This is a genomic window from Xanthobacter aminoxidans (genome assembly GCF_043193615.1).
In the GTDB taxonomy this organism is placed as follows: domain Bacteria; phylum Pseudomonadota; class Alphaproteobacteria; order Rhizobiales; family Xanthobacteraceae; genus Xanthobacter; species Xanthobacter aminoxidans.
Genome location: NZ_JBAFUS010000002.1, coordinates 1 through 57,671 on the forward strand (window position 1 = coordinate 1; position 57,671 = coordinate 57,671).

Annotated in this window: 51 protein-coding genes, 1 pseudogene and 1 riboswitch (1 of these 53 running past the window's edge); of the genes and pseudogenes, 31 read left to right on the forward strand and 21 right to left on the reverse strand. The window is 67.3% G+C overall.

From position 1 onward, the window contains the following. The 5 genes from V5F74_RS08970 to V5F74_RS08990 form a co-directional block, all read right to left on the reverse strand. Positions 1-384 (reverse strand): citrate/2-methylcitrate synthase (locus tag V5F74_RS08970; RefSeq protein WP_394007508.1); only part of this gene is annotated, 384 nt, incomplete at its 3' end. Positions 385-394: 10 nt separating this feature from the next. Next, positions 395-1,942 (reverse strand): MmgE/PrpD family protein, encoded by a 1,548-nt coding sequence (locus V5F74_RS08975; RefSeq protein WP_394007510.1) that lies wholly within the window; start codon positions 1,940-1,942, stop codon positions 395-397. Continuing rightward, entirely contained in the window at positions 1,939-2,391 is a 453-nt protein-coding gene (locus V5F74_RS08980; protein ID WP_394007512.1) for an acyl-CoA thioesterase, read from the reverse strand. The genes V5F74_RS08975 and V5F74_RS08980 overlap by 4 nt, the downstream gene beginning before the upstream one ends. A 1-nt stretch (position 2,392) precedes the next feature. After that, a complete protein-coding gene (locus V5F74_RS08985; RefSeq protein ID WP_374251463.1) occupies positions 2,393-2,638 on the reverse strand; it encodes a hypothetical protein in 246 nt (81 codons plus the stop codon). 189 nt (positions 2,639-2,827) lie between these two features. Then, positions 2,828-4,450 (reverse strand): isocitrate lyase, encoded by a 1,623-nt coding sequence (locus V5F74_RS08990; protein ID WP_394007514.1) that lies wholly within the window; start codon positions 4,448-4,450, stop codon positions 2,828-2,830. Positions 4,451-4,622: 172 nt separating this feature from the next. Between V5F74_RS08990 and V5F74_RS08995 the strand changes: the two genes are divergently transcribed. From V5F74_RS08995 to V5F74_RS09015, 5 genes are all read left to right on the forward strand, one after another. Beyond that, positions 4,623-6,035, forward strand: coding sequence for a short-chain fatty acyl-CoA regulator family protein (locus V5F74_RS08995; protein WP_394008880.1), 1,413 nt, complete (start codon positions 4,623-4,625; stop codon positions 6,033-6,035). 557 nt (positions 6,036-6,592) lie between these two features. After that, positions 6,593-6,790: riboswitch (cobalamin riboswitch) on the forward strand. A 154-nt stretch (positions 6,791-6,944) separates the two neighbouring features. Further along, on the forward strand, positions 6,945-9,806 hold the full coding sequence (locus V5F74_RS09000; RefSeq protein WP_394007516.1) for a ribonucleoside-diphosphate reductase subunit alpha: 2,862 nt from the start codon (positions 6,945-6,947) through the stop codon (positions 9,804-9,806). A 23-nt stretch (positions 9,807-9,829) separates the two neighbouring features. Continuing rightward, the gene (locus V5F74_RS09005) at positions 9,830-10,948 is read left to right on the forward strand and encodes a ribonucleotide-diphosphate reductase subunit beta (RefSeq protein WP_394007517.1); all 1,119 of its coding nucleotides are present in this window, start codon (positions 9,830-9,832) and stop codon (positions 10,946-10,948) included. 226 nt (positions 10,949-11,174) lie between these two features. Continuing rightward, positions 11,175-12,293, forward strand: coding sequence for an efflux RND transporter periplasmic adaptor subunit (locus V5F74_RS09010; RefSeq protein WP_394007519.1), 1,119 nt, complete (start codon positions 11,175-11,177; stop codon positions 12,291-12,293). Continuing rightward, positions 12,293-15,436 carry a multidrug efflux RND transporter permease subunit gene (locus V5F74_RS09015; protein ID WP_394007521.1) on the forward strand — a complete coding sequence of 1,048 codons (3,144 nt, stop codon included), beginning with the start codon at positions 12,293-12,295 and terminating at the stop codon, positions 15,434-15,436. Before V5F74_RS09010 ends, V5F74_RS09015 begins: the two co-directional genes overlap by 1 nt. A 4-nt stretch (positions 15,437-15,440) precedes the next feature. Here the strand turns inward: V5F74_RS09015 and V5F74_RS09020 are convergent, their stop codons facing one another. Both V5F74_RS09020 and V5F74_RS09025 read right to left on the reverse strand, forming a co-directional pair. After that, on the reverse strand, positions 15,441-16,022 hold the full coding sequence (locus tag V5F74_RS09020) for a cytochrome b (RefSeq protein WP_394007523.1): 582 nt from the start codon (positions 16,020-16,022) through the stop codon (positions 15,441-15,443). Positions 16,023-16,071: 49 nt separating this feature from the next. Next, positions 16,072-16,713 carry a GNAT family N-acetyltransferase gene (locus tag V5F74_RS09025; protein WP_394007525.1) on the reverse strand — a complete coding sequence of 214 codons (642 nt, stop codon included), beginning with the start codon at positions 16,711-16,713 and terminating at the stop codon, positions 16,072-16,074. 251 nt (positions 16,714-16,964) lie between these two features. On the opposite strand from V5F74_RS09025, the gene V5F74_RS09030 reads away from it, so the two are divergent. From V5F74_RS09030 to V5F74_RS09100, 15 genes are all read left to right on the forward strand, one after another. Then, positions 16,965-17,633 carry a response regulator transcription factor gene (locus tag V5F74_RS09030; protein ID WP_374251471.1) on the forward strand — a complete coding sequence of 223 codons (669 nt, stop codon included), beginning with the start codon at positions 16,965-16,967 and terminating at the stop codon, positions 17,631-17,633. After that, the gene (locus V5F74_RS09035) at positions 17,630-18,958 is read left to right on the forward strand and encodes a sensor histidine kinase (RefSeq protein ID WP_394007527.1); all 1,329 of its coding nucleotides are present in this window, start codon (positions 17,630-17,632) and stop codon (positions 18,956-18,958) included. The genes V5F74_RS09030 and V5F74_RS09035 overlap by 4 nt, the downstream gene beginning before the upstream one ends. A gap of 55 nt (positions 18,959-19,013) precedes the next feature. Further along, complete coding sequence (locus tag V5F74_RS09040) at positions 19,014-19,346, forward strand: hypothetical protein (RefSeq protein WP_394007529.1); 333 nt, start codon at positions 19,014-19,016, stop codon at positions 19,344-19,346. 60 nt (positions 19,347-19,406) lie between these two features. Beyond that, positions 19,407-21,098, forward strand: a complete 1,692-nt coding sequence (locus tag V5F74_RS09045; protein ID WP_394007531.1) for a cyclic peptide export ABC transporter — start codon at positions 19,407-19,409, stop codon at positions 21,096-21,098. A gap of 169 nt (positions 21,099-21,267) precedes the next feature. After that, positions 21,268-22,671 (forward strand): efflux transporter outer membrane subunit, encoded by a 1,404-nt coding sequence (locus tag V5F74_RS09050; RefSeq protein WP_394007533.1) that lies wholly within the window; start codon positions 21,268-21,270, stop codon positions 22,669-22,671. After that, positions 22,671-23,804 (forward strand): ABC transporter permease, encoded by a 1,134-nt coding sequence (locus V5F74_RS09055; RefSeq protein WP_394007535.1) that lies wholly within the window; start codon positions 22,671-22,673, stop codon positions 23,802-23,804. Before V5F74_RS09050 ends, V5F74_RS09055 begins: the two co-directional genes overlap by 1 nt. Further along, entirely contained in the window at positions 23,801-24,526 is a 726-nt protein-coding gene (locus V5F74_RS09060) for an ABC transporter ATP-binding protein (RefSeq protein WP_394007537.1), read from the forward strand. Before V5F74_RS09055 ends, V5F74_RS09060 begins: the two co-directional genes overlap by 4 nt. Next, the gene (locus V5F74_RS09065; RefSeq protein WP_394007539.1) at positions 24,523-25,440 is read left to right on the forward strand and encodes an HlyD family secretion protein; all 918 of its coding nucleotides are present in this window, start codon (positions 24,523-24,525) and stop codon (positions 25,438-25,440) included. The genes V5F74_RS09060 and V5F74_RS09065 overlap by 4 nt, the downstream gene beginning before the upstream one ends. A gap of 87 nt (positions 25,441-25,527) precedes the next feature. After that, positions 25,528-25,845: an acyl carrier protein gene (locus V5F74_RS09070; protein WP_374254039.1), complete on the forward strand. Its 318-nt coding sequence runs from the start codon at positions 25,528-25,530 to the stop codon at positions 25,843-25,845. Next, positions 25,842-27,059 (forward strand): beta-ketoacyl-[acyl-carrier-protein] synthase family protein, encoded by a 1,218-nt coding sequence (locus V5F74_RS09075; RefSeq protein WP_394007541.1) that lies wholly within the window; start codon positions 25,842-25,844, stop codon positions 27,057-27,059. Before V5F74_RS09070 ends, V5F74_RS09075 begins: the two co-directional genes overlap by 4 nt. A gap of 17 nt (positions 27,060-27,076) precedes the next feature. Next, complete coding sequence (locus V5F74_RS09080) at positions 27,077-27,787, forward strand: MtnX-like HAD-IB family phosphatase (protein ID WP_394008882.1); 711 nt, start codon at positions 27,077-27,079, stop codon at positions 27,785-27,787. After that, positions 27,780-29,222 (forward strand): aspartate aminotransferase family protein, encoded by a 1,443-nt coding sequence (locus V5F74_RS09085; RefSeq protein ID WP_394007543.1) that lies wholly within the window; start codon positions 27,780-27,782, stop codon positions 29,220-29,222. Before V5F74_RS09080 ends, V5F74_RS09085 begins: the two co-directional genes overlap by 8 nt. Before the next feature lie 13 nt (positions 29,223-29,235). Next, the gene (locus V5F74_RS09090; RefSeq protein ID WP_394007545.1) at positions 29,236-30,156 is read left to right on the forward strand and encodes an arginase family protein; all 921 of its coding nucleotides are present in this window, start codon (positions 29,236-29,238) and stop codon (positions 30,154-30,156) included. A 53-nt stretch (positions 30,157-30,209) separates the two neighbouring features. Beyond that, on the forward strand, positions 30,210-31,061 hold the full coding sequence (locus V5F74_RS09095; protein WP_394007547.1) for an alpha/beta hydrolase: 852 nt from the start codon (positions 30,210-30,212) through the stop codon (positions 31,059-31,061). Further along, positions 31,058-32,245 carry a GNAT family N-acetyltransferase gene (locus V5F74_RS09100; protein ID WP_394007549.1) on the forward strand — a complete coding sequence of 396 codons (1,188 nt, stop codon included), beginning with the start codon at positions 31,058-31,060 and terminating at the stop codon, positions 32,243-32,245. The genes V5F74_RS09095 and V5F74_RS09100 overlap by 4 nt, the downstream gene beginning before the upstream one ends. Positions 32,246-32,402: 157 nt before the next feature. Here V5F74_RS09100 and V5F74_RS09105 read toward each other — a convergent pair whose 3' ends face one another. After that, positions 32,403-33,446, reverse strand: coding sequence for an AraC family transcriptional regulator (locus tag V5F74_RS09105; protein ID WP_394007551.1), 1,044 nt, complete (start codon positions 33,444-33,446; stop codon positions 32,403-32,405). 189 nt (positions 33,447-33,635) lie between these two features. On the opposite strand from V5F74_RS09105, the gene V5F74_RS09110 reads away from it, so the two are divergent. From V5F74_RS09110 to V5F74_RS09140, 7 genes are all read left to right on the forward strand, one after another. Further along, a complete protein-coding gene (locus V5F74_RS09110; protein WP_394007553.1) occupies positions 33,636-34,820 on the forward strand; it encodes a LuxR family transcriptional regulator in 1,185 nt (394 codons plus the stop codon). Positions 34,821-35,046: 226 nt separating this feature from the next. Further along, a complete protein-coding gene (locus V5F74_RS09115) occupies positions 35,047-40,725 on the forward strand; it encodes an autotransporter domain-containing protein (RefSeq protein ID WP_394007555.1) in 5,679 nt (1,892 codons plus the stop codon). A 9-nt stretch (positions 40,726-40,734) separates the two neighbouring features. After that, on the forward strand, positions 40,735-41,169 hold the full coding sequence (locus tag V5F74_RS09120; protein ID WP_394007557.1) for a globin family protein: 435 nt from the start codon (positions 40,735-40,737) through the stop codon (positions 41,167-41,169). Continuing rightward, positions 41,166-41,420 (forward strand): hypothetical protein, encoded by a 255-nt coding sequence (locus tag V5F74_RS09125; protein WP_394007559.1) that lies wholly within the window; start codon positions 41,166-41,168, stop codon positions 41,418-41,420. The genes V5F74_RS09120 and V5F74_RS09125 overlap by 4 nt, the downstream gene beginning before the upstream one ends. Positions 41,421-41,427: 7 nt before the next feature. Then, positions 41,428-42,153, forward strand: coding sequence for a SapC family protein (locus tag V5F74_RS09130; protein ID WP_394007561.1), 726 nt, complete (start codon positions 41,428-41,430; stop codon positions 42,151-42,153). Between the two features lie 238 nt (positions 42,154-42,391). After that, the gene (locus V5F74_RS09135) at positions 42,392-43,318 is read left to right on the forward strand and encodes a tyrosine-type recombinase/integrase (protein ID WP_394007563.1); all 927 of its coding nucleotides are present in this window, start codon (positions 42,392-42,394) and stop codon (positions 43,316-43,318) included. A gap of 191 nt (positions 43,319-43,509) precedes the next feature. Further along, positions 43,510-44,892, forward strand: a complete 1,383-nt coding sequence (locus V5F74_RS09140) for a Fic family protein (RefSeq protein ID WP_394007565.1) — start codon at positions 43,510-43,512, stop codon at positions 44,890-44,892. Between the two features lie 114 nt (positions 44,893-45,006). Here V5F74_RS09140 and V5F74_RS09145 read toward each other — a convergent pair whose 3' ends face one another. After that, positions 45,007-45,867: a LysR family transcriptional regulator gene (locus V5F74_RS09145; protein WP_394007567.1), complete on the reverse strand. Its 861-nt coding sequence runs from the start codon at positions 45,865-45,867 to the stop codon at positions 45,007-45,009. Between the two features lie 174 nt (positions 45,868-46,041). On the opposite strand from V5F74_RS09145, the gene V5F74_RS09150 reads away from it, so the two are divergent. Together V5F74_RS09150 and V5F74_RS09155 are read left to right on the forward strand one after the other, a co-directional pair. Then, positions 46,042-46,614: a DUF4865 family protein gene (locus tag V5F74_RS09150; protein ID WP_394007569.1), complete on the forward strand. Its 573-nt coding sequence runs from the start codon at positions 46,042-46,044 to the stop codon at positions 46,612-46,614. 41 nt (positions 46,615-46,655) lie between these two features. Then, positions 46,656-47,435: an acetoacetate decarboxylase family protein gene (locus tag V5F74_RS09155; RefSeq protein ID WP_394007571.1), complete on the forward strand. Its 780-nt coding sequence runs from the start codon at positions 46,656-46,658 to the stop codon at positions 47,433-47,435. 18 nt (positions 47,436-47,453) lie between these two features. Here V5F74_RS09155 and V5F74_RS09160 read toward each other — a convergent pair whose 3' ends face one another. From V5F74_RS09160 to V5F74_RS09210, 11 genes and pseudogenes are all read right to left on the reverse strand, one after another. Further along, positions 47,454-47,957: a RidA family protein gene (locus V5F74_RS09160; protein ID WP_394007573.1), complete on the reverse strand. Its 504-nt coding sequence runs from the start codon at positions 47,955-47,957 to the stop codon at positions 47,454-47,456. A 16-nt stretch (positions 47,958-47,973) separates the two neighbouring features. Then, complete coding sequence (locus V5F74_RS09165) at positions 47,974-48,969, reverse strand: threonine ammonia-lyase (RefSeq protein ID WP_394007575.1); 996 nt, start codon at positions 48,967-48,969, stop codon at positions 47,974-47,976. After that, positions 48,959-49,792: a 3-hydroxyacyl-CoA dehydrogenase NAD-binding domain-containing protein gene (locus V5F74_RS09170; RefSeq protein ID WP_394007577.1), complete on the reverse strand. Its 834-nt coding sequence runs from the start codon at positions 49,790-49,792 to the stop codon at positions 48,959-48,961. Before V5F74_RS09170 ends, V5F74_RS09165 begins: the two co-directional genes overlap by 11 nt. A gap of 18 nt (positions 49,793-49,810) precedes the next feature. Then, a complete protein-coding gene (locus V5F74_RS09175; RefSeq protein ID WP_394007579.1) occupies positions 49,811-49,912 on the reverse strand; it encodes a 3-hydroxyacyl-CoA dehydrogenase NAD-binding domain-containing protein in 102 nt (33 codons plus the stop codon). 47 nt (positions 49,913-49,959) lie between these two features. Further along, a complete protein-coding gene (locus V5F74_RS09180; RefSeq protein ID WP_394007581.1) occupies positions 49,960-50,124 on the reverse strand; it encodes a hypothetical protein in 165 nt (54 codons plus the stop codon). Between the two features lie 9 nt (positions 50,125-50,133). Further along, positions 50,134-51,003 (reverse strand): ABC transporter substrate-binding protein, encoded by an 870-nt coding sequence (locus tag V5F74_RS09185; RefSeq protein WP_394007583.1) that lies wholly within the window; start codon positions 51,001-51,003, stop codon positions 50,134-50,136. Positions 51,004-51,025: 22 nt separating this feature from the next. Next, positions 51,026-51,790: an ABC transporter permease gene (locus V5F74_RS09190; RefSeq protein WP_394007585.1), complete on the reverse strand. Its 765-nt coding sequence runs from the start codon at positions 51,788-51,790 to the stop codon at positions 51,026-51,028. Continuing rightward, the gene (locus tag V5F74_RS09195; RefSeq protein ID WP_394007587.1) at positions 51,787-52,620 is read right to left on the reverse strand and encodes an ABC transporter ATP-binding protein; all 834 of its coding nucleotides are present in this window, start codon (positions 52,618-52,620) and stop codon (positions 51,787-51,789) included. Before V5F74_RS09195 ends, V5F74_RS09190 begins: the two co-directional genes overlap by 4 nt. A 121-nt stretch (positions 52,621-52,741) precedes the next feature. Then, positions 52,742-53,551, reverse strand: a complete 810-nt coding sequence (locus tag V5F74_RS09200) for an alpha/beta fold hydrolase (protein ID WP_394007589.1) — start codon at positions 53,549-53,551, stop codon at positions 52,742-52,744. Positions 53,552-53,604: 53 nt separating this feature from the next. Next, a complete protein-coding gene (locus V5F74_RS09205; protein ID WP_394007591.1) occupies positions 53,605-54,969 on the reverse strand; it encodes an amidase family protein in 1,365 nt (454 codons plus the stop codon). Between the two features lie 420 nt (positions 54,970-55,389). After that, a pseudogene (locus V5F74_RS09210) lies at positions 55,390-56,269 on the reverse strand (oxidoreductase). Positions 56,270-56,341: 72 nt separating this feature from the next. On the opposite strand from V5F74_RS09210, the gene V5F74_RS09215 reads away from it, so the two are divergent. Further along, positions 56,342-56,539: a hypothetical protein gene (locus V5F74_RS09215; RefSeq protein WP_394007593.1), complete on the forward strand. Its 198-nt coding sequence runs from the start codon at positions 56,342-56,344 to the stop codon at positions 56,537-56,539. Positions 56,540-56,636: 97 nt separating this feature from the next. After that, positions 56,637-56,894 carry a hypothetical protein gene (locus V5F74_RS09220; RefSeq protein WP_394007595.1) on the forward strand — a complete coding sequence of 86 codons (258 nt, stop codon included), beginning with the start codon at positions 56,637-56,639 and terminating at the stop codon, positions 56,892-56,894. Positions 56,895-57,252: 358 nt separating this feature from the next. Here V5F74_RS09220 and V5F74_RS09225 read toward each other — a convergent pair whose 3' ends face one another. Then, positions 57,253-57,671 carry the 3' portion of a cupin domain-containing protein gene (locus tag V5F74_RS09225; protein ID WP_394007597.1) on the reverse strand. It continues 358 nt past the right edge of the window, so 419 of the gene's 777 nt are visible here — the last part of the coding sequence; the start codon falls outside the window, past its right edge; the stop codon is at positions 57,253-57,255.

Genomic DNA, 57,671 nt, shown 5'->3' on the forward strand with positions numbered 1-57,671 from the left:
CCCTGCCGGATTGTGGTCCGCCGCCTCCGGCAACACGCAGCCGAGCGCCGAGACGCCGGAGCGCATCACGTCCATGGGGTGGGCTGCGGCGGGCAATTGCTCCAGCGTCCGGCGCACGGCCTCGGGCAGGCCGCGCAGTCGCTTGAGCTTGGCCTGGTACGCGGAAAGCTCGGTTGCCGTGGGCAGGGCGCCATGGACGAGGAGATGGGCGATCTCCTCGAAGGTGCAGGTCTCCGCCACGTCGAGGATGTCGTAGCCACGATAATGCAGGTCGTTGCCCGTGCGGCCGACCGTGCATAGGGCGGTGTTGCCGGCGACCACGCCGGAGAGCGCCACGGACTTCTTGGGTGCGGGCTTCCCCGCGTTTGTCTGTTGCTCGGACATGGGTGCCTCCTCAGCCGGAAATCACTGTGAGCTCGGGCGCCGACCTGACGCGCCAGTCGAAGATGCCGGTGGCGCGCACCGCGCCCAGCAGCGCCGGGTCCACCTGGAAAGTGAGGCCGCTGAGGTCATCCGCCTTGAGCCGGGTCAGGCGCTCCACCGTGCCGAGGAAGCGATCCTGCTCGGACGGGGAGACCACGCCCTCCGCGAGCGCGCGGAACTTGGCGATGTACTGACGCCGGCCGAACGGGCGCGCGCCGAGGGGGTGCGCATCGGCAATCGCCAGTTCGTCCGCGATCACGCGGCCATCCTTGAGCGTCACCACCACGCGGCCGCCAAAGGCCTTCTCCTTGGGATCGCGGCTGTGGTAGCGGCGCGTCCATTCCGGGGCCTCGACGGTGGAGATCTTGTGCCAGAGGTCCACCGTGGACGGGCGCGAAGCCCGTTCCGGCGCATAGGAACGCGCGTGGTGCCAGGCGCCGTCCTCCAGCGCCACGGCGAAGATGTACATGATCGAATGGTCGAGGGTTTCCCGGCTGGCCTTCGGATCCATCTTCTGCGGGTCGCCCGCGCCGGTGCCGATCACATAATGGGTGTGATGGGAGGTGTGGATGACGATGGAGGCCACCTGCGAGAGGTCTCCGATTTTCGGCCCCATCCGGCGGGCAAGGTCGATCAGGGCCTGGCTCTGATATTCCGCCGAGTGCTCCTTGGTGTAGGTGTCGAGGATGGCGCGCTTCGGCTCGCCCTTCTCGGGAAGCGGCACCACGTATTCGGCTGTGGGGCCGCCGAGCAGATAAGCGATGAAGCCATCCTCTCCCTCCCAGGCCGGGGAGGGGGCACCTTCCCCACGCATCACCCGGTCCACCGCCTCCACCGCCATCTTGCCGGCGAAGGCAGGCGCATAGGCCTTCCAGCTGGAAATCTCGCCTTTGCGGGACTGGCGGGTGGTGGTGGTGACATGCAGCGCCTGCTGCACCGCCTGGTAGACAGTCTCCGTCGGCAGGCCCAGCGCGGCGCCGATGCCGGCGGCGGCGGAGGGGCCGAGATGGGCGATGTGGTCGATCTTGTGCTCGTGCAGGCAGATGCCTTTCACGAGGTCGACCTGGATCTCGTAGCCGGTGGCGATGCCGCGCACCAGCGCCGCGCCATCGAGCCCGCAATGCTGCGCCACCGCCAGAATGGGCGGGATGTTGTCGCCGGGATGGGAATAGTCGGCGGCGAGAAACGTATCGTGAAAATCAAGCTCACGGACGGCGACCCCGTTGGCCCAAGCCGCCCATTCCGGCGACACACGCCGATGCGCGGAGAGGCCGAACACGGTGGCGCCCGGCTGGAAGGGATGGGCCAGCGCCTGGGCCCGGGCGCTCGCCACCGGGCGGCGCGTGAGAGAGGCCGCCGCCACGGCCGCATTGTCGATGATGCGGTTGCCGATCATCTCCGCGACGTCATCGCCCACCGGCACGGGATCGGTGGCGACTTCGGCGATCTTCCAGGCGAGCTGGTCGGCGCGGGAGAGCGGTTCGGCGGACTTGTAGGTGCGTACGGTGTGCGACTTCACGATGCGTGATCCTCGGACGAAGCTGAAGGGGATGGCACGGGCACGGGCCGGCCGTCGGCATTGACCGCGACCATCTCGAAGGCGCCCCGCACGGCGAGGCGGCGGGCGCCGGACAGGAGGGCTTCGGCGGTCATGTCCACCTCGACGGTCATGGAGGTGCGACCGACACGCGTGACGCGGGCGGACAGCACGATGATCTCACCGACGCGGACCGGAACGTGGAACTCGGTCTTCTCCGCGCTCGCCATCACGACGGGTGTGCGGGCGCGGCGGGTGGCGGCGACAAAGGCCGCCTTCCCCATGAGTGACAGTGCATTGCCTCCGAACAGGGTGCCGTAGTGGTTGGCCTGATCGGGGAAGACCATCTCGATGAAGGAGGTCTCGTCGGGGCCGGGGGCTACCCCCGCGAACTCCTCGGGCGGGGGCGCGGCAATGGCGGGGGCGGCCATCTCAGGCGCCTTCGCGCGGAGCGGCTTCGGGCCGCGTGACTTCGCGCACCAGCGGGATCATCTGATCGCCCCAGCTGCCGGCGCCGTCATGGTGACGAGAGACCCGCACCAGCTCCACCGAGACGCCGGCGGAGACAGCCCGCTGGATCGCGTCGTTCACCCGGTGGACGGCATCCGCGACGCGGTTGATGGCTCGGTCCCTGTCCGACAGGTCAGGCGGAGCGACGGGCTTGAATTCGGCATTCATTGGGACGGCTCCTGTGGAGGACGGGCGGTTGTCTCCTGCCGGGACAACACGGGTCGCTAGGGAACGACGGGGCGGGGATCGAGCCGCCGGAGCGATTGAAATGGCTCGGAGGTCACGCCGGCGGCTCACCCCTTTCCCCACTCTTCCGCACCTGAGGTGGGAGGCGTGGAGACAGGACGTTGCAGGCGCTTATTCGGCTGCCGCGAACTGGTTCATGGTGTTGGCGTGTCCCCCGGCCTTCAGGGCCCGCTCGCCGGCGACCATTTCCTTGAAGGTGTCCCCGAGATCGGACCCGACCTCGTGCTGGTGCTTCACCGCCGAGATGCCGCGCCGGATTTCCTCGCGCTGGACGCGGTTCACATACGCCTTCATGCGGTCCGGACCGAAATAGCCGTGGCTGAGTTCGTCGGTTGCAAGGGCGGTGAGGTGGAAGGTCGGCAGGGTAATGAGATTGTGGAACACGCCGGCCCGTGCCGCGATATCCGCCTGGAAGCGGGCGAGCCGGGCATCGGCCTCCCGTCCAAGCTCGTCGTCATCGAGCTTGGCGGACATCAGGAGCGCTCCGTCGGGATAGGCGTCGGCGGCAATACGGCCTTCCGCGATCCACTCGGTGCGGACCTGGCGGCGGATATTCAGCGTCCAGTTGAAGGACGGTGAATTGTTGTAGGTCAGCTTGGCGTTCGGGACGACTTGGCGGATCTCCGCCACCATGCCGGCAATCTCGTCCACGTTCGGGGTGTCAGTCTCGATCCAGAGCAGGTCGACGCCGCCTTCGGTGAGGGCAGCGATGCAGTCTTCTATGACGCGGGCGCGTCCCGAGCCGTCCTTGAAGGCGAACAGCCCGTTGGGCAGGCGCACGGGACGCACCAGCTCGCCGTTGAGCACGAGGCCCAGTTCGCCCTCGTGCAGCGGCTTCTCCAACGTGACAGGCTCCACCTTCAGCCACTTGGTGTATTCGCTTGCGAGGTCGCCGGGTCTCTGGCTCACAGGGATCTTCTGGGTGAGGCCAGCGCCGAGGCTGTCGGTGCGGGCGACGATGACACCGTCATCGACCCCGAGTTCCTCGAAGGCGAGCCGCACGGCGCGCAGCTTCTCGATGAAATCTTCACGCGGCACCGTCACCTTTCCGTCCTGGTGGCCGCACTGCTTGGCATCGGAGACCTGGTTCTCGATCTGGATGCAGCAGGCGCCAGCCTTGATGAGTTCCTTGGCCAGCAGGTAGGTGGCGTGCTCGTTGCCGAAGCCGGCGTCGATGTCCGCGATGATCGGGACCACATGGGTCTCGAAGCAGTCGATGGCGGCGATCGCCTCCCGTTCGGCAGCCCGATCGCCTTTCGCACGCGCGGCCTTCATCGCCTTGAACAGGTCGTTGATCGCCACCTCGTCGGCCTGGCGCAGGGAGACGTAGATCTCCTCGATCAGATCCGCCACGGCGGTCTTCTCGTGCATGGACTGGTCGGGCAGATGGCCGAAGCGGTTGCGCAGGCCCGCCACCATCCAGCCCGACAGGTAGACATAGGCGCCGCGCGCGGTGCCATTGAGCCGCTTGACCGACTTGACCATCTGCTGCGCATGGAAGCCCGACCAGCAGCCGAGCGACTGGGTGAAACGGGACGGATCGGCGTCGTAGGCCGCCATGTCCGCCCGCATCACCTTGGCCATGGCGCGGGCGATATCGAGATGAGTATCGAACGTATTCTGCAGGCGGAGCTGGATGATGTCATCGACGCTCACGCCGCCCGGTGCCGTTCCGTCGGGAAACCGTGCATTCAGCTCGGTGGCGAGTTCGGCATAGCTTCTCGACGTCCCCATGGGTGTCTCCCTCTTCGCGTTTCGGCATCCGTCTGTCGGTCGCGAATTTTCTTGCGACCGGATCGTTTCCTCACAATATTTGCCGCCAGATCAGTGCGGAATGACTGAAAATGCGTGGATTTGCGAGGCCTTACGGTCAGGTTTGCGAAGTTTGCGAATTGGGGTGGAGCTGATGAAGAAGACCTTTGTCGGCGTGCGGCTCAAGCGGCTGCGGGAAGAGCGGGGCCTGACCCAGCTGGCGCTCGCCCAGGCCCTCGGGCTCTCTGCGAGCTACCTCAACCAGCTGGAGAAGAACCAGCGTCCGCTCACGGTGCCGGTGCTGCTGAAGATCAACGAGATCTTCGGCGTGGACGTGCAGCTCTTCTCCGAGGGAGAGGAGGGGCGCCTCGTGGCAGACCTGCGCGAAGTCTTCACGGATCCGCTCACGAGCGAGCATGTGAGCCTTGCCGAACTGAAGGAAGTGGCCTCCGCCATGCCGGCTCTGGGCCGTGCGGTTGTCGCGCTCAATCGACGCCTGCGGCATGCGGTGGAGCGGGCGGATGCCATGGCGGGAGAACTCGGCCTCGGCTCTGGGGGCATGGCGATGCCGGCGGCTCTTATGCCTTATGAGCAGGTGCGTGATTTCTTCTACGCCCGTCACAATTATTTCGCCGAGCTGGACGACGCGGCCGAACGACTGGCGCAGGCGAGACAGCTCATCCCCGGCGACATGGCCGAGGGCCTCGCGCGGTATATGGACATGCGTCATGGCGTGCGGATCGAGCGCGCCGAAGACGAGGCGGCACAGCGCCGCTTTCTGCCCGGTGAACGGGTCCTGCGCCTATCCCGCCGGCTCGACGATGGTCAGCGGGCGTTCCAGATCGCCACCCAGCTTGCTTTCCTGGAGCAGGGCGCGCTGATTGAACGCCTTGCCGAAGAGGCATCGGCGGGCGTGAAGGAAACCCGAGCGCTCACACGGATCGGCCTTGCCAATTACTTCGCCGGCGCATTGCTGATGCCGTACCGCGTCTTCGTCGCCGCGGCGGAGCAGGAGCGTTATGACATCGAGCGTCTCGGCGCACGGTTCGGCGTCGGCTTCGAGACGATCTGCCATCGTCTTAGTTCGCTGCAGCGCCCGGGAGCGACGGGCGTGCCCTTCTTCTTCATTCGGGTGGATCGGGCGGGAAATATTTCGAAGCGGCAGTCGGCGACCGATTTCCATTTCTCCCGGGTGGGTGGCACCTGCCCGTTGTGGAACGTCTACGAGGCATTCGCCCAACCCGGAAGGATTCTCACCCAGGTGGCGCAGATGCCCGACGGACGCACCTATCTGTGGATCGCTCGTACGGTGCATCACTCCGCCGGCGGCTATGGTGATCCGGGGAAGACCTTCGCCATCGGCCTCGGATGCGACATCCGCCACGCCGGACGGCTGGTTTACTCCAAAGGCCTCGCTCTGGATGATCCCAGCGCGGCCATTCCCATCGGTGCAGGATGCAAGGTGTGCGAGCGGCCGTCATGCCCGCAGCGTGCCTTCCCGCTGATCGGCCGCCTTCTGACGGTGGATGAGAATAGGAGTGTCTTCACGCCCTACTCCGAGGGGTGACAGGGCGAGGGATATTCTGACCTCCAGCACCCGATCACACCGATGGTTGGGCCCTATCCGGTTGAAGAATCGGGTTCCTTGCGTGTGACCGCTCCTGTTCCCCATCGGTCATCGATGGAGCGCAAACATCGCAGGCTGACAGGGCCATCGGGTTCGGGCGCGCGGCGGCGGCGGTCTGCCGCGCGCCAATTTCTCCGGGGTCTGGTGGCCCGGTGACGTCTTTGTTCGCGGGACCAACCCGTGGACAAGGTCCGTTGAGGCGAGGCATCATGGATGCCGGTGACCTTGTATTTCATGAGCCGATCGGGCACCCGATGCGCGTCAGCCTGGAGCCCATGCGCGACATGATACGGCGCCCGGGAAATCTGCGGCCGCACGCGAGAGTAGATCGCGTGGGAGAGCGTGCCAATCTTCGGCACGACGGCCGCCGGTGGGCATTGCGAGGGGTCAAACAGGCTGCGGGAAAATCCCCGTAGGTCGCACCTCCGCCGTCAGGTCCGTCCGTGCGGGAGGGGACTCCGCAGGCGCAAAGTATTGACATTGCCGCCGCAATAGCCACTAAATCTGGTGGTCACGGTCTCTCGACTCGCAAGATCGAGAGCTAAGAGGGAAGCCGGTCCAAAGCCGGCGCTGCCCCCGCAACTGTAAGCGGCGAGTTCTTGTTCACCCATGTCACTGAGGCCCCATGGCCTTGGGAAGACGGACAAGAATGATGACCCGCGAGCCAGGAGACCTGCCGCGACACCAGTACGTCCACGGGCGGGGTGTCCCGGTGAGGCGCTTGCTGCGGGTGGCGTGCGCCTCCCCCTGTTTCGGCATGCGTCCGCCTGCTCTCCGTCCCCACATTCATCGGGGATGATGATGCCAGCGACCGCCGAACGCCATGCCAATGGCAGCTACAGATTTTCCATGCCGGCCCCTGATGTTGAAGCGGTCGCCAGCGCGCCCGGCTATCAGCTCATCCGCCGCAATGGGGCGGTCACGCCGTTCGATGCCGCCAAGATCGCGGTGGCCCTGACCAAGGCGTTCCTGGCCGTGGAGGGACAGTCGGCTGCCGCGTCCCGCCGCATCCACGACATTGTGGCGGGGCTGACCGACCAGATCGTGGCGAACCTCACCCGGCGTCCCGACGTCGGACGCACCTTCCATATCGAGGATGTGCAGGACCAGGTGGAACTGGCCCTCATGCGCGGAGAGCATCACAAGGTCGCCCGCGCCTATGTGCTCTATCGCGAGGCGCGGGCGCGGGAACGCGCGAAGGCCCTCGCCGTGGTGCATCCGGGCGGTGATGCCGCCGCCGTGCTGCATGTGAGAACCGCCGACGGCGCATTGGTGCCGCTGGATGCCGCCCGCCTTTCGACCGTCATCGGCGAGGCCTGCGCCGGGCTCGACGGCGTCTCGGCCGTGGCAGTGCTGAACGAGGCGCGACGCAACCTCTATGACGGCATCTCGCTGGATGAACTGGCGCAGGCGCCCATCCTGGCGGCGCGCACGCTGGTGGAGACCGAGCCGAACTATTCCAAGGTCAGCGCGCGCCTCCTGCTGGACAAGCTGCGCCGCGAGGCCCTGAGCTTCGTCGCCGGTCGGCCGGAACAGGCGACGCAGGCCGAGATGGCGGAGCGCTACGGCGATTATCTCGGCGCCTATGTGAGGACCGGCATCGCCAATGACCTGCTCGATCCCGAGCTCGGTCGCTTCAACCTTTCCCGGCTGGCTGCCGCCCTCAAGCCGGAGCGGGACCTCGCCTTCGACTATCTGGGCTTTCAGACGCTCTACGACCGCTATTTCCTGCATGTGCGCGGTACGCGCTTCGAGCTGCCGCAGGCCTTTTTCATGCGCGTCGCCATGGGCCTGGCCTTGCGCGAGATCGACCGGGAGGCGCGGGCGATCGAATTCTACGATCTCCTCTCCTCCTTCGACTTCATGGCCTCCACGCCGACTTTGTTCAATGCTGGGACGCTGCGCGCCCAGCTCTCCTCCTGCTTCCTCACCACGGTGGCGGATGACCTGGACGGCATCTTCAAGGCGGTGAAGGACAATGCGCTGCTCGCCAAATATTCCGGCGGCCTCGGCAATGACTGGACCCGGGTGCGCGGCCTCGGAGCCCACATCAAGGGTACCAATGGCGAGAGCCAGGGCGTGGTGCCTTTCCTGAAGGTGGCGAATGACACCGCCATCGCGGTGAATCAGGGCGGCAAGCGCAAGGGCGCGGTCTGCGCCTATCTGGAGACCTGGCATGTGGACATCGAGGACTTCCTCGATCTGCGCAAGAACACCGGCGACGAGCGCCGCCGCACCCATGACATGAACACCGCCAACTGGGTGCCGGACCTGTTCATGGAGCGGGTGGAAGAGGACGGCCCGTGGACCCTGTTCTCCCCCGATGAGGCGCCCGATCTCCACGACCTTTACGGCCCCGCATTCAAGGCCGCCTATCTCGCCTATGAAGCGCGGGCCGCGCGGGGGGAAATGAAGGTCTTCAAGCAGGTGCGGGCGCTCGATCTGTGGCGGCGCATGCTGACCATGCTGTTCGAGACCGGCCATCCCTGGATCACCTTCAAGGATCCGTGCAATATCCGCTCGCCCCAGCAGCACGTGGGCGTGGTGCATTCCTCCAATCTCTGCACGGAAATCACGCTGAACACCTCGGATGACGAGGTGGCGGTCTGCAACCTCGGCTCGGTCAACCTGTTCTCCCATATCGCCGATGGCCGCCTGGACATGGAGAAGCTGGCGCGCACGGTGCGCATCGCCATGCGGATGCTGGACAACGTCATCGACATCAATTTCTACACTATCCCCGAGGCGCGCCGATCCAACCTCCGGCATCGTCCCGTCGGCCTCGGCATCATGGGCTTCCAGGATGCGCTTCAGGCGCTTCGCCTTCCCTACGGCTCGGACGCGGCGGTGCGTTTCGCGGATGAGAGCATGGAGGCAATCTCCTTCCATGCCATCTCCGCCTCGGTGGATCTCGCTGCCGAGCGCGGGCGCTATCCGAGCTTTGCGGGCTCGCTCTGGTCGCAGGGCATCCTGCCCATTGACTCCCTCGAACGGCTCGCCGAGGCGCGCGGCGGTGCGGATTTCGACCGGTCCCGGACACTCGACTGGGACAGCCTGCGCCAGCGGGTGGTTGCCACCGGCATGCGCAATTCCAACTGCATGGCCATCGCGCCCACGGCCACCATCTCGAACATCTGCGGTGTCAGCCAGTCGATCGAGCCGGCGTATCAGAACCTCTATGTCAAATCGAACATGTCGGGCGACTTCACCGTGGTGAACGCCGCTCTCGTCCATGACCTGAAGGCGCGCGGACTCTGGGACGAGGTGATGGTTTCAGACCTCAAATATTTCGACGGGAGCCTGGGCGAAATCGCCCGGATTCCGGACGACCTGAAGGACCTCTACGCCACGGCCTTCGAGATCGACCCGGCCTGGCTCGTGGAGGCGGCCGAGCGCCGGCAGAAATGGATCGATCAGGCCCAGTCCCTCAACCTCTACATTGCGAGCCCTTCCGGCAAGAAGCTCGATGAGCTCTACCGTCTGGCCTGGAAGCGGGGGCTGAAGACGACCTACTACCTCAGGTCGCGCTCGGCCACACATGTGGAGAAGTCCACGCTCAAGGGCACCGACGGCAAGCTCAACGCCGTCGCCGCCACGGTTCCGCCCGCCGTAGCGGCTTTCCCCGCAGCCATTTCCGGCGAAGCTGTCGACAGCGAAGCGTGGGGCAACGCCTGCGCCATCAACGACCCCACCTGCGAAGCCTGCCAGTGACCGGCGGACAAGGACAAGAAACCATGCTCGACTGGTCTGACACCAAGCCACAGCCCGCCATCATGCCCGGCATTCCGGCCGGTCCCTCCGAAGCCACCGGCCTCGGGGAGATCGATCGCAACGGCGCCCGCGTCACCGTGGACGAGAAGCGCATGATCAATGCGCGCGCCGACGTGAACCAGCTTTTGCCGATGAAGTACCATTGGGCATGGGAGAAATACCTGTCCGGCTGCAACAATCACTGGATGCCCACCGAGGTGTCCATGCAGGCGGATATCGCGCTGTGGAAGTCACGCGACGGCCTCACCGAGGACGAGCGGCGCATGCTGAAGCGCAACCTCGGCTTCTTCGCCGCCTCCGAGAGCCTGGTGGCGAACAACATCGTGCTCGCCATCTACCGCCACCTCACCAATCCCGAATGCCGGCAGTATCTGCTGCGACAGGCGTTCGAAGAGGCGATCCACACCCATACCTTCCAGTACATCGTCGAAAGCCTCGCCCTCGATGAGGGCGAACTGTTCAACATGTATCGGGAGGTGCCCTCCATCACCGACAAGGCGGCGTGGGCCCTCAGTCACACCCGGAGCCTCGACGATCCGGAATTCCGCACCGGCACACCGGAAGCGGACCAGAAGTTCCTGCGCGACCTCGTCGCCTTCTACGTGGTGTTCGAGGGCATGTGGTTCTACACGGGGTTCGCGCAGATCCTCTCCCTCGGCCGCCGCAACAAGATGGTCGGCATTGCCGAGCAGTATCAGTACATCCTGCGCGACGAGAGCATCCATCTGAACTTCGGCATCGACGTGATCAACCAGATCAAGATCGAGAACCCGCACTTGTGGACCCGGGCGTTCCAGGACGAGGTGCGCGGGATGCTGAAGGATGCGGCAGACCTCGAGGCGGCGTACGGCCGGGACACCATGCCCCGCGGCCTGCTCGGCCTGAATGCCGCGCTCTGTGAGCAGTACATGCGCTTCATCGCCAACCGGCGCTGCGCGCAGCTCGGCCTCGCCCCGGTGTTCGCAGAGGCGGAGAACCCCTTCCCGTGGATGTCGGAGGCCATGGACCTGAAGAAGGAGAAGAACTTCTTCGAGACCCGCGTCATCGAGTACCAGAACGGCGGTGCGCTCGCCTGGGATTGAGCGGGATTGCCTCCCGCCGCGGCGGTGATTGTCGTGACGCAGGACAACGGCCGCGTCGCGTGCGCCACGTTCTCCATCTCCCACGCCCGCGGCATGACACCCTGCCGCAGGCGAATTCCACAATTCTTTGTCCATCGTAATCTTTAGGCAATGACGCTGCGTAATAGCCCAGCCCATGAAAACCGATCTTCCTCGCCGAGGCCTTGTGCGGTCCCGGTGCTACCCCATGATTCTAGCAGGGGCGCTCGCCTTGGCGGCCTGCGGGGAGAGCCAGCCTGCGGCTCCTCCCGAACCCGTCAATGTCTCGGTCGTGCAGCTGAGGCCCGAGGCCGTTACGATTCATGACGTGCTGCCGGGCCGGGTCGCGGCCTATCGCGTCGCGGAAATCCGGCCGCAGGTGGGCGGCATTGTCCAGCACCGGCTGTTCCGGGAGGGGAGCGAGGTCGCGGCGGGCCAGCCACTGTTCCAGATCGACCCGGCCGCGTTCGCCGCGGAAGTCGACATGGCGGCTGCGGTCCTGCGCCGGGCCGAGGCGGTGCTCGACCGGGCCGAGGCGCAGGTGAGGCGCGTCGAGGCGCTTCTCAAGACCAACACCGCCACCCAGCAGGCGCATGAGGATGCCATCGCCGCGCGCGCTCAGGCCGCCGCAGATGTCGCCCACAGCCGGGCGGCGCTGGAGCGGCGGACGCTCGATCTCGGCTTCGCGACCCTCCGCGCGCCCATCGCCGGGCGCATCGACCACGCGCTTGTGAGCGAGGGCGCGCTGGCGACCCCCGGCAGCGCTTCGCCCCTCGCCATCGTGCAGCAGATCGACCGGGTCTATGTCGATCTGCGCCAGCCGGCGCGGCACCTGGAGGCCCTGCGGCGGCTGGCGCGGGCCGACGGCGCGGATGCGGGCGCGGTGGACATCCTCTCAGCGGACGGCGAGGCCTTTCCTGTGGTCGGACGGCTGCTGTTCTCGGGGGTCAGCGTGGACCCCGGCACGGGCGAGGTGATCCTGCGCGTCGAGGCAGAAAATCCCGGGCGCCTGCTGCTGCCGGGCATGTTCGTGCGGGCGCGGCTGCTGCGGGAGAAGCGGCCCGAGGCCCTGCTGGTGCCGCTGCAGGCGGTGCAGCGCGATGGCAACGGCATGGAACACGTCAGCATCGTCGAGGACCCCGGCCGGGTGGCGCGGCGCGAGATCGTGACCGGCGCGCAGATCGACGGGCGCATCGTCGTCGAGCGCGGGCTGCGTGCCGGCGAGCGGGTGATCGTGGAGGGGCAGGACCATGTCCAGCCGGGCGCCCAGGTGACCGCCTTGCCGTGGCAGCGCGAGCGTGTGGCGGATGCGGAGCCGCAGCGCTGATGCCCGCCTTCTTCATCGACCGGCCGGTCTTCGCCTGGGTCATCGCGATCGTCATCGCGCTCGCCGGGGCCATCGCCATCCCGCAGCTTCCCACCGAGCGCTATCCCGCCATCGCGCCGCCCAGCATCAGCATCTATGCGACCTACCCCGGCGCCTCGCCGCAGACGATGAGCGACGGGGTCATCAGCCTGATCGAGCGTGAACTTTCGAGCGTGCGCAATCTCCTGTATTTCGAGAGCGCGACGGACACGTCCGGCACCGCCACGATCACCGTGACGTTCAAGCCCGGCACGAACCCCGATCTGGCGCAGGTCGACGTGCAGAACCGCCTGAAGACCGTGGAGCCGCGCCTGCCGCAGGCGGTCCGGCAGCTTGGCCTGACGGTCGAGGCGGCGGCCTCCGGCTTCCTGCTGCTGGTGGATATCATCGCCCCCGGCGGGGCGTATGACGAGGTGACCCTCGGCGACTATGCCGTGCGCAACGTCGCCGACGAGCTCAAGCGCGTGCCGGGTGTCGGGCGTGTCCAGCTCTTTGCGACGGAGCGCGCGATGCGGATCTGGATCGATCCCGTCAAACTGTCGGCCCACGGAATCACCTTCGGCGATGTCACCACCGCAATCGCGCAGCAGAACGTGCAGATCGCGCCGGGCGCCCTCGGGGCCGAGCCGACCACCGCCGGCCAGCGGGTCACGGTGCCGCTGGAGGTCGATGGACGGCTGAGGACGCCCGAGGAGTTCCGCGCCATCGTGCTGCGCGCCCATCCGGACGGATCGACCCTCACCCTCGGCGCGGTCGCGCAGGTGGAGCTCGGCGCGCAATCCTACGCCTTCGCGACCCGCTCCAACGGCAAGCCGGTGGCGACGCTCGCGGTCCAGCTCGCGCCCGGCGCCAACGCGGTGACGACCTCATCGGCCATCGCCGCGCGGATGACGGAGCTGGTCAAGGCAATGCCGGAGGGGATGGGGTTCTCGATCCCCTTCGACACCGCGCCCTTCGTGCGCGTCTCCATCGAGAAGGTGCTGGTCACGCTGCTGGAGGCCATGGCGCTGGTCTTCCTGGTGATGTTCGTGTTCCTGCAGAACGTCCGCTGCACGCTGATCCCGGCGATCGTGGCGCCCATCGCGCTGCTCGGCACCTTCGCGGTGATGCTGGCGGCGGGCTATTCCATCAACGTGCTGACCATGTTCGGCATGGTGCTGGCCATCGGCATCATCGTCGACGATGCCATCGTGGTGGTCGAGACCGTCGAGCGGCTGATGGCGCAGGAGGGGCTCGCCCCGCGCGAGGCGACGCTGCGGGCGATGGGCGAGATGAGCGGGGCGGTGGTCGGCATCACGCTCGTGCTCTCGGCGGTGTTCGTGCCGATGGCGCTGGCGGGCGGCTCGGTCGGCGTCATCTATCGGCAGTTCGTGCTCACGATGGCGGTGTCGATCCTGCTGTCGGCCTTCCTTGCCCTCACGCTCACGCCGGCGCTCTGCGCGACCATGCTCCGGCCGGTGCGGGAGCGCGGGGAGAAGCGGGGCGTCTTCGGCTGGTTCGACCGGCGCTTCGCGGGGCTGACGCGCGGCTACGCGCGCGGCGTCGCCCGGCTGGTGGGACGGCCCTGGCGGATGATGGCGGGTTTCGCGGTGGTCGTGATGCTGCTCGGCCTCGCCTTCGCGCGGCTGCCCTCGGCCTTCCTGCCGGAGGAGGACCAGGGCTATTTCCTGACCTCCATCCAGCTGCCGCCGGACGCGACCGCCAACCGCACGCGCGAGGCGGTCGAGACCATGGAACGGCACAACGCCACCCGGCCGGCCGTCCGGCATACCGAGAGCATCATGGGGTTCGGCTTCTCGGGCTCCGGCCCGAACGCGGCCATGATCTACACCATTCTGACGGACTGGAGCGCGCGCCAGGGTGCGAGCGCCGCCGACGAAGTGGCGCGGGCCAACGCGGCCGCCCGCTCGGTCCGCGAGGGCAGTATCGTCAGCATGCTGCCGCCGGCTATCGACGGGCTCGGCACGACCTCCGGCTTCGCGCTGCGGCTGGAAGATCGCGCCGGCCGTGGCCCGGTCGCGCTCGCGGCGGCGAAGGACCGGCTGCTGGCGGCGGCGGCCGCGAGCCCCGTGCTCACCGACGTCTATGAGGAGGGCCTGCCGCCCGGGAACCGCATCCGGCTTCACATCGACCGGCTGAAGGCGCAGGTCCTCGGCGTCTCCTTCGCCGACATCGCGGACACGCTCAGCGCGGCGATGGGCTCGTCCTATGTCAACGATTTCACCAATCTCGGCCGCGTGCAGCAGGTGATCGTGCAGGCCGACGCGGCGGCGCGGATGACGCTCGACGATATTCTGGGGCTCGAGGTGCGCAACGCCGCTGGTCGTTCCGTGCAGCTGTCGGAGCTCGCTGCGCCGGCGTGGGAGAGTGGCCCGCTCCAGCTCGTGCGGTACAACGGCTATCCGGCGGCGCGGATCACCGGCGCCGCCGCGCCGGGCCGTTCCAGCGGAGAGGCCATGCGGGAAATGGAGAGGCTGGCGCGCCAGCTGCCGCCGGGCTTCGCTGTCACGTGGACCGGCCAGTCGCTGCAGGAGCAGGAGGCTGGCGCGCAGGCGCCGCTGCTGCTCACCCTCTCCATGCTGGTGGTGTTCCTGGTGCTCGCCGCGCTCTACGAAAGCTGGTCGGTGCCGCTCGCCGTCATGCTGGTGGTGCCGCTCGGCCTGATCGGCGCGGTTGCCGCCGTGATGCTGCGGGACATGCCGAACGACGTGCTCTTCACCGTGGGGCTGGTCACCATCATCGGGCTTTCGGCCAAGAACGCCATCCTGATCGTCGAGTTCGCCCGGGCCGCCCGCGCGCGGGGGCTCGATCCGGCGCAGGCGGCGGTGGAAGCGGCGCGGCTCCGGCTGCGGCCGATCGTGATGACGAGCCTCGCCTTCACGCTCGGCATCGTGCCGCTGATGGTCGCCTCCGGGGCGGGCAGCGAGACCCAGCAGTCTATCGGCACGGGCGTCTTCGGCGGCATGATCAGTGCCACCGTCCTCGCGGTCCTCTTCGTGCCTGTGTTCTTCGTCGTCGTGACGAAGCTGGCGGAGCGGTTGGCCGGGCGGGTCGGGCGCGGCGCGGCGGCTGAGCCTTTGGCTGGCCCGGCCGGGCCGGGTTAGGGCGTCAGGCGCGGCTGCGCCACATGCGCGGCAGAACGTCGGTGGGGCCGTTCCTGTCCTCGAAACGGTGCTTCAGCGTGCCCGCCACGTGCAGGACGACGCAGGCGAGGAGCAGATAGGCGGCATATTTGTGGAGCGCCTGAAACACCGCGAAGGCCGCGTCGTTCTTCGGCAGGAGTTCCGGCAGGTGCGGCAGGAAGAAGAAGGGCACGCCGTCGCTCTGGGTGAAGCTGCTGGACATGGCATAGCCCAGCAGCGGGATGAGCACGGTGAGCGCGATCATCAGGCGGTGGATGGCGTGCGACATCATCTTCTCCCAGCCCCGCAGCGCCGGAGGCAGGCCGGGAATCGCGGCGCTGTAGCGCCAGCGCAAGGTCAGCTGCACCAGCGCGACGAGCCAGACCAGGATGCCGAACTGCTTGTGGTTCACGTAGAAAAAGCCGGCGGTCGGATCGTCTTCGGCGAGGCGGGTCATGTGCCAGCCGGCTGCGATCAGCGCGAGGATCAGCACCGCCCGCACCCAATGCAGGATGCGCATGGAGCGCGGGTAGACGACGCCCTCTCCGGCGTGCAGCGATTGAGGCATGACTCTTTTCCTGTTCTGTGTGGTGGCGTCCCGAGCCCGGCGGGCCGCTCTAGTCCCGACCGGCCATGACCTTCTCGAACCTGAACATGCCGCCGCCGCCCGGGAGGGCGGGCTGATCGTCGCGATGGGGATCGGGGTGGCCGGCGTGATAATAGGCGACGATCCTGAAGCCGCATGTGTTGACGTAGAAGTGGATGTTCCGCCTCTCGAAATAGGGGGTGTGGGTCGTCCACACCCGCGTTTGCGGATAGCGGGCTTCGATCGCCGACCAGGCGCGCCTGCCGATGCCCTGGCCTTCATGGCCCACGGCCACGAAGAACAGGTCGAGGGCGTTCTGCCCGGTCAGCCTGTCGATGACAACGACCGCGCCGCCGACCCTGTGTCCGTTCCGCACGATGTGAAGAACCTCCGCGCCCGCGGCTTCGCAGGACTCCCTGATGATCTCGTCCGGCGGGATGGCGGTCTCCGCCAGCGCGCCGAATTCCGCCATGGCGGCGACGGCGAAGGCCTCCCGCAAATCCTGCCGGTAGCGCGGCAGGTCGGCGGGGGCCACAGGCTCGAGCGTCATAATATCGTGATCCAAGATCATGATCCGGCTGAAGGCCCGCTCCGGGCACAGGGTTTGGGGCGATGCGGCGCGGTCGCCGGCCTTCGGCCCGTTGCGGGATCCGGCACCCTGCCGGCGGCGCAAGAGGGCGTGATGGCTTCGGATGGCACCGTGTCCGCTCAGCGGACACGGTTGATCCCCCGCACATCCGAAGCCATCGCGTACGCGGGGTGGGCCGCGCCCCGTCCATGAATCGGGGCTTCATTGCGTGGACATTACACCGCCCCTGACGACCGGCGCGGCCCCGCCTCGGCGCGGGTGTAATCTTCATGTAACGATGGCGGCCAAGAAGCGGGCGGCAGGGAAGCGGCGCCACACGAAGAGGGCATTCATCCGTGCGCATACTCGTCATAGAGGACGATGCCGACCTCGGCCCCTGGCTGCGGGATGCGCTGGAGGCCGCGCTCGGCGGGGCCGATCGCGTGGCGACGCTCGACGAGGCCGAGACCGCCCTGAAGGTGCGCCCCTTCGATCTGGTGGTGATGGACCGCCGGCTGCCGGACGGCGACGCGGTGACGCTGATCGCCAAAATGCGCATGCTCAGCCCGCGCCCGAGCATCCTGGTGCTGACCGCGTTGGACGATCCCAACGAGATCGCGCGGGCGCTCGATGCCGGCGCCGACGACTATCTCGCCAAGCCCTTCGAGCCGGTGGAGCTGATCGCGCGGGCGCGGGCGGTGCTGAGGCGCAACCAGCTCGACCAGAAGGGCGTCACCAGCGTGTCGAACCTGCGCTTCGACACCTTCGCGCGCACCGCCTATGTGGACGATCAGCCGCTGATCCTGCCGCGCCGGGAGCTCGCCTTGCTGGAAGCGCTGATGCGCCGGGCGGGGCAGGTGGTGCTGCGCGAATCCCTCGACAACGCGGTCTACGGCTTCGACGACGAGATCCAGTCGAATGCCATCGACGCCCACCTGTCGCGCTTGCGCAAGCGCTTGCGGGAAGCCGGCTGCCGTGCGGAAATCAAGGCCCTGCGCGGAATCGGTTATCTGATGGCTGAATGAGGATGTTGCTGAAGAGATCCATCGCCTCGTCGGCCGCGATGCTGCTCGGAGGCCTGATCTCGGCGCTGCTGTGCTGCCTCTTCGTCGGCTTCATCGCCTTCTACGGGGACGACGGCGACGTCGCGCAGTCCGATGTCGCCACCGAGATCAAGCGCTCGGTCCGGCTCGACGAGGCGGGCCGCCCCCTGCTGACGCCGACGGGGCGGCTGATCGCGTTTCAGCGGCAGTTTCCGCAGCTCTGGTATGTGGTCAGCACGCCTCACGGCAGCCTTTCCTATGGCGCGGTGCCCCCGCGCGTGCGCGGGGGGCTCGGCCTGCCGGATGCGTCGGAGGCGCGGTCCGCTTATGACGCCAGCGGGCCCGAGATGCAGCTCCTCGGCTCGACGCGCGCCGAGGACGACCCGGTCATGCTCATCGCCCTCGGCGGGGCGGTCTACACCAGCACGGAAGTCGTCCTGTCGCTCCTGCGGGAGCCTGACATACCCTCGACGCTCCTGGCGGCGGTGATGGCCATCATCATCCTCACGACCATTCTGGTGGTGCCGGCGCTGATCGTGCGGCCGGTGCGCCGGGCGGCGGCCGCAGCCGAGGAGATCGGCGCCCGGGAGGGCGCGCGGCTGCCGGTCGATCGGCAGCCCTCGGAGCTGAAGCCGCTCGCCCTCGCCTTCAATCGCGCCCTCGACCGGATCGACGCCGCGACGGCGGAGCAGCGGCGCTTCCTGTCGAATGCCGCCCACGAGCTGCGCACGCCACTGACCCGCCTGCGCACGCGCCTCGAGCGCGTCGAGGATCGCGAGATCAAGGCGGAGCTGGTGGGGGAGCTGCAATCGCTGTCGGCGACGGTGACCATGCTGCTGCAGCTCGCGCGGCTCACCTCCCAGCCTACGGAAATGCAGCCCATCGATCTCGTCTCGGTGGTCCGCGAGGCGACGGCCCGCGAGGTGCCGACGGCGCTGGCGAGCGGCGTGGACATCGAGCTGCGCGGCGAGGGGCCGGTGATGGTCTCCGGCTCGTCGCAGGCCATCGGCATCGGCCTGTCCAATCTCGTACGCAACGCGATCCAGCACGGCGGCAGCGGAGGCCGGGTGGTGGTCGAGGTGGCCGCGTCCCGACGGGTCTCGGTGATCGATTTCGGCCCCGGCATCAGCACAGCCTATGGCGGGCGCACGGTCATGGAGCCGTTCGCGCGCGGCAAGCAGGATTCCGCCGGCACGGGCCTCGGCCTCGCCATCGTTGCGCAGGTCGCGGCGCTGCATGGCGCCGGCCTCTCCATGGAGGAAACGCCGGGCGGTGGCACGACGGTGACCTTGAGCTTTCCGCAATGATGTTCCGCCGGCCCGCCGTGTAATGCGTCGGTAATCCTGGGGGCGAGAATGGCACATGTTTTCCATTTCTCCGGGATTCATCATGCGGACCATCGCCACGCTTCTTCTCGGTGCTGCCGTCTCGAGCGCCCTGAGCGTCAGTCCCGCGGCCGCGGACAGTGACGACATCATTGCCGGCGCCATCGCGGGCGCTGCTGCCGGTGCATGGGCCGGACAGGTCTTCGCCGCGCCGCCGCCTCAGGTCTATGTCTACGGCCCCTATCCCGGCTGGACCCGTCCCGTGCCGCAGCCTCCGCCCATCGGGATCTACCATCCGGATTTCCATCGGGACGGCTGGGACGAGGATTTCGACGAGGAGCCCGGTGACGATGGCGACTGGGGCCACTGATCCGGCCCCGCCCCGCCGCGCGCCGAAATCTCCCGTTCCAGATCTGATTGCGACCCTGCGATGACCTCCTCTCCCGCCGAACCGCCCCCCCACCTTCTGCGCGAGGTGCTGCGCCTTCTGCGCCCCTTCTGGCGGCTCATCCTGCTGGCCAGCCTCGCGGGCGGCGCCGGCGGACTGGCCATGGCCTGGGCGCTCTCGCTCATCAACGGCGCGCTCGCCTCCGCCGCCTCCGCGGGGATGCTGATGGGCCTTGCCGCGCTGTGCCTGCTCAGCCTCGCCGGCCAGCTCATCGCCGGCATCGGCAACAGCCTGCTGGGGCAGCGCATCGTCGCGCGGCTGCGGCAGGAGGTGTGCCACCGCATCCTCGATGCGCCGCTCGCCGGGATCGAGCGGATGAAGAGCCCGCGGCTCATGGCGGTGCTCAACGGCGACGTGGAGAAGATCGCCGAGTTCGGCAACCATTTCGCGGGCTACACCACCGCCCTGGCGATGGTTCTGGGCTGCCTCGCCTATCTGTTCGTGCTGTCGGTGCCGATGCTGTGCTTCGGCTTGGTGCTGGTGGTGCTGGGCGGGGTGCTCAACTCGGTGGCCATGCGGGCCTGGCTTGTCCGGTTCGACGAGGCGCGCGGTCTCGAGGACCAGTTGCAGAAGCAGTATCGCGCCATCATCGAAGGCGCCAAGGAACTGCGCCTCAATCGCCCGCGCCGGCTGCGCGTGGAGCGGCAGGGCATCGGCGCCCTCACCAACCGCATCGCCGCCGTCAACGGCCGGGCCTACGCCCTGTTCTGGGCCGTCGATACCATCAGCATCGCGCTGATCTTCGTGTTCGTCTGCATCGTCCTGGTGCTGCGGCCCCATCTCGGCATCGACAACGAGGTCATCACCGGCTTCATCATCGTGATGCTGTTCGCCAAGGGGCCGATCGAGGAACTGGCCAGCGCGCTGCCGGTGTTCAGCCAGGCGCAGATCGCCCTGCGCCGCATCGGCGCCCTGACGGCCGGTCTCGCCGAAGAGGGTTCGAACGTCGCGGGCAGGCACCCTGCGCCGCCCTTCTGCGACAGCCTCGCCCTTCAGGGCGTGCGTCACAGCTTCGCCGGCGAGGGAGGCGCGGGCGGCTTCGCGCTGGATGTTCCGCACCTGACCATTCGGCAGGGCGAGATTACATTCATCGTCGGCGGCAACGGCAGCGGCAAGACGACCCTCATCAAGATCCTGCTCGGGCTGTACCGGCCCTGCACTGGCCACGTGCTGCTGGACGGGCGGCCCGTGCTCGCCGCCGGGCTCGAAGGCTACCGGCAGCTGTTCTCCGGCGTGTTCGCCGATTACCACCTGTTCGATGAGATCCTGGCCGGGCCGGGCGGCGCACTGCGGGTCAATGCCTGGCTGCAGCGGCTCGATCTCGCCGGGGTGGTGGCCGTCGAAGAGGGGCGCCTCGCCACCACCGATCTCTCCACCGGGCAGCGCAAGCGGCTGGCCTTCATCCACGCCGTGCTGGAGGATCGCCCGATCCTGATGTTCGACGAATGGGCGGCGGACCAGGATCCGGACTTCCGGGCCATGTTCTACCGCAAGCTCCTGCCGGAGCTGCGGCAGGCCGGCAAGACCGTGATCGCGGTGTCGCATGACGACCGATATTTCGATGCCGCCGACCGCATCGTGCACATGGCGCGCGGGCGCGTGACCGCGACCGAAACCGTCGGCGCGCGTATGGCGGCCGCCACTGCGGCTCCCCTCGCGGTGCACGGGGCGTAATGCTCGCGTAATCGCACCGCGCAAGATGCCGTGATGCTCGCGAGGGCCACTGGACTGCAACACCCGCCAGCATCCTCGCTTCCGGGCATCCTGGCTGGCCGGCCTCACGCCGATGGCGAGGATGCCGACCAGCGCCACATGACGGACGATGCCGCTGCAACCTTCTCCCATGTCTTGCGATGGTCGTGCGCGGGTCAGCCGTCCGTCCGCGGCCCTTGCACTCGCGGGCGTCTGGCTGCTGGCGGGCTGCTCGATGTTGGAGCCCGTCGTCGCCGAGGCGCCGGTGCTGCCCGTGCGCTATGCGCAGGACGCCGCGCCGGGGCCACGGCGGGATATCGATGGCTGGTGGCGCCGCTTCCGCGATCCGGCGCTGGACCGGCTCATCGCCCAGGCGGCTCGCCAGAATCTCTCCATCGCGCAGGCGAAGGCGCGCCTGGCGGCCGGGCGAAGCCTGGCGGGCGCCGCATCCGCCTTGTTCCTTCCGAGCGTGGGCAGCAGCGGGCAGGCGCTGGCCGGCACGTCGGAGGAGCCGTTCGAGGATCCCCTGCGGCAGCCGGTGGTCGCCGGATTCGACGCCAGCTGGGACGTGGGCCTGTTCGGCTTGTCGGAGAGCAGCCAGCAGGCTGCGGCTGCCTCGGCCGCCATCGCCGGCGACGAGCTGGAAGCGGTCCGCATCGCGGTGACCGCGGAGGTCGCCGCGGCCTACATCTCCCTGTGCTCAACGACGCGGCAGCGGGAGCTGTTGGCTGCTCTCCTCGCGACGCAGGAGCGGCGTGCGGGCCTCGCGCGCAGCCGTGAGCGGATCGGCCTTGCGCCGCCGGGTGCGGATACCGACGGTGCCGCCGTCGCGGAGACGCAGGTCGAGCTCGCCCGGCTCGATGCCCGCGCGCGGGCGTTGCGCCATCAGATTGCGACGCTGCTCGGCACCGCGATGCCCGACGACACGCTCGGTGCCTCGGGGCGACAGCCGCTTCCGCCGGACGGTCCGGAGGCCGGGCGGCCGGCCGATCTCCTGCGGGCGCGGCCGGATGTGCGGGCGGCCGAGCAACGGGTGCTGAAGGCCGCCGCCGATGTGGGGATCGCGAAGGCGGATCTCTATCCGAAGCTGCGGCTCGGCGGCACGATCGGCGTCGGCCTGCCGTCTCCCGGTTTGCCGCTGGGCCTCGCCGGCGGGCCGTCCCTCCAGATTCCCCTGTTCGACCATGGCCGGCGGGAAGCCGCGGTCGATGCCCGGCGCGCGCTGCTGGAGGAGGCGCTGGCGGCCTATCGTCAGGCCGTCCTCACCGCCTATCAGGAGGCGGCCGGGGCGCTCGCGAACTGGCGCGCTGCGCGCGCGGCGACGACACGCCTCTCGGCGGTGATCGAGGCGGACCAGCGGCAGGCCCGCCGGCTCGGCGTGCTCTACCGGGAGGGACTTGCGGATGCCGGCGGCCGGGCGGACGCGGACGCCGGCCTGATCCAGGCGCAGCGCCGGCTGGCCGCGGCGCGGGAGGCCGAGGGGCTGGCGACCGTCGCGCTCTACAAGGCGCTGGGTGCGGCCGCGCCGGCTCCGGCGCAGGAGGCGCGAGGCTGATGGCGGTCGCGCTCGCCCGCAAGACGCTGGTTCACGAATGGCGCCGCTTTCTGCCGGCGGTGATGTCGGTGGGCTTTTCCGGCGTCCTCATCATCGTGCAGGGCGCGCTGCTGCTCGGCATCGTCGGCACCAACGCGCTGCCGGTCACGCAGTCACGCGCCGATCTGTGGGTCGGCTTTCCCGGAACGCAGAGCGCCGATCTCGGCCGCAGCATCGATGCCGGCGCCGCCGCCGAGCTGCTGGTCGATCCGCGCATCCTGCGCGTCGAGCCCCTCCTGCTGGGCTCCGGGGACTGGCGCGGCCCGCGCGGCGGCGGCGTCAGCGTCACCCTCATCGGCATCGACACGCGGCCGGACGGGTTGGGGCTCGCCGAGGCGATGCCACGCTCCGGGCGCGCATTGCTGACGGAGCCGGCGACCGTGCTGGTGGACGCGGCGGACCTCGACAAGCTCGGAACCACCATCGGTGGCGCCGCCGAGATCAACGGGCAGCGGGTGCGCGTGGTGGGCACCACGGACGGTATGCGCGCCATGGGCGGCGTCAACGTGGTCGCCTCCCTCGCCACCGTCAGGGCGCTCGACCGGTCGCTCGCGGCGGCCGGCGACGTCACTTACTATCTCGCGGCGCTGCGCTCCCCGGGCGCGTCGCGGGCGGTGAAGGCCCGCTTCTCCCAGCCCGAGACGCGAAAGCGCTTCGAGGTCTGGACGGCGGAGGATCTGGCCGGACGCTCGGTGCGCTACTGGCTGCTGGAATCGGGCGCCGGCGTCGGCTTCATCTTCGCGACCATCGTCGCGCTGCTGGTGGGCACGCTCATCACCAGCCAGACCCTGACGGCCGCCGTCGCGGCCTCGACGCCGCAATACGCCACCCTGCGGGCAATCGGCGTGCCGTTCCCCAAGCTGCGCCGCATCGTGGTGGAGCAGGCGGCGTGGGTCGGCGCCGTCGGCCTGGCGCTGGGCCTCGCCGGCAGCCTGCTCGCGGCGGCGCTGGCCTATCTCAACGGCATCCCCTTCGCGCTCGGCCCCGGCATCATGGCGCTGTCCGGCGGCCTCGTGCTGTCGGTCGCGCTGCTCGCGGGCGTGCTCGCGCTGCGCCGGCTGCGCCATGCCGATCCCGCGGCTCTGCTGCGATGACCGCGGACGTCTCGTTGCGCGCGTGGGGGCTGGAGAAATCCTATGTCGTGCAGTCCATTCGGACCCAGGCCTTGAGCGGCGTCTCCCTCGCGCTCCATCCGGGCGAACTCTCCCTCATCAGCGGTCCCTCGGGCTGCGGCAAGAGCACGCTACTGTCGCTGCTGAGCGGCCTGTCGCGGCCGGATCGCGGCGAGGTGCGCGCGCTCGGAACGGACCTCTGTGCGCTCGACGATGCCGCGCGGGACGCCTTCCGCCTCGTCCATTGCGGTTTCGTCTTTCAGGGCTTCAACCTGTTTCCGGCGCTTGATGCGCTGGAGCAGGTGCAACTCGTGCTCGACTATTGCGGCATCCCGCATGACGTGGGCCGGCGGGCGGCCGCCCGGGTTCTCGACATGGTGGGGCTCGGCCAGAGGCAGCATCTGCGCCCGGCCGAGCTGTCGGGCGGCGAGAAGCAGCGGGTGGCGATCGCGCGGGCCATCGTCAAGCGCCCACGCCTGCTGTTCGCCGACGAGCCCACCAGCGCCCTCGACAGCGTGAACGGGGCCATCGTCACCGACCTCTTGCGCGAGATCGCCCACCGCAGCGGCACCATCGTCGTCTGCGTCTCGCACGATCCGCGCCTGATCGCCCGCGCCGACCGCGTCATCGAGATGGAGGACGGCCGGCTCTGTCGCGACAGTCGCGGCGCTTCGAGATCCGGCGCCACGGAGACCTGTCCATGAAGCTCATGCGTTTTGTCACCATCGCCCCGGTGGTGCTGGCGCTCGCCGTCTGCATCACCGCCGGCATCGTGATGGTGACCAACAGCAGCCGGGTGGATGCCGAGCCGCAGCCGGATGGCGCGCCGGTGATCGCCGCGGCGCGCGGGCGCGTGGAGGTGGAGGGCGGCCTCTCGCGCATCGTGGCCACGCGGGACGGCGAGGTTCAGGAGGTGCTGGTGGCCGAGGGCCAGCGCGTGGAGGCCGGCACGGTTCTGGCGCGGCTCGCGGCGCGCGAGGCCACCTTCGCCCTCGCCGCCGCCGAGGCCGCGCTCGATGAGGCGAAGGCCCGGCAGGCGGCGCTGGAGCGGCGACGCGCCATGCAGCAGCGCGGCCTCGACCGCACCCGCCGCGCGGCGAAGGAGCAGGCGGTTTCCGCGCAGGCTCTCGACGAGGCCGAGGCGGCGATGGCCGCGCTGACCGGCGAGTTGAAGGGCGCCGAGGCCGCATCCGCGCTCGCGCTCGCCCGCCGCGAAAGCGCCCTCTATGAGCGAGAGCGCCGCGAGGTGCGCGCCCCGCTCGCCGGGCGTGTTGGGCGCCGCTCGGTGAAACCGGGTGACATCGTGTCCGCCAGCGCGGCGACGGAGATGTTCGTCGTCATCCCCGATGCGCCGCTGATCGTGCGGGCGGAGATCCAGGAGAATTTCGTGCGGCTGGTGAAGCCGGGCATGACTGCCGAGATCGTCGCGGAGAGCGACGAGCGCACGAGCGCCCCCGGCCATGTTCTGAGGGTCGGCGCCTTCCTCGACAACCGCCGCGGGGGCGAGGGGCCGACCGAGCGCGCCGACGTGCGCGTGGCGGACGGTATCCTCGAAATCGACCGGCCGGATCTCTTCCTCATCGGTCAGCGCGTCTATGTACGCTTTCACAATCCGTGAAGATGAAGCGCAGCAATCGCACGTAATGCCCGCGTAATCCGCCGGCCGCATCGATCTCCTCAGAAGCAATCGGATCGGAGATCCCCTTTGTCAGCCAATCTGCCCGACGACGACCGGCCCACCGAGATTTGGCCCTCTTCCGTCGAGCCCGAGCTCGCCGCTCTCCTGGTGGACCTGATCGCCCGGGAAGGCATGCTGGACCGCGCCGCGATGAAGCCCGGCGCCACCCTCGACGAGCTGGATTTCGACTCGCTCGAGGCTGTCCTGGTGATCAACGGCGTCGAGCAGGCCTTCGACATCGAGATCGGAAGCGAGGTGCGCTGGGGCGAGGTGCGCAATCTCGGCGAACTCGTGGTTCTGCTCGCGGACACCGTCAAGCGCGCGACGCCAGCGCTGCAGTCATGAGCAGCGTCGCGATCACCGGTTTCGGCGTCGTCTCCGCTGCAGGAGCCGACCGGCGCGCCTTCGCCCGTGCGCTGTTCGAGGGGCGCAGCGCCATCGGCCCCGTCGTGCTGCCGCGCGCCTTCGGGCGCCGCGCGTTCCGGGCGGCGCAGATCGGCGATCTCCCCGTCAGCGTGGCACAGACGGCTGGCGACCGGCGCGCGTATGACCGCTTCAGCGTGCTGGCCTTGCTGGCGGCGGAGGAAGCGGTTGCTGCGGCTGGCCTGGGTGCGGAAGATCTGGCTGGCGATCGCACTTCGGTGCTGGTTGGAACCGGCATCGGTGGTGCCACCTCCATCGACGACAGCCACCACGGGCTCTATGTGGAGCAGCGCCGGCCCGATCCCCTCACCATTCCCCGGCTTATGGCCCATGCGGCCCCCGCGCTGCTGAGTCGCCGGTGGGGCTGCCGCGGCACCGTCCTCGCCATATCGAGCGCTTGCGCCTCAGGCGCGCAGGCTATCGGGCTCGGCATGAGCTTCATCAGGGCGGGCCTTGCCGATCGCGTGCTCGCGGGGGGAACCGAGGCCTCGCTCACGCCGTCGGCCCTTGAGAGCTGGCAGGCCATGCGCGTGCTGACTTCGACCCGCTGCCGGCCCTTCTGCGCGGACCGCGACGGCATGGTGCTGGGCGAGGGCGCGGCGGTGTTCGTGCTGGAGAGCGATGAAGCGGCGGCGCGGCGTGGCGCGCCGGTCCTCGCCCGCCTGCGTGGCTATGGCACGACCTCCGACGCGGGTGATCTGGTGCGCCCCGATGCCGGCGGCGCGGCGGCGGCCATCCGCGCAGCGCTCGCAGATGCCGGCCTCGCTCCGCACGACATCAGCCATGTGAACGCCCATGGCACCGGCACGCGGCTGAATGACGCCGCCGAGGCCGAAGCCCTTCAGGCGGTCCTGGGCGCCGATGCGGCGCGCATTCCGCTCTCGGCGACCAAGCCGGTCCACGGCCATACGCTGGGGGCCTCGGGTGCCCTGGAGCTTGCCGCGACGATCCTCGCCCTCCAGTCCCGCACCGCGCCGGGCACCCTCGGCTTCGAGGCAGCGCAGGCCGAATATCCGCTGGCCATCAGCGATCAGAACCAGCCCATCGCCGGTGCGATCGGCCTCAGCAACAGCTTCGCGTTCGGCGGCGTCAATGCCGCGCTGATCGTCGAGGCGCTCCCGGACGCGCCCCTGTGAGGTCCGCCTTGCCCCCTGTGCCATCCTCGCCGCAATCCCTCTGGCAGGCCATCGTCGATTTCGACGGCACGATCTCCCGGGAGGACACCACCGACCGCGTCCTGGAACGCTTCGCTGCGCCGGGCTGGGAGGCGATCGAGGCCGAATGGCACGCCGGCCTCATCGGCTCGCGCGCCTGCATGACCCGACAGGTCGATCTGCTGCGCGTCTCGCCCGACGCGCTCGACACCTTCGCCGCCACGCTGGAGATCGATCCCGGCTTCCCGGAGTTCGTCCGCCTCTGCGGGCGCCACGCCATTCCGCTCACTATCGTGTCCGACGGGCTCGACAGGACGATCCGCACGGTCATGGCGCGCGCCGGCCTTGGTCCCATCCCGGTGGTCGCCAACGAACTCAGGTGGATGGGCGGCGACCGCTGGCGGCTGCTGTCGCCGCATGCGGCGCCGGGCGGAGCCTGCGGCAGCGGCACCTGCAAGTGCCGTGTCGCCGCGCAGCTGGCGCGGCCGCTGAATTTGCTCGTCGGCGACGGGCGATCGGACTTCTGCGTGGTGGGCGAGGCAGACCTCGTGTTCGCCAAGGCCAGCCTCGTCGCCCACTGCGTGCAGGCCGGCATCCCCCATCACCCCATCGCGGATTTCACCGACGCCAGCGCGCGTCTGGAAGCGGTTCTCGCCGGCGCGCCGCTGCCGGCCGCCCCCCGTCAATTCGAGGACAAGATCAATGGATAACGCCGTTCTCCAGCACGACCGCTCGACCGCCGCCAGCGGGGCGACGCGCGCCGGCCTCGCCGCCGAGGAGGCGCGCTTGCTGGCCCTTGAGGCCGAGTATTGCTCCCATGGCGATACGGTGCACTACACGCAGTTTCCGAAGATCTTCTCGGGCTGCGAAGGGTCTTTCATGCTGGATGCGGCCGGAAACCGCTTCCTTGACCTGCAGATGTGGTACTCGGCCGTCAACTTCGGCTACGCCAACCCGCGCCTCAACGCCGCGCTGAAGCGTCAGATCGATACCCTGCCACAGGTGGCGAGCCAGTATCTCCACCGCGAAAAGATCGAGCTCGCGGCCATGATCGGGAAGGATGCCGAGGCCAAGTTCGGGGCCAAGGGGAGGGTGCATTTCAATGTGGGCGGCGCCCAGGCGGTGGAGGATTCCCTCAAGATCGTGCGCAACGCCAGCAACGGAAAGAGCCTGATGTTTGCCTTCGAGGGGGGATACCACGGCCGCACCCTCGGCGCGTCCGCCATCACCTCGTCCTACCGCTATCGCCGCCGTTTCGGCCATTTCGGCGAGCGCGCGCAATTCATCCCTTTTCCCTACCATTTCCGCGGGCCGAAGGGCATGAGCAAGGAGGAGTATGGGGAACAGTGCGTCGCCCAGTTCGCCCGTCTGTTCGAGAGCGAGTATAACGGCGTCTGGGACCCCAAGCTCGGCCAGGCCGAATACGCGGCCTTCTATGTGGAACCCTTGCAGGGCACCGGCGGATACGTCATTCCCCCGCGCAATTTCTTCACGGGGCTGAAGAAAGTACTCGACGACCACGGCATCCTGCTGGTCGTCGATGAGATCCAGATGGGCTTCTACCGGACCGGAAAGCTCTGGTCGATCGAGCATTTCGGCGTGCAGCCGGACGTGATCGTCTTCGGCAAGGCGGTCACCAACGGCCTCAATCCCCTGTCTGGCGTCTGGGCGAAGGAAGAGCTCATCAATCCCACTGTCTTCCCGGCCGGCTCCACCCATTCGACCTTCAACGCCAACCCGCTCGGCACCGCCGTCGCGCTGGAGGCGATGAAGATGATGGCCGAGGAAGACTACGAGCCCATGGTCATGGCCAAGGGCGCCTACTTCCTGGAGGGGCTCAGGGACTTGCAGCGCCGCCACAGGATCGTCGGCGACGTGGACGGCCTTGGCATGGCGCTGCGCATGGAGATCTGCGAGGCGCACGACAGCTATACGCCGGCCAAGCGCCTCGTGGATCTTATGTGCGACGAGGGCATGAAGGCCGATCTTGAGGTCGCCGGCCGCCGCTACGGGCTCGTGCTCGACATCGGCGGCTACCACAAGAACGTCATCACCCTCGCGCCGGCGCTGACCATGAGCTACGCTGAGATCGATCTCGCCATCGCGCTGCTCGACCAGTTGATCGCCCGTGTCGCGGCGGCTTGAGCGGCGCGCGAACATGGCGCGATTTCGTGTGATCGATCTGGACGGCAGCCTGCCGGTCCAGGAGCCGCTGCGCCGGCGCATGGATGCGGGAACGGCCACCCGCATCGATGCCGTCGACCTCGCCGGCCGCCTGCGCATCGTCGCGAGCCGCGGGGCGCTGCGCCGCCTCGCCGCGCGGCTGCCGCCGGCGGAGGACGGCGCGGGCGCGACTGTCACCTTCTACGGCTCGGGCGATTTCCACCACCTCACGGCCGGATTGGTGGCGGCGCTGGACGAGCCCGTCACCATTGTCCATTTCGACAATCATCCCGACTGGGTGCGGTTTCCCGCCACGCACAATTGCGGCGCCTGGGTCAATCGCGCGCTCAGCCTGCGGCATGTGTACAAGGTGGTCACGATCGGCCCATGCAGCGGTGATCTGGTGCGGCCGGAATTGCAGCTCGCGAACCTCGGGGCGGTGCGCGACGGGCGCATCGCGCTCTATCCCTGGCGGCATCCCCCGTCGCGCGTCTGGGGCCGCTACGGCCACACGCGTTGCTACCGGCAGGAGGGCGACCATCTGCACTGGCGCAATCTCGCCGAGGAAAGCTGGACGGATTTCCTCGACGAGCTCGTCGAGGAGATTCCAACCCGCGCCATATGGATTACCATCGACAAGGACGTGCTCGCGCGCGGCGACGCGCTGACCAATTGGGACCAAGGCGCCTTGCCGCTCGGCCATCTGCTCGCCGCGGTCGAGCATCTTGCCGGCACGCGCCACATCGCCGGCGTGGATGTCTGCGGCGACTGGTCGGAGCCGCGCTTCAAAGACCCGTTCCGCGCCGCCCTGGCGAGGTTCGACCATCCGCTGCCCCTTCGCCCCAGCGCAGACGATCTCGCCGTCAATGCGCGCGTGAATGCCGAACTCATCGATCTCTTCGACCGGGTGTTGTGATGATTTCTGGAAACGCGCGCCCGTCGCGGGAAGAGGACGGCCCTGCACCCCGGGTGGCCGCAGCCGACCACGGCATAAGGCTGGCCGGCGGGCGAACCGGCTTCCTCCTGCTCCACGGCCTCGGCGGCACGCCGGTCGAGCTGAAACTCATCGCGCGGGCGCTCAACGCCGCCGGTCACACGGTCCATTGTCCGCAGCTCGTCGGTCATTGCGGCAGCGAGGGCGACCTGCTCGCCACCGGCTGGCGCGACTGGGCGCGAAGCGCCCTCGACGCCCTGGCGCGCCTCCATGCCGAGTGCGATCAGGTGATCGTCGGCGGCCTTTCGATGGGCGCTGTGCTGGCCATCCATGTCGCCGCCGAGCGACCGGCCCAGGTGGATGGCCTCGCGCTCTACGCGCCGACCCTGCGTTACGACGGCTGGTCGATCCCGCGCTACGCCTTCCTGCTGAAGTGGCTGATCAACACGCCGCTCGGTCGCCGCTACCGCTTTCCCGAGCGCGAGCCCTACGGCATCAAGCACAGGCGCACTCGCCAAACGATCATGGAGGCGATGGCCTCCGGCGACACCGCAATGGCCGGGCTGGAGGGCACGCCCGCGCGGGCGCTCCAGCAGCTCTGGCGGCTTGTCGCGGTGACGCGCGCGCGGATGCCCGCCGTGACCTGCCCGGCGCTGCTCGTCCATGCGCGCGAGGACGATATCGCCGGGCTTTCCAACGTCTTCGAGATCCAGCATCGCCTCGGCGGGCTCGTCGACGCGGTGATCCTCGACGATTGCTATCACCTCGTCACCATCGACCAGCAGCGCGGCATCGTCGTGGACCGCACGCTCGCGCTCGCGAACCGCCTCGCGACCGCGGGCGGGAGAACGCGGCCCGGCCGTGCGCGCGTGGCCGCGGCGCAATGACGAGGTTCGCGGCGCGCGTCGTCGAAAGCATCGCCGAGATCGCGGCGGCGGACTGGGACGCCTGCCTGCCGGGGGAGGCGGAAGATCACGCCTATTTCAGCGCCTGCGACAGCGCGGCGGTCGCCTCCGGTGTCGGCCTGCGCTGTAGGGCCGTGATCGTCACGGATTGTGTCGGCGTCGCTGCCGTGGCGCCGGTCTTTCCCTTCGCCTACAGGCTGGACACGCCGTTGCAGGGGCGTGTGCGGCGGTGGGCGGAGGCTGCCTTCCGGGTGGTTCCCGGTCTTGCGGCGATCCGGGTGCTTTGCGTTGGCTCGCCCTATGCGGAGCGCTGCCACCTCGGCTTCGCCGCTCGCCTAGATGCGGCAGCCCGCGCCGGGGCGATGGCGGTCCTGCTGACCGCGCTGGAGACGGAGGCGCGGGCGCGGGGCGCGCATCTCGTCGCGTTCAAGGATCTTGCGCCTCGGGAGGATGAGGAGCTGGCACCGATGCTTCGACGTGCCGGCTTCGCCAGTCTCGGCAGCCTTCCGGTCGCCACGCTAGACCTGCCTTTCGTGGATGCGGACGGCTATCTCGCCTCGCTCTCCGGCGCGACGCGCAAGGACATCCGCCGCAAGCTTGCGAAGGCCGGGTCGGTGCGCATCGAGCATCGTATCGGCATCGCCGGGCTGGAGGACGAAATCGAAACCCTCTACGAGGCGACGCGCACGCGCAGCGGCCTCGATTACGGCGAACTCGAAGTGCTGCCGCCGGGCTATTTCGCAGCCGTCGCCGAGGCGCTCGGAGAGCGGGCCGTCTTTGCCCTCTACTGGGTGGGAGACACGCTTGCGGCCTTTAACCTGCTACTCGTCGAATCCGACCGCGTGATCGACAAATTCCTGGGCATGCGCTACCCGCTGGCGCGCAACCACAACCTCTATGCGGTCAGCTGGATGGCGAATGTGCGGTTCTGCCTGGAGCGGGCCGTAAGCGAGCTGCAGACCGGGCAGACCGCCTACGCCTCGAAGCTGCGCTTCGGCAGCCGTCTGGTCCCTTCAACCATTCGCTTCCGCCATCACAATCGCCTTGTGCAATGTCTGCTCGCAGGCCTGGGCCCCTGGTTGTCCTTCGATCACCTGGATCCCCAGCTTGCCTCCTCGCGAACCGCTTCGTCGCCTGATCAGATGGATCGGGAGCGAGCGGATTGACGTGCTCCCCCATTTCTAGGCCAATCTGAGCTGCAATTTTCCACTTATGATCCCCGGCGCGGCGCCGGGTCTGGTCCCCGACTTTTTCACGCGCACGTCCACCCTTCATTGCTGGTCAACGTGCCGGCCGGGTTGAACGAGTGGGGGGCAGGCGGCTTCAGCGCGCGGCGCCGGGACTGCATCCGAAGCGCTTCTTGAAGCTTCGGTTGAAGTAGGAGATGTCGCCGAATCCGACCTCCATGGCGATGTCGCCGATCTTCTTGTCCTGATGGCGCGGATCGGTCAGCATCGCCTTCGCATCTTGCAGGCGCAGTTCCAGAATGCGTTCCGAGAAACTCGCCCCTGTCGCGGCGAGCAGGTCCCGAACGTAGCGACCGGAAAGTCCGAGTTGCAAACCAACCAGCGACGCAGAGAGTGCCGGGTTGCGGTAGTTGCTCTTGATCTGCTTCAGCACCGCTTGCAGCCGACCGGCGCGTAGACCCCGCGTCCCGGCCAGCTCGGCTTCGGAGCCCTTGGCCCCGGTCGCGAGGCCGAGGAGATCCACGACGGTCTCGCTGATGTGGTCGAAGAGGACCGACTCCTCCGGCAACTCCATCGCTTCGAGCATCGACAGATAGTTGCGCAGCAGCGTCAGTGCCTCGCTCTCCGCCGGGATGAGCGCGCCTTGCCGCCCCTCCATGCCGGGAAACTTGTCGTCGACGATCTTTCGCGGCAGCGCGAGGTTCGCCCAGGTGTTGCGGTCGCTGCCCACGAACGCCTGCGCCTTCGTTGCATGGAGGATCGCGCTGCCCGTGGGCATCGTGATATCGCTCTTGCCCGGATTGCTGGCGATCAGCGTGGGCCCGAGATTGATTGTGAACAGATACACCTCTGTGCGCGCGGCCCGAATATGATGCAGCATGCGCGCCGCCCGGTTGATCGTGGCCGACATCTTCGCAAATCCCAGCCGCCCGATGCTGTTCGCCTTCAGGCCGGCCTCGAAAGGCAGGTCGGATATGCCGACCTCGACCGACGCGACACGGGAATAGGAGATGTCGCGCCACAGGCGAAAGCGTTCTTGATGGATGAGATGTTCAGGCAGGCTCGCGGATGTGAATGTCTTCGCCTGCACCGCGCCCCCCTCACAACGGCTTGTCCCGCGCTTCCTGGCAACCGCTGCACCGTTCGGCGTGATCATCCGGCCGGTGACGGCGGCATCCACCGGGCTCGAAGCCCGCGCCCAAGCCTATAATCTTGCGCACCTGTCCATGTCGTCACCGCAAAGTATGACGCACGGGGAATTGGCGCCTGATCGCCTTTTGTTTTCCTTTTCCGAAGACAGGGCGCGGGTGCTGCGCTATAGGGCGACAAGAACACCCCTTTGACTCTGCATGTTATGATGGAGTGCAGCGTGACAAGGCGTAATTCTGAGAAACTCTCATCTATTATTGGCGACATCTACGACTGCGTTTTGAACCCCGAGGGTTGGGTCAGCGTATTGAACCGAATAACTCAGGCGACCGACGCGGCCTACACAACCATTGCGCTCGCCAGCACACAGGATAGTCATGGCCGTTTCGCCGCCCATTCCGCCTGGGCGGCCGACCAGATGCGTGTGCTTCAGGTCGAATACGGCTTCGACGACATTCCTGGCCTGAAACCCGCCCTCGTCGGCGATATCGACACACCGCTGACGACGCTGTCCTGCCTCAGCGAACCCGAGCTGCGCGCCACCAAATTCTATCGCGAATGGGCCGGGCCGCAGGGCCTGCGCGAAGGCTGCATGGTCAAGTTCGTCCACACCTCCGATCGCATCGGCCTTCTCGGCACCTCCATCTATGCCGACCGTGACGTGATCTCCGGCGAGGAGCAGCATTTCCTGACATTGCTTTCGCCGCACCTGCGCCGGGCTGCATTGATCGGCGACTTGCTCGACCAGGCGCGCGTCATGGCGCATTTCTATCGCGAGACCTTGGGTGCGCTCACGACACCCATTCTCTTCACGGACGCCGAGGCGCGCATCCTATACGCCAACGCCAGCGCCGAGCGGATGCTGACGGCCGAGGCGCCCATCCTGTCGCGCGGCAGCGTGTTGCAACCGACGAACCCCGCCATGGCTGACGCCTTGCTGACCGCCATCGCCGCGGCGTCCAACGCCGATGTCACGCTCGGCGCCCGCGGAATCGGGCTGCCAATCTCGGCGGCCGGGGAAGCACCCGCCGTCGCCTATGTCCTGCCGCTCACCGCCGGCACGGCGCGCGCCGCCTTCCGACCGGCGCGGGCGGCCGTCTTCATCTCGACCACGATCTCGGCGACACCGATCCCGGAGGCGGTGCTGACAACCCTCTTCGACCTGACGCCCGCCGAGGCGCGCGTTCTTCTCAAGATCGGCAGCGGCGCAGGCGCGGCGGCGACGGCCCTGTCGCTCGGGATCGGCGAGAACACCCTGAAAACCCATCTCAACCGCATCTACGCCAAGACGAACACCAACCGTCAGCCCGATCTCGTCAAGCTCATCGCCGATATCGGTGCTCCACTGGCTGTCGCCGGCATCGACGCGCCCGCCCGTCTGCGGGAAGACGGCGCGGTCGACTAACCCCGCCGAACTACCGATCCGAGGCCCCGTCGTGATCGCGCGCAGCGACTCGGCGGGGCCTTGTTCGTTCCGACGGGCTGCTTTGAGCGCCACACCGCGAAGAAAAATCAATAGCGCGTGTCACCGTCCAAAAAGCGCGTGGCGCTGTCCAAGATTTCCCGGAAGCCCGGTGCGATAGCTGGATCAATCGCTATCCAATTGCTTGGTCCGCCGGGAGTTTTCAGGAATGCGCAGGAAAAATACGGGCCGCAGGGCCGCCACGCTCAAGATTCTTGCGCTGACGTCGACTGCACTTGTCGGCCTCGCGCTGCCTCTCTCCGCGCAGGCGCAGGAATGGACGGGGGCGACGAACGGGAGCTGGTTCAATGCTGGCAACTGGAACCCCGGTCATGTCCCGACGGCCGCCGATGATGTGACGATCGAGGCCGGTCCTGGCTCTATACCCAATATCTCAGGACCTCTTCAGAATGGAGTAGCGAACAAAATCGCGGTCGGCGACACCAACACAGACGGTTCGACTGCCACTCTCAACATTGAAGATGGCGGAACGCTGGCCAGCGCTTCGGGCGTGATCGGCAACCTCGCCGGCTCGAAAGGCCTCGTCGATGTCGGCAGCTCCATCGTGAGCAGCGCCGGTAGTTCCGCTTTGTGGAATGTGAGCGGGGCGCTCATCATCGGCAATGCCGGTGAGGGAACCTTGGCAATCAACAAAGGCGAGGTCAAGAACACCGACGGCACCATCGGCGCGCTGGCCGGCGGCGTCGGCTTCGTCGGCGTCAGCGGCCCGACCGCGACATGGACCAATACGGGAACCCTGACGGTCGGCGACCATGGCACGGGCACGCTGAACGTCTTCAATGGTGGGAAGGTCACGAATGGGCCTGGCGAAATCGGATACGCTATCGGGTCTGTCGGCACTGTAACAATCAATGGTGCCGGTTCCACCTGGACGAACGGATCGTCTCTTCAAATCGGTGATAGCGGCACAGGTCAACTTACCATCCAGAACGGTGGCAAGGTGATCAATACTGGTTGGAGCTACGTCGGTGTTGCGAACGGTGCCAGCGGGATCGTGCTTGTCGATGGTACAAATTCGATTTGGGACAACAGTCTAGGAATGACTGTCGGCCTCAACGGAACGGCTTCACTGACTGTCAAAAACGGCGGCAAGGTCACATCGACCGGCGACAGATACCTTGGCTACACAGCCGGTGCGAGCGGCGTCGCGACATTGGACGGCGCGGGCTCGACTTGGACAGGCACAGGGGATCTCCTCGTCGGAAATGCGGGCTCGGGCAAACTTACGATTTCAAATGGCGCCGGGGTGACCAGCGGCCTTGGTGAAATCGGTGTCGCTTCCGGCTCAAGCGGCGATGTGACGGTGGTTGGTACCGGCTCCACGTGGACCAACAACTCTGCTCTTCGGGTGGGTGATAGCGGAACTGGTAAACTTGCCATTCAAAATGGTGGCAAGGTCGGTAATGGCGGTTGGGCCTATGTTGGCGCTGTCGCGGGAGCCAGCGGGACTGTACTCGTCGACGGCGCAAATTCGACTTGGGACAACAGCCAAGGCCTGACTATCGGCCTCGCAGGCACGGCGTCGCTGACCATCTCGAGCGGCGGTCTCGTCAAAAACACCGACGGTTTCATCGGAGCTGTTGCCGGTTCAACCGGCATGGTCACGGTCGATGGCGCGGGCTCGAAATGGACCAACAGCGGCGATCTCACTGTCGGCGATGCAGGTACCGGCACGTTGGACGTCACCCATGGCGGGGCAGTCGGCAGTCTTGGCGGAACCATCGGCGACGCCACAGGCTCGACCGGCACTGTGAACGTGAATGGGGCCGCTTCCAAATGGGATACCAACAGCGGCGACCTGAGGGTGGGCAACAGCGGCATCGGCATGCTGAATATCGCGAACGGTGGGCAAGTCATCAGTGGCATGTCCAGCATCGGATGGAATGCGGCATCCCAGAGCAGCGCACTGGTCGATGGAGCAGGTTCGGTCTGGGACACGGCAAGCCTTACCGTCGGACAGAGCGGCATCGGCCTGCTCAACATAGGAAACGGCGGCAGGGTGAGCAGCCTCTCCGGCACGGTTGGCGCCCTTTCCGGCTCTAAAGGCGCCGTGGCTGTCTCGGATGCGGGCTCGATCTGGCATGTCACCAACGATCTGATCGTCGGCGACTACGGTCAGGGCACGCTCAGGATCGACGATGGCGCCAAGATTTCCGTGGGTGGCGAACTGGTTCTGGCCAATCATGCGGGCGCGACGGGCGGCTTGACCATCGGCGGCGCTGTGCCGGGGATTCTCGACGCGACGGCGGTCCGTTTCGGTGCGGGTACCGGCCGGATCACCTTCGACCATACGAGCGCGAACTATGACTTCAGTGCAGCGATTTCCGGCCTCGGCACGATCAATCAAGTGTCAGGCGTCACGCATCTAACGGCGGATTCCACTGGCTTCACCGGCGCGACCCATATCAAGGGCGGCACATTGCTGGTCGACGGCAAGATCGGCAGCGGCGCGGTCGATGTCCAGTCAGGCGGCACGCTCGGCGGCAAGGGCTCGATCGGCGGCACCGTAACCGTCGCTTCGGGTGGTATCCTCAGCGGCGTCCAGGGCCAGACCTTGACCATGCAGAACCTCAATCTCGACGGCGGCGCGAACGTCAATGTGACGCTCAGCTCCCCCGGCGGCGCGGCGCTGTTCAACGTCGCCAACGACCTGACGCTCGACGGCACGCTCAACATCACCTCTGGCGGCGCGTTCGGCCCCGGCGTCTATAGTCTGATCACCTATGGCGGGACGCTGACCGATAATGGCCTCGATATAGGGACGACCCCGGCGGGATCGACCGCAGGCGATTTCGGGGTGCAGACCTCCGTCGCAGGCCAGGTCAACCTCGTCAGCACCGCCTTGCCGAACCTGTCGTTCTGGGACGGCGACGCTCCGGGCAACGCCAACAACAATATCGTCGACGGAGGGTCGGGCACATGGACCGCGACCTCCACCAACTGGACCGACATGAACGGTTCGATCAACGGTGTGATGCACCCGCAGCCGGGCTTTGCGATCTTCCAGGGCGCGGCGGGTACGGTGACGATCGACGCCAGCGCCGGGCCGATCTCGGTCACCGGAATGCAGTTCGCCACCAACGGCTATCTGCTCACCGGCGATCCGATCACGCTCGCCGATCCCAACTCCATCATTCGTGTCGGCGACGGCTCGGCGGCCGGAGCGAACTACAAGGCGACCATCGGCTCGGAGCTGACCGGAACGGGTGGCCTCAACAAGACTGACCTCGGTACTCTGATCCTGACCGCCGACAACACTTATACCGGTGGCACGACGATCGCCAACGGCACGCTCCAGCTCGGCAACGGCGGGACCAGTGGTTCGGTCGTCGGCAATATCGTCAATGATGGACTGCTGATCTTCAACCGTTCCGACGCATCAACGTTCAGCGGAGCGATCTCCGGCAATGGCTCGATCCTGAAGGAAGGCGCCGGCACGATCGATCTGACCGGCAACTCCGGCACGTTCATCGGCGTCGTGCAGGTCGATGGCGGCACACTCGGCATCAAGGCTGGCGGCGTCCTGAATTCAAGCGGCCTCTTCGCGGGCGGGCTCGCCGGGTCAACCGGGGCTTTCGTCGTCGACGGCGCGGGCTCGGTGTTGAACAGCTCCTCCTTACTTGCGCTCGGGGGCGACGGAACCGGGGCGCTGACAGTCACGAACGGGGGCAAGGTCAGCGATTCCTTCGGCGTTCTGGGCGTAAACGCCGGCTCGACCGGCACAGTAACGGTCACGGGTGCAGGTTCGACCTGGACCAACGGAACGGGCTTGCTCGTGGGCGTCGATGGTGCCGGCGCACTGAACATCGTGAACGGCGGCAGCGTCAGCAGCGCCTTCGCGGCTGTCGGCAATGGCTCCGGGGCGCAAGGTACGGTCATCGTCGATGGCACCGGGTCCAGCTGGACGAACAGTGGAAACCTGTTCGTCGGTCTGGACGGAACAGGCACGCTGTCGATTGCGAATGGCGCCACGGTCAACGCCGGCGGCGCCGTAGTCCTCGCCGGACAGGCCGGTTCGACCGGTACGCTCAATATCGGCGGTGCGGCAGGCTCGTCCGCAAAGACGGCGGGCACGCTCAATGCCGGGACGCTCGAATTCGGCCAAGGAACCGGAACGCTCAACTTCAATCACACCGACACCAACTACACCTTCGCCTCGAACATGCTGGGTTCCGGCACGATCAACCAGTTCTCTGGTTCTACAAACCTGACGGGAGACTCCAGTGGCTTCACAGGCGCGGTGAACGTCACGGGCGGCCGTCTGGCGGTGAACGGCCTGCTCGGCGGCGGGCAGGTCACGGTGTCCAACGGTGGTACACTTGGCGGCAATGGCATGATCGGCAGCCTCGCGGCAAATGCAGGATCGATCATCGCACCCGGCAACTCCATCGGCACGCTGAACATCGCCGGCAACATCGCGTTCAATGCCGGTTCGATCTACGAGGTCGAAATCAATGCTGCTGGCCAATCGGACAAGATCGTTGCGGGTGGCACCGCAACCATCGACGGCGGCGGAGTCAAGGTGCTGGCCGGTTCGGGCAACTATGCCCCGGCCACGACCTACACGATCCTCACTGCAACGGGTGGCCGCACCGGCACCTTTACCGATGGCGTGACCTCAAATCTCGCCTTCCTCGACCCGTCGCTCAGCTATGACGCGAGCAACGTCTATCTCACGATGACCCGCAACAACATCAACTTTGCGGGCGTGGGCATTACGCCGAACCAGATCGCGACTGGCGGTGGCGTCGAAAGCCTCGGCTTTGGCAACACGATCTACAATGCTGTGCTGAACCTCTCGGCTTCTCAAGCGCAATATGCCTTCGACCAACTTTCGGGCGAGATTCATGCTTCCGCCAATACGGTATTGATCGAAGACAGCCGCTTCCTGCGCAGCGCGGTCAACGACCGCCTGCGGGCGGCCTTCGGCGGCGTCGGCGCGTCGGGCGGCAACACCGTCACCTATGACGACGGCAAGCCGCGCGCGGTCGATCCCACCACGGACGGCGGCGCCGTCTGGGGTCAGGCGTTCGGCTCCTGGGGCCATTGGAACAGCGACGGCAACGCCGCGAAGCTCGATCGCTCGATCGGCGGCTTCTTCATGGGCGCGGACGCTTCGGTCTTCGACACCTGGCGCTTCGGCGCGGTCGCCGGCTACAGCCGCTCCAGCTTCGACGCGGAGGATCGCCATTCGTCGGGTAGCAGCGACAATTACAGCGTCGGTCTCTATGGCGGCACGCAATGGGGCGATCTCGCCTTCCGCACCGGCGCGGCCTACACGATCTCCGACATTGCCATCAAGCGCAGCGTGAACTTCACCGGCTTCGCCAACAACCTGTCTGGCGATTACAGTGCCGGCACGGCGCAAATCTTCGGTGAACTCGGCAACAAGATGCAAGCCGGCAGTGTTGCGCTCGAGCCGTTCGCGAACCTCGCCTATGTTAACCTGCGCACCGACGGCTTCACCGAAACGGGCGGCGTCGCCGCACTCACCAGCCCGTCGACCGTCACCGATACGACCTTCACCACGATCGGCCTGCGCGCCGCGACCAGCTTCGGCCTGAACGACATGGTCGTGACGGCGAAGGGTATGGTCGGCTGGCGGCACGCTTTCGGCGACATCACCCCGACCTCGGTCATGTCCTTCGCCGGCAGCGCGCCCTTCAGCATCGCAGGCGTGCCGATCGCCGAGAACGCCGCGGTGGTCGATCTCGGCCTCGACATGCGCCTCAGCACCAACACGACGCTGGGCATCTCCTACGGCGGTCAGTTCGGATCGGGCGTCACCGACCAGACGTTGCACGCCGACTTCTCGGTCACGTTCTGAGGTCTTGTGATGAATCACGACACGATCACCCTGGTCCAGAGAAGCTTCAAGGATGTCGTCCCGATCGCCGATATGGTCGGTGAGACCTTCTATGCCCGGCTCTTCGAGACCCATCCCGAAGTACGGCCGATGTTCGCCGAGGACATCAGGCCGCAGGCCAAGAAGCTGGTGCAGATGCTGGCGATGGTGGTGAACGGCCTGCACCGGCTCCCCGCCATCCAGAGCGAGGTCGCGGCGCTCGCTCGCCGACACAGGGAATACGGTGTCGCCGAAGCCCATTATCCCGTCGTCGGCGAGGCGCTGATCTTGACGCTGGAGCACCATCTGGGCGACGCTTTCACGCAGCAGATCAAGGACGCCTGGATCGAGGCTTTCACAACCCTGTCGGACGTGATGATCGACGCCATGCACGAACCGCCGCGCGCCGTGGGAGGCCATGCATGAGCACCGGGCGCACGCTCGGCGACTTCGGCCAGCGCTCCGGCATCCTTCTGCCCGCGGCCGGACGCTCGGTCATGGCAGAGGCGCGGGAAACCTTTATCGTGGTCGGCGTCTTCGCCGGTTCGGCGGCGGCGGGCCGCAAAACGGGCGACGCGGGCGGGGATGTCCTCACGGACCTGATCGTCGGCGGACCCCGACCCCAACAGGGATACCGAAGTCTTGGACCAGCCATCGCCCCTACCGCTCTTCTATAAAGATCCCATGCTTCTCCGCTTCGAGGCGCATGGCGATGTAGGCCTGATTCCCGGCAGCGATTTCAACTTCGCCCGCGAGGCCGTCGCCATTCCGCTCTCCATCGGCGAATTCCCGACCGCGATGCGGCATTATCCCATCGCCTTCGCCATGGACGATCAGGCGTCGCCCATCGCTCTGGTCGCGATCCACAAGGACCAGAATCTCTTCATCGAGCGCGACGGGAGCTGGCGGGCGAAGAGCTATGTGCCCGCCTATGTCCGCCGCTATCCCTTCATCGGCATGGACACGCCCGATGGCGCACAGCAGCTCCTGTCGATCGACCGCGCCAGCGCGCGCTTCGTCGCTTCCGCAGGGGATCACGCTGAGGCGCAGCGCCTGTTCGACGAAACCGGCAAGCCGACCATGGTCGCGCAGACCGCCATGGCCTTCTGCCAGACCTTCCACACCGACTACGTCAAGACCGTCGCTTTCGGTAAGGCGTTGTTGGCGGCGAAGATACTTGAGCCCTATCACGCCGATTTCCGCCTGCCGGACGGCACGCTGCACAAGCTCGACGGCTTCTATGCCGCGAACGAACAGGCGTTCCACGCCTTGCCGGCTGAGACCGTCAACGACTGGCACGGCAAGGGCTGGCTCGCGCTGGTCGTGCTGCATCTCGCATCGCTCCAGAGCTTTCAAAATCTCCTCGACCTCAACGCGCAGCGCACAAGCGAACGAACGGCGCTGGCGTGACGAGCAGGAAAAGCACTCTCGGCCCTGCGCCGCCGCAACCCTTCCGGACAATCGTACCCGTGGTCTTGCGGGCTTCCATCTTCTCGTGGACGGCGCGAACCTCCTCTAAGGCTGCGGTCATTCCGATCGAACGGGCGATCTAACCGTCGGTGGAGTCTGCGACGGGTATCTGGCCGAGGCGGAGGCCGGACGAATTCTTGGCAAGCGACGCCGGCCTATCAAGGCGTCGACGCTTGCCATGGATCGCAGCCGAATTGATGCGCATATCAAGCCGCTGCTGGGCAAAGGGATCATTGACACGCTTAAGCTGGGCGACATTGAAGGTGCCCTGGCCGATATCGCGGTCGGTAAGACGTCCAAAGCGCGCGTCGGTAGCCGCGGCGGTGCCACCACAGGCGGCGAAGGGGGCGCCGCACGTACCATGTCGACCCTGCACTCCCTCTTGGAGCACGCGGTGCGGCTGGGGAAAATCACGAGCAATCCGGCAAAGGGTGTCCGTCGCCTCGCCAGCACGCCACGGGACCGACGGCTGAGCCGCGCCGAGATCGAGAAGCTCGGCAAGGCGATGCGGATAGCGGAGCAGGACGGCGAGCACCCGACCGGCCTCGCGGCGATCCGCTGCTTTCTGATGACGGGCCTGCGCCGCATGGAGGGGCTCGCTTTGGAGCGTGCCTGGCTCCATGACGAGGAGGGCTCGATCCGATTTCCCGACACGAAGAGCGGCGCGCAGACGCGGGTCATCGGCCGCGCCGCCGTGGACCTGCTGCTGGCACAGCCTCAGGCCGGATCGCGCTTCTTCTTCCCCGCCGATTGGGGTGAAGGGCATTTCGTCGGGATCGTACGCGTGCTCGATCGCATCTGCGCAATGGCGCGACTGGTCGACGTCACCCCGCATACCCTACGCCACACCTTCGCGAGCGTCGCCAGCGACCTTGGCTTTTCCGAGCTGACCATCGCGGCGCTGCTCGGCCACGCATCGCGCGGCGTGACGCAACGCTATATCCATATCGACGAGGCGCTGCGGCTCGCGGCGGACCGCGTCGCGGACGAGATGGCCGACATTCTCGACGGCAAGGCGGCGGCTGCGCGTCCTCCTCGGCGTGGGGCGCGCCAGTCGCAGGAATTCCAGGAGACGGATCAGAGAGTGCCGCAGTCAGAATCGTGACACGGCGGAGCGGAATCAGGCTCTATCAGCCAACGAGCTGAAGCGGTTGGCGGACGGCCACGATCGGCGTCGACCCGCCGGGTCGGTGTGCGATGCGGAGATTGCATTTGGTATACTCCGCATAAATTGCGGATATAGCCTCTTGCGTTTGCGGAGATTGAACCTCACATTCTCCGCATGGAGCGCGGAGAATGACAACCTATATCCATGACCTGCCCGATTGGCCCCGGTTTCGCTGGGATCACGCGGCGCTGGCCGCGCCGCTAGCGGCGGTGCGGCATCACCAGGGGCGATTGGTCGGCCGCATGGAAGGACTGGGCTTCGAGCTTCGTGGCGAAGCCGTCCTGCAATCCCTGACCGAAGAGGTCCTCAAATCCAGCGATATCGAGGGCGAGCGGCTCGACCGCGCGCAGGTGCGCTCCTCAATCGCGCAGCGCCTCGGCATGGACATCGGGGCACTCGCCCCCGTGGATCGCCATGTCGAAGGGGTCGTGGAGATGATGCTGGACGCGACCCAGAACTACCGGGTCCCCCTCACCGAGGAGAGGCTGTTCGGCTGGCATGCCGCGCTGTTTCCCACCGGTCGCAGCGGCATGGCCAAGATCACCGTAGGCGGGTGGCGCACCGGACAATGCGGGCCGATGCAGGTCGTTTCCGGGCCGATCGGGCGCGAGCATGTGCATTTCGAGGCGCCGGGCGCGGAACGCCTTCCGGCCGAGATGCAGGCGTTCCTCGCGTGGTTCAACGCGAGCAGCGGCATCGACCCGGTCCTGTTCGCAGGCGTGGCCCATCTGTGGTTCGTCACCATCCACCCGTTCGAGGATGGCAACGGGCGCATCGCCCGGGCCATCGCCGACATGGCCCTGGCGCGCTCGGAGGGCTCGCCGCAGCGGTTCTATAGTATGTCCGCGCAGATCCGGATCGAACGGAAGACCTATTACGAGACGCTGGAGCAGACCCAGAAGGGCGACCTCGACATTACGGTGTGGCTCGCCTGGTTCCTGGAATGCCTGGACCGCGCCTTCCATGGGGCGGAGGCGGTCCTTGCCACGGTTCTGCGCAAAGCGCGGTTCTGGGAGGCTCATGCCAGGAGCGCCCTCAACCCGAGGCAACACCTCGTGGTCAACCGCCTGCTTGACGGCTTCGAAGGCAAGCTGACCTCGTCCAAATATGCCACCTTCGCCAAATGCTCGCAGGACACCGCTTCCCGCGACATCGAGGACCTGTGCGGCAAGGGCATTCTAGTCCGGGAGCCGGCCGGCGGGCGGAGTACCAGCTACAGCCTCATCGCCAGCGCCGCCGATGCCCTGGAAGCGGTTGCGCGCTGGGTCCTGGCACACGCCGACAAGGCAGCTCGGGACGGGCCGGGATGGACCAGCCCGGAGGAGGACCTGGCTCGGATGGAGCGCATTCAGGCCATCGGTCGAGAGCTTCAGACGCTAGCTTGCGAGCCCGACGCGACGCCAAGCTACGCCGATTATGAAACAAGGCTGAGGGCCTTGCACGAGCAGGGGCTATTCCCGGACGATCGACTGGTTGGCGCGGTCGCGATGGCTATCCAGCGGGGCATTTAGATGGACATGGAAGTCCAGCTTTCCAATATTGCCGCAAGCCTTTGGCGGGATCCGACTAATCGTAAGCCAAGCCATATCGGGCTGGGACGAAACTCCAAGGGCCCTACCGAAAGCCTACGTGGCCCCTCCCGCCGTCGAGCGGATCGCGGCACTGAGCGTGCGTAGCGCGGCGCGCGCGGTTCGGTCGGTGAGGTTGGAATAGAGCATCACCTCCCGCGAGGGCAGCCCCGGTAGCCCAAGCCTCGGCCCAACATCGACCGTTGCAGCCGGCGCCACCCGCCGGCCCAACGCAGCGACCGCGAGGCCGGCAGAGACCGCCGCACCGATGGTGCCGATGCCGCCGCCGACAAAAACTTCCGTCCAGGGTATGCCCGCGGCATCGAGCGCCGTCGTCGCCATACTGCGAACGCTGCACGGCGCTGCCTGGGTCGCAAGGCGCAGCGGCTCGCCGATGCTATGCTCAAAGTCCGGCACCGCCATCCAGCCAAATTCCTCATCGAGGATGACCTCACCGCCGCGGCGATGGTTATCGTGACGCAGCACGATGGCCGCGTCGAGTTCGCCACGCTCGAAATCCTCCAGGCTCTCCCGTGAAGAGGTGACCCGTACCTCCAGGATGAGCGACGGGTCAACGCCACCCATGCGCTTCAGCAGCACCGGCAGCTCACTGCCGACGATATGGTGGCTGATACCGACGACGAGGCGGCGTTTCTCCTTTCTGAAGCATCCGACGGCCAACTGGTGGGCACCGATCAGCGCTCGCGCGTGGTCGAGAAAGGCGGCGCCGTCGGACGACAGGCGGACCAGCCGCGGCGTCCGCTCCAACAGGCGTCGGCCGAGGACTTCTTCCAGCCGCTTCACCTTCAGGCTCACCGCAGACTGCGCCGTGTCGAGCGCTTCGGCGGCACGGGTGAAGCTCTTGAGATCGGCGGTGAGGACGAAAGCCTGCACGGCTTCGATGTCGAGTGCCTTCATGATCTATCATTCGAATTTTCAATGTTTGAAATGGAGTATCATACCATTTTTATATGTTCAACCGGCGCTTATCGTCCTCTCGTCAAGAGACGGGCTCCCCCTGCTGGCGGGAAGGCGTGTCGGTCCTGCCGGCAGCGCGGCGCCCGGCTCATCACGGAATAAGGAACGTTGGGAATGATCCTCGCGCATTACGGTCACCGCCTGCCCGCCACCTATGACGTAGGGCTCATCCGCGCCCGGGCCGCGGAGCGGGGCGTCCTCTGGGCGGCCGTGCCGGACCTCTATTTCAAGGGCTTTCTGCTGCGCGAGCGCGGCCGCTACGGGGCCATCGCCAACAACTATTCCTCGCTCTACCTCTGGCGCCAGGACGAGGCCTTCCGCGACTTTCTCCTTGCTGGCCGCTACCGGGTGGTGACGGACAGCTTTGGACGGGCGGACATTGCCACTCGTTTCGTCCTGGATGCCCGCAAGGGCGAGGCCGACGAGGCGCGCTTCGTGTTCAAGCACGAGGTCGACATTCCGCTCGACGCCGATCTCGAAGCCGCCTTCGCCGCCGAGGTGGAAGCTACCCGGCAGGCGGCGCGTCAGCCCGGAACGGTGGTCGCGGCGGTGGGCATCGACACGCATGTCTGGCGCTTCACCCGCATTGTCGTCTCGGCCAACGCACCGGATGGACACCAGCAGGGCACGGCCTACGAGATCCTCCATCTGGCGCGCCCATTGCTCGACACCCTGCCGAAGGCGTGACCCCGATGGGCTACCGTTTTGAGGCGGGACGCATCTGTCGGATGCCGACCCATTTCGGGCCGGCCTCCGGCCCGCGGCAAATGCCCGACGGCATGCCCGCCGATCCAGCATCGAACCCGCGACGGCTCAGCGTCGCCGCGCGCTTCCTGACCGATGCCGCCCGGCTGGAGGCGCATCTGCCGGAGGGGTTCACCCTCTCCGGCGAACCGGTCGTCACCGTCGAGTTCCATTATCTCACGGGAATCGACTGGCTGGCGGGCCGGGGCTACACCATGGTTCAGGTGAGCTGGCCGGCCAGCTTCGCCGGACGGGAGGACAAGGCCTCTGGCCGGTTCCTCGCCGTCATCTGGGAGAACCTCGCCGATCCGGTCATCACCGGGCGCGACGAGATCGGGCACCCCAAGCTCTATGCGGACATCCCGCCGCCGCGCATGTGGGACGGCGCCCATCTGTGCTCCGCCGGCTGGCTGGGGTTCCGCTTCCTCGATATCGAGGTGTCGGGGCTGCGCGACATTTCCCCGGACGCGCCGCCGCCCGACGACATCCTGATGCTGAAATACGTTCCGCGTACCGGCGCCTGGGGGGAGGCGGACCTGTACCAAGTGACGCTCACCCCGGGCAAGGATCCCGACAGGACCGTCGAGCATCGTCAGACTGGAACAGGCCGGGTGCAATTCCACCCCGCCGCCTGGGCGGACCTTCCCACCATGGACCATGTCGTTAATGCGCTCGCCGGCCTCCCGGTCTACGAGCCGCGGGGCGGCACCGTGGTGCATTCGCGTGGCGGGAAGTCCCATCGCGACCAGCGCATCCTGCGCTGAGTGGTTCCCACCGTCGGCTCAGGAGCTGGAGGCGGGCCTGACCGAGGCGATCAGCTCGATCTCGACGGCGGCATTGCGCGGCAGCTTGGCGACGCCTACGGCGGAGCGGGCATGGCGCCCTCGCTCCGCCCCCAGCAGTGCGAACAGGAGCATCGAGGCGCCATCCGCGACCGCACTCTGGTCCACGAAGTCCGGCCCGCTCGACACGAACACCGTCATCTTGAGGACGCGGTCCAGGTGGTCGAGGCCGCCGAGGCCGTCGCGCAGCGCTGCAAGGCCGCGGACCAGAGCGAGCCGGGCACCCGCCTGCGCCGCTTCGAGCGTGACCTCTACCCCGACCCGGCCCACCGTTGTCACTCCGGTCTCGTCGCGGGGCAGTTGTCCGCTGACGAAGGCAAGCCCCTCGTGGACCACGACGGGCGTGTAGGCGGCGGCCGGCGGCGCGGCGGCGGGAAGGACGATGCCGGCGGCGTCGAGTGCCGCCGGCCAGTTGGAAGGAGTCTTGTCCGCCCAAAATTCCAAAGGGATCGCCCTCACTTCAGGATGTGACCGGCTGCTCCAATGCCCTCTTGAAAAGCGCCGGATCGATGTTGCCGCCCGAGGCGACGATCAGCGTGGTGCGTTCGGCGGTCTCGACAGCCCCAGAGAGGACGGCGGCAAGGGCAGCGGCTCCGCCCGGTTCCAGAACGAGCTTCAGCTCCTGAGCGGCAAAACGGATGGCCTGAAGGACCGCGTCGTCCGAAACCGCAATGCCGCACGCACCGTGAGAGGCAAGGATCGGCAGTGTCAGGCGCCCCGGCGCGGGGACTAGGAGCGCGTCGCAGATCGAGCCGGAGAGGCGCGGATTGCGTTCCCATGCGCCGCTGGCGAGCGATCGGGCCATGTCGTCGAAACCCGCCGGCTCCACCGTCACCACCCGCGCCGCCGGAGCGGCCTCGGCGAGGGCGATGGCCCAGCCCGCCGCGAGGCCGCCGCCGCTGCAGCACACCAGGGCCTGATCGATGAGGGGGGTGGTTTCTTCGGCGACCTGCGCGACCGCCTCCAAAGCGCCGGTGCCCTGTCCCGCGATCACGAACGGATCGTCGAACGGCGGCACCAGCGTCGGCCCCTGTTCGGCCACCAAAGCGCGACCGATCTCCTCGCGGTCCTCCCGCTCGCGGTCATAGAGGATGACGCGGGCACCGCGCTGGCGCGCGCCCTCGATTTTGATGCGTGGTGCATCCGCCGGCATGATCACGGTCGCCGCCACTCCGGTTAGGCGGGAAGCCTCGGCGATGGCGAGGGCGTGGTTGCCCGACGAGAAGGCGACGACGCCCCTGCCGCGTTGGCCGGCATCGAGTGCTCGGATGCGGTTAGCCGCGCCGCGGAATTTGAACGAGCCGGTGCGCTGCAGGTTCTCCGCCTTGATGAACACCCGTCCTTGCGCAAGCGCGTCGAGCTTGGGATTGGTCAGGAGGGGCGTGCGGACGATGTCGGCGCCGATGCGCGCCGCCGCCGCGCGAACCTCGGCGATTCCGATGCGATCAGCGGTCATGGCCGGCGCTCCCTGCCGTCCGGCCGTCGGCATCTGGGGTGGGGGCCTTCCTATCGAGCAGACGGGCGGCGGCCATCAGCGTCTCTTCATAGGCCTGAAGGGAGGAGCGAGCGCTGTCCGGTGTCCAATCCCAGAAGCCATGGCCCGACTTGATGCCGCGACGGCCCTGCGCCACCAGCTCCGTGAGCGTCCTGCTGGGCGCGACGGCGTTGTTGAGACTTGGATAGATCGTGCGCGCAGCGGCGAGCTGGGTGTCGAGACCGGCGAACTCCTTTTGCAGGATCGGCCCCGCAGCCACATAGCGGAATCCGAATCCATAGCGGACCGCTGTGTCGACATCCTCGGCCGTGCCTAGTCCCTCGTCGATCACGGCGAAAGCCTCGCGCATCAGGGCGTGCTGGATGCGGTTGGCGAGGAAGCCGGGCACGTCCCGGGCCACCCGGATGGGCTTGCGGCCGACGTCCGTCATGATGGCGTAAAGGCTCTCCGCCACGTCGGTGGCGGTCTTCTCGCCGCGTACCACCTCCACCGCCGGCACGAGATGGGCCGGAAGAAAGAAGTGCAGGCCCGCCATGCGGTGCGCCGTTTGGCGGTCACTGGCGATGAGACTGATGCGGAAGCCGGAGGTGTTGGTGGCGAGGGGAATGTGCGGCGGCACCAACGTGTCGAGCTCGGCGAACACCCGCTGTTTCAGCTCGAACACCTCCGGAACAGACTCAAGCCCGAACGTTACGCGCGACCAGTCAATGTCCTGAGCCGCGCGATGGAGGCGGAACCGTTCCGCCGCGAAGGGCGCGCCGATCTGGGCCAAGGAGGCCTGCACCCGCTCGCGCCTCAACTCTCAGGTGGCCTCGTCGCGGGTCGTCGCCTCCACGCTCCAGCCCCGAGCCAGGAAGATCGCGGCCACGTCGCACCCCATGGCGCCGCACCCGATGACGGCCATTCGTTTGTCTTGCGACACCTTTTGCTCCTTGCTGCCTGTACTTGCGGCTATCGGCGGTCCGCGGTCGCGGCGCCGGCGAGATCCACGATTTCGTTGGTGAAGACCTCCGCCACCGGCAGATCGAGGCGCACGCCTCGGACCTCGGCGAGGAAGTCGATGTTCTTCACGACGCCCGCCCCGTCGAGGCCAAGCGAGGCTGGCAACGACCCCATGGCCTGCGCCTAGGCGGCGTCGAGTACTGCTGGCTCCACTCCGGGGTAGAACGGCCCGATGGCCGCGCGTGCGGCATCAGGATGGGTCCGCATCGTCTCCATGGCGCGCGCGAGAGCCCGCACCAGCCGCACCGCCGGGCCGCGGTTGGCCTCAAGCCATTCGGGTCGCGCGGAGAGGGCTGTGAAGAGGAAGTCCCGGAGCGGGGGATATTCCCCCTTGGCGAAATCGAACAGCAGCGCGCCGCCGAATTTGACGATGCCGATCGTCGAGGTCGGTGCCGAAAGGCAATAGCCATCCACCCGCCCCTGGGCGAACGCGGCGATCATGTTGCCGCCCCCGCCGATGGGGATGATGGTGAGATCGCGATCCGGATCGAGCCCGCCGTGGATGGCCACATGGCGGACCACGAGATCGGTGATGCTGCCGGCACCCGCCACCGCGATCTTCAAGCCCCGCAGCGCCTGCGCCTTCTCGGACGGCGTCCTGCGCGCGCCGAGGCCGGTCCTGCGGGCGGCGTCCGCGGAGAGCACGATGTCGCTGCCGCATTGCTTCAGGAGGGCAGCGAACAGCTGCGTCTTCTGCCCCTTCGCCCAGGCCTGCAGGGGCACTGCGGGCAGGCCCACGTAGATGTCGCTCTCGCCACCGATCACAGAGGTGAGCGCGGCGGCCGCGCCCTTGCCGAAGACGGTGACCTCCATCTCCAGCTCCTCGTCGCGGAAGCAGCCGAGGCCGCGGGCGGCATAGATGGGCAGGTAGAGGAAGCCTTCGCTGGGCTGGGCGATGGTGATTCTGAAGGGTTCGTCAGCCCGGGCGGTGGCGGCCCGCAGAGCCAGCGGCGTCAGCGCGGCAAGGCTCATGAATGCGCGGCGGTGGAGCATAGGTCGTCCTCCGGAGGGGATGTCAGACAGAGATCTCGCGGGTTCCCTCGCCGGCCTTCCAGGGCATGAGGAGGCGCTCCGCGAAGCGGACGATACCGTTGAAGATCAGGCTGAGGGCGACGATGCCGATCAAGGCGGCGAACACGGCCGCCGTGTCGAACTGCGCCGCGGCGTCGGAGAGGATGTAGCCGATGCCCCGGTTGGCGGCGATGATCTCGCCCACGATGGCGCCGATAAGCGCGTAGGGCACCGACAGGCGCAGGCCGGTGAACACCCACGTCAGCGCCGATGGCACGATGACCTTGGAGATCAGCGCCCGCTCGCCGGCCCCCATCAGCCGCAGGATGGCAAGCTGTTCGGGGCTCACGCTGCGCACACCGGTGTAGGTGTTCAGGAAGACGAGGAAGAAGACGGTGACGGCCGCCAGGATCACCTTCATGTCGATGCCGATGCCGAACCACAGAATGAACAGTGGCGCCAGCGCGACCTTGGGCAGGCTGTAGAAGGTGATGAGGAACGGGTCGAGGATGTCGGCGAGCAGCTTCAGCCGGCCCAGCAGCAGTCCGGCGCCGACGCCGAACATCGCCCCTAGGAGAAAGCCCAGTGCCGCCTCGGTGGCGGTGATGGAAAGATTGTAGAAGAAGCTGCCGTTCGCGATCATCGCCAGGAAGCTCTTCGCCACAAGGGACGGGCGACTGATGAAGAAGCCGGCGTCGAAGACTCTCGAGACCGCTTCCCAGAGGATGAGGAAAGCCGCGAGGAAGAGCGTGCGGAAGATCGCGATCATGCGAGGGCTCCCGCCATGGTGAGGGGGGAGGGCGCATCCGAGGTCCGCGGCGGTGCGGCCGCGGGCTCGGCGAGGAGGTCCCATAATTGGGCGTAGAGCGCCTGGTATCGTGGATTGGTGCGCAGGCGCACGGGCTCGCGCGGGCGCGGCAGGTCGATGGGTACGATTGCACGGATTTTGGTTGGACGCGTGCCGAGGACCACACAACGGTCGGCGAGCGTGATGGCCTCGTCGAGATCGTGGGTGACGAACAGAACGGTCTTGCGGAAGCGGCCACACAGGCGCAGCAGCTCGTCCTGCATGGTGAGCCGCAGCTGGGCGTCGAGCGCGCTGAACGGCTCGTCCATCAGCAGCGTCGCAGGGTCGGCGGCGAGCAGGCGGGCCAGCGCCGCACGCTTGCGCATGCCGCCGGACACCTGGCTTGGATAGTGCGCGCCGAAGCGCTCCAGCCCCACCAGCGTGAGCAACTGCTCGATGCGCGCGGCGCGCTCCGCCTTCGCGAGGCCCTTGATCTCCAGCGGGACGGCGATGTTGCCGGCGATGGTGCGCCAGGGCAGCAGGTGGTCCGCCTGGGTCATGTACCCGACGTCGAGGTTGATCCCCCGCACGGGCGCGCCGTCGTAGCTGACCGATCCGGAGGTCGGCCGCATGAGGCCCGCGCTCATGTTGAGCAGGGTGGACTTGCCGCAGCCGGACGGGCCCAGCAGGGTGATAAATTCACCCCGCGCGACGTCGAACGTGACGCCGCCCACGATTGGCAGCGCCTCCGCCCCGGTGCCGAAGCTTTTGCGAACCTCCGAAAAGGCAAGGATCGTCTGTGCTTCATCCATTTCTGTCCGCTCCCTGGAACACGGTTCCACCGCCCGGCGGGGACATGCCCGCAGGTGAAGGGTCTCTGAAGGTCTGTTCTTGAAGGCTTGTTTCGATGTCTTGCGTGCTGGACGTCGGGGCTCAGTGCGCCGCGATGTCGAGGAGGCGCGCGGCGAGCGCGTCCGGCGCGCTCACCATGGCGTCGTGACAGGCGGCGAGTTCGACATAATCGAACCCCTTGCGGTTCTTCGCCCATTCGCGCGAGCTGTTCAGCGCCGCATAGGCCGGCTCCACGCAGCCGATGTAGGTCGCTGCGAGGCCGTTGCCGATCGGCCCGTTGACGTTGAGCGGGCTCAAATAGGCGCTGAGCGGCTGGGCGGTCAGATGGCGTTCCAGCCATGCCGCGTCCGCCGCGTCGGTGACGCCGAATGCGGCCGCCGGGGACGCCGGCAGGCTCAGCCCGCCGCTTGACGCCTCCGCCGCCTTCAGCCGCGCTGAGACGCCCTCGGGCGGCAGCGCGTCAAACGGCTTGCGCCCCGGCTCCACGATCATCGCATCGAGATAGACGAGGCGGCGGAGGCTCTCCGGCATGCGGTCGGCCACGCCGCTCACCGCGCAGCCGCCGAAGGAATGGCCAACCAGGACGACATCGCCCAGATCTTCCATTTCCAACAGATTGGCAACATCAAGGATAAAGGTGTCGAGGGTGATATCGCGCGACATGAGATGCCGTCGCTCGCCAAGGCCCGTCTGGGTCGGGGTGAAGACCGAATGACCCGCCTGCCGCAGACGCTCCGACACCCGTTGCCAACACCAGCCACCGTGCCACGCACCATGCACCAGGACGAAGGTATGGCCGCCGGGCTGCTTGTGGACTTCTGCTCCGCTCGCTCCTGGGAGCGCAACGGTCCCGGCGAGGGCGGTGCTGCCGGCTGTGGCGATCTTCTTCAACGCATCTCTCCGATTCATCCGCGTGGCTCCCCGATGTCTGTCCCCCATGCCGCCTAGAGGTTCGGCGGCGGCACGCTGCCGAGCACTGGCGCCAGGGCAAGGCCGAGGGCGAGCAGCGTCCGGTCGCTGCCGGCGGGGCCGAGCAGCTCGAGGCCGACGGGCAATCCGCCACGGGTCAGTCCCGCCGGCAGGATCAGGCTCGGAAAGCCTGTGCAACTCCCGAGCGCCATATTCCGCGCCACCGCGACGGCGAGCGGCACGCGCGCGCCGTTGATGGTCACCTCATCCTCCTCGCCGATGGGGGGAGGTGGGATCATGGTGGCGGGGAACAGGAGCGCCGCCACGCCGGTGCGCACGAACCAATCCGTCATCTGTGCGGTCATGGCGGCACGCAGGGCCAGCGCCGTCTCGTGCTGCTCCCGCGATGGCCGGTTCGGCGGCAAGGCGAGGGCTTTGAACAAGGTCTTCACAGTGTCGCTGACCGACGCGAACATCCCGTCGAATGAGACGCCCGCCGGGGAGCGTGCGAGGAAGCCGGCGATGCTCGCCTGCGCCTCGAAGGAGATGATGGTCGCGGCCATGTCGGGCGCGCGGGCGACGATCTCGGGCAGAGGCGCCTCGACCACCACAGCCCCGGCATCGATGAGCTTGCGCAGCGCCTCGGTGGCGAGGCGCTCCACCTCCGCATCCAGCCCCTCCCAGAAAAAGGCCAGCGGGACACCGATCCGAACGCCCTTCAGCGGCAGCGGATCGACCGGGCGCTCGTCGCCCGTCACCGCGGCGTCGAACAGCGCGAGGTCCGCGACCGTCCGGGCGATCGGCCCGACCTGATCGAACATGGTCGTCAGGGGCATGATGCCCTCGTCCGGATAGCGGCCGTAGGTCGGCCGCAGCCCGGCCAGCCCGCAGCATGCCGCCGGAAGCCGGATGGAGGCCCAGGTGTCCTCGGCGACGGCGAGCGGCGCGATGCGGGCAGCCACCGCGGCAGCCGATCCGCCGCTGCTCCCGCCTGGAATGCGGCTGAGATCATAGGGATTGCGCACGGCGCCGAAGGTTCCGTTGTTGCTGGTCCAGCCGAAGGACAATTCGTGCAAATTGGTCTTGCCCATGAGGATGCCCTCTTGGGCTAGCAGCGCCTTCACGACGGCGGCGTCGGCAGCTGGCCTGAAGTCGCGGAGCGCGGCGGTGCCGTAAGATGTCGGCAGGGAGCGGGTATTGACGCTGTCTTTAACGGGGATGGGCAGCCCATGAAGCTCGCCGAGCCTTGCGCCGGAGGCACGCTTGCGGTCGGCATCCCGCGCCGCCTCAAGCAGGATGTCGCCGTCGAGGACACGGAAGGCGTTGAGCTGCGAAAGGGCAGTGGCACGATCGAGGAGCGCCAGCGCGTAGGCTTCGGCGGTGATGTCGCCCCGCCTCATGGCAGCGACCGCCTCAGTCGCGGTGAGATCTGTCAATCCGCTGTGCGCTGCCGCCGGCACGGCCCCCTCCATCGCCAAGACCGTGGCAGCGCCCACGACCTGGGCTGACTGCTTCAGGAACGCGCGGCGATCCACACTACTCATCAACGTCGCCTCCCGGCCCGCCAGGACGTGTTGCTCTTCCTGCGCGTTTGGGCCGATTGAAGGTTAGGCGGCGGCGGATGGAGATAGTATTGGGCGGGGGATATTTCAGAGATACGCGTCGAGAATGACGCCTCAGGTCGAAACCGAGCGTTGGCGCCTGCCGATGCATCCTCGCCAATGCGGGTTGTGTGCGCCACGCAGCGGATGGTTCGCTGCCGGAGCGAGTGCTGCGAACGATGCAAATAAAGACGACCTCGACGCTGCGGCAACCGAAACCTACACCGCAGACTGATCCGCCCGTTCGCCGGCCTTTGCCGACGTGTGGGCCAGGGCGGCGAGCGCCTGTTCGGGAGGGTCGACGGCGGCCGCCGCCAGAATCTGCCGCAGATGGACGACGGACGACGTGCCGGGGATGCGCAGGATATTGGGCGCGCGGCGAAAGCCAGGCGATCGCGACTTGCAGGGGAGCGGCGCTGAGGCTCTGTGCAACGTCAGACAGGGTGGAGGACTGCAGGGGGAGACCCCCCAAGGGGAAGCACGGCACATAGGCGGTGCCGCTGCCGGCGAGATCGTCAATCACGGCGTCATCGATACGGTGGGCCAGATTGTAGGGGTTTTGCACGCAAATGACTTGGCAGATCTTGCGTCCTTCGGCGATCTGCGCCGGCGTGACATTGCTGAGGCCGATGTGGCGTATCAGGCCTTGCCGCTGAAGCTCTGCGAGCGCGGTGAGTGGCCCGTCTATGGAGCCTTCGGCCGGACCATGCCCATCGAACATGGCCCGCAGATTGACCACGTCGAGGACGTTGAGGCCGAGGTTGCGCAGATTGTTGTGCACCGCCTGAACGAGGTCTTGGCGCGAGACGGCACGCCGCCATGAGCTGTCCGGTCCGCGCTGGGCACCCACCTTGGTGGCGATGACGAGATCGTCCGGGTAGGGATGCAGCGCCTTGCGGATCAGCCGGTTGGTGACATGCGGGCCGTAGAAGCCGCTGGTGTCGATATGGTTCACCCCCAAGGCGACCGCTTCGCGCAGCACGGCCAGCGCGGTGGCATGATCGGCCTGCGGACCGAACGCACCGGGGCCGGCAAGCTGCATGACGCCGTAGCCGAGCCGCCTGACGACGCAACTGCCGAGGGTGAACGTTGCGGCCATCGACCTGATGCTTGTTCGAAGTTGCCCAGGGCAAATATATGAAGCATCCTTCACCTATTGAATTCGCATTCCATGGGAGATCTGGCGACGACGCTGAAGTCCAGAAAATCTCCGGTCCAGACGCGTTCCGCGATCACCGTCGAGACGCTGCACCTCGCGGCCATTCAGGTTTTGATTCAGGAGGGACTGAGCCGCTGCACGACCACCCGGGTCGCCGAGCGCGGGGGACTGTCCGTCGGCAGTCTCTATCAATCCTATCGCGAACCGTGACGCGCTGCTCGCCGCTGTCCTGGAACGACACCTTGAGGGCATTGCCGCCGCCGTCGAGCGCGCCAGCCTCGAACACAAGAGCAAGCGGTTGCACGAAATGGCTTCGGCGTTCGTCGATGCGTTCCTTTCCGCGAAGCTGCGCCATCCAGAGGAAGCCAAGGCACTGTACGCCGTCGCAGAGAAGCGCGGCGGCGCCGCTCTTGCTGCCCACATGCGCACGCGAATAGTTGCCGCGGTCTCAGCCATGTTGGCCAGCGCGCCCGACGCGAGCTTTGACGATCCCGCCCTGGTGGCCACGATCGCTCTCGGTGTGTTGGTCGGGCCGGTCAAGCCCTTGCTCGAAGAACAGGCGTAAGCCGCGTTCAGGGCGCGCGTTGAAGATGAACTCGTCCTGCTGGTGATGGCGTATCTCTTGGCGCATCGGAGGCGGCGGTGAGATTGAGGGATGCGGCGATGGCGAAATAGAAGGCTCCACATTTGGTCGTGCTTCATCGGCGATGAACCGAGCGGGCGGCCATGAGCGCATCCGCTGCCCAGCCGGACAAGCCTTCGGGGTCGTAGAGGATCTCGCCACCCATTGCTGACGCTCCCGCCCGGCTACTCCGTGGCACACCTTCGGTGGTACGCGAAGGGGCTCGTGGGGCGTCAGCAATGGGTGGGCGATCTTCGACATCGTGATCTACGTCTCGACACGGCTGGCGGCCTCGAACCGATCAGAAAGTGGGCGGCGTGTTGATCCATAACAGCACGGCGTCGTCCGGACCTGGATTGATGAAGGAATGCGGGATTTCAGAGCGGAAGCAGAAGGAATCCCCCTTCCCCAGCACATGGGTCTGGTTCTCGATGGTCAGCTCGATGAAGCCGTCGAGCACGAAGCCAGCCTCCTCCCCCACATGGAAATATTCCCCATCCGAGCCATGGCCGGCGGCGACGGTGAGGAGGTTGCCTTGCAGCATGCGTTCCGGGGAATGCGGGATAATCTGCTCGATGCGCACGCCCCTGCGTGGCAGGCCCAGGTAGTCGAGCGCCACCTCCTTACGATCGCCGGCGCGCACCACCGTGCAGCCTTCCGTCTCGGACCCCGAGAGGAAGGAAGCCATGGAGGTGCCGAGCCCTGCTACCAGCTTGTGCA

Coding starts and splice junctions, on each gene's coding strand:
- V5F74_RS08980 (WP_394007512.1), bottom strand. CDS start 2,391: ATGGCCGCCCCCGCCATTGCCGCGCCCCCGCCCGAGGAGTTCGCGGGG.
- V5F74_RS08985 (WP_374251463.1), bottom strand. CDS start 2,638: ATGAATGCCGAATTCAAGCCCGTCGCTCCGCCTGACCTGTCGGACAGG.
- V5F74_RS08990 (WP_394007514.1), bottom strand. CDS start 4,450: ATGGGGACGTCGAGAAGCTATGCCGAACTCGCCACCGAGCTGAATGCA.
- V5F74_RS08995 (WP_394008880.1), top strand. CDS start 4,623: ATGAAGAAGACCTTTGTCGGCGTGCGGCTCAAGCGGCTGCGGGAAGAG.
- V5F74_RS09000 (WP_394007516.1), top strand. CDS start 6,945: ATGCCGGCCCCTGATGTTGAAGCGGTCGCCAGCGCGCCCGGCTATCAG.
- V5F74_RS09005 (WP_394007517.1), top strand. CDS start 9,830: ATGCTCGACTGGTCTGACACCAAGCCACAGCCCGCCATCATGCCCGGC.
- V5F74_RS09010 (WP_394007519.1), top strand. CDS start 11,175: ATGATTCTAGCAGGGGCGCTCGCCTTGGCGGCCTGCGGGGAGAGCCAG.
- V5F74_RS09015 (WP_394007521.1), top strand. CDS start 12,293: ATGCCCGCCTTCTTCATCGACCGGCCGGTCTTCGCCTGGGTCATCGCG.
- V5F74_RS09020 (WP_394007523.1), bottom strand. CDS start 16,022: ATGCCTCAATCGCTGCACGCCGGAGAGGGCGTCGTCTACCCGCGCTCC.
- V5F74_RS09035 (WP_394007527.1), top strand. CDS start 17,630: ATGAGGATGTTGCTGAAGAGATCCATCGCCTCGTCGGCCGCGATGCTG.
- V5F74_RS09040 (WP_394007529.1), top strand. CDS start 19,014: ATGTTTTCCATTTCTCCGGGATTCATCATGCGGACCATCGCCACGCTT.
- V5F74_RS09045 (WP_394007531.1), top strand. CDS start 19,407: ATGACCTCCTCTCCCGCCGAACCGCCCCCCCACCTTCTGCGCGAGGTG.
- V5F74_RS09050 (WP_394007533.1), top strand. CDS start 21,268: ATGTCTTGCGATGGTCGTGCGCGGGTCAGCCGTCCGTCCGCGGCCCTT.
- V5F74_RS09055 (WP_394007535.1), top strand. CDS start 22,671: ATGGCGGTCGCGCTCGCCCGCAAGACGCTGGTTCACGAATGGCGCCGC.
- V5F74_RS09060 (WP_394007537.1), top strand. CDS start 23,801: ATGACCGCGGACGTCTCGTTGCGCGCGTGGGGGCTGGAGAAATCCTAT.
- V5F74_RS09065 (WP_394007539.1), top strand. CDS start 24,523: ATGAAGCTCATGCGTTTTGTCACCATCGCCCCGGTGGTGCTGGCGCTC.
- V5F74_RS09075 (WP_394007541.1), top strand. CDS start 25,842: ATGAGCAGCGTCGCGATCACCGGTTTCGGCGTCGTCTCCGCTGCAGGA.
- V5F74_RS09085 (WP_394007543.1), top strand. CDS start 27,780: ATGGATAACGCCGTTCTCCAGCACGACCGCTCGACCGCCGCCAGCGGG.
- V5F74_RS09090 (WP_394007545.1), top strand. CDS start 29,236: ATGGCGCGATTTCGTGTGATCGATCTGGACGGCAGCCTGCCGGTCCAG.
- V5F74_RS09100 (WP_394007549.1), top strand. CDS start 31,058: ATGACGAGGTTCGCGGCGCGCGTCGTCGAAAGCATCGCCGAGATCGCG.
- V5F74_RS09115 (WP_394007555.1), top strand. CDS start 35,047: ATGCGCAGGAAAAATACGGGCCGCAGGGCCGCCACGCTCAAGATTCTT.
- V5F74_RS09120 (WP_394007557.1), top strand. CDS start 40,735: ATGAATCACGACACGATCACCCTGGTCCAGAGAAGCTTCAAGGATGTC.
- V5F74_RS09125 (WP_394007559.1), top strand. CDS start 41,166: ATGAGCACCGGGCGCACGCTCGGCGACTTCGGCCAGCGCTCCGGCATC.
- V5F74_RS09130 (WP_394007561.1), top strand. CDS start 41,428: ATGCTTCTCCGCTTCGAGGCGCATGGCGATGTAGGCCTGATTCCCGGC.
- V5F74_RS09135 (WP_394007563.1), top strand. CDS start 42,392: ATGGATCGCAGCCGAATTGATGCGCATATCAAGCCGCTGCTGGGCAAA.
- V5F74_RS09140 (WP_394007565.1), top strand. CDS start 43,510: ATGACAACCTATATCCATGACCTGCCCGATTGGCCCCGGTTTCGCTGG.
- V5F74_RS09145 (WP_394007567.1), bottom strand. CDS start 45,867: ATGAAGGCACTCGACATCGAAGCCGTGCAGGCTTTCGTCCTCACCGCC.
- V5F74_RS09150 (WP_394007569.1), top strand. CDS start 46,042: ATGATCCTCGCGCATTACGGTCACCGCCTGCCCGCCACCTATGACGTA.
- V5F74_RS09155 (WP_394007571.1), top strand. CDS start 46,656: ATGCCGACCCATTTCGGGCCGGCCTCCGGCCCGCGGCAAATGCCCGAC.
- V5F74_RS09165 (WP_394007575.1), bottom strand. CDS start 48,969: ATGACCGCTGATCGCATCGGAATCGCCGAGGTTCGCGCGGCGGCGGCG.
- V5F74_RS09175 (WP_394007579.1), bottom strand. CDS start 49,912: ATGGCCGTCATCGGGTGCGGCGCCATGGGGTGCGACGTGGCCGCGATC.
- V5F74_RS09180 (WP_394007581.1), bottom strand. CDS start 50,124: ATGGGGTCGTTGCCAGCCTCGCTTGGCCTCGACGGGGCGGGCGTCGTG.
- V5F74_RS09185 (WP_394007583.1), bottom strand. CDS start 51,003: ATGCTCCACCGCCGCGCATTCATGAGCCTTGCCGCGCTGACGCCGCTG.
- V5F74_RS09190 (WP_394007585.1), bottom strand. CDS start 51,790: ATGATCGCGATCTTCCGCACGCTCTTCCTCGCGGCTTTCCTCATCCTC.
- V5F74_RS09195 (WP_394007587.1), bottom strand. CDS start 52,620: ATGGATGAAGCACAGACGATCCTTGCCTTTTCGGAGGTTCGCAAAAGC.
- V5F74_RS09205 (WP_394007591.1), bottom strand. CDS start 54,969: ATGAGGCGGGGCGACATCACCGCCGAAGCCTACGCGCTGGCGCTCCTC.
- V5F74_RS09215 (WP_394007593.1), top strand. CDS start 56,342: ATGGGAGATCTGGCGACGACGCTGAAGTCCAGAAAATCTCCGGTCCAG.
- V5F74_RS09220 (WP_394007595.1), top strand. CDS start 56,637: ATGGCTTCGGCGTTCGTCGATGCGTTCCTTTCCGCGAAGCTGCGCCAT.